This is a genomic window from Novosphingobium barchaimii LL02, from assembly GCF_001046635.1.
Classification (GTDB): domain Bacteria; phylum Pseudomonadota; class Alphaproteobacteria; order Sphingomonadales; family Sphingomonadaceae; genus Novosphingobium; species Novosphingobium barchaimii.
Genome location: NZ_KQ130453.1, coordinates 290,630 through 348,300, shown reverse-complemented (window position 1 = coordinate 348,300; position 57,671 = coordinate 290,630). Strand labels below are relative to the sequence as shown.

At 63.8% G+C, this 57,671-nt stretch carries 49 protein-coding genes (2 of these 49 running past the window's edge); 28 read left to right on the top strand and 21 right to left on the bottom strand.

The annotated features are described in order from the left end of the window. The 3 genes from V474_RS08415 to V474_RS08405 all read left to right on the top strand — a co-directional run. Nucleotides 1-861, top strand: the 3' portion of a protein-coding gene (locus V474_RS08415; protein ID WP_059151076.1) for a carbohydrate porin. The gene continues 474 nt to the left of window position 1, outside the view; the window shows 861 of its 1,335 coding nt (coding positions 475-1,335); its start codon lies beyond the left edge, outside the window; it ends in the stop codon at nucleotides 859-861. 51 nt (nucleotides 862-912) lie between these two features. Further along, nucleotides 913-1,974: an aldo/keto reductase gene (locus V474_RS08410; protein ID WP_059151075.1), complete on the top strand. Its 1,062-nt coding sequence runs from the start codon at nucleotides 913-915 to the stop codon at nucleotides 1,972-1,974. A gap of 196 nt (nucleotides 1,975-2,170) precedes the next feature. Then, entirely contained in the window at nucleotides 2,171-3,160 is a 990-nt protein-coding gene (locus V474_RS08405) for a LacI family DNA-binding transcriptional regulator (RefSeq protein WP_059151074.1), read from the top strand. 216 nt (nucleotides 3,161-3,376) lie between these two features. On the opposite strand, the gene V474_RS08400 is transcribed toward V474_RS08405, so the two are convergent. The 6 genes from V474_RS08400 to V474_RS26525 form a co-directional block, all read right to left on the bottom strand. Then, nucleotides 3,377-5,467 (bottom strand): phosphocholine-specific phospholipase C, encoded by a 2,091-nt coding sequence (locus tag V474_RS08400; RefSeq protein ID WP_059151073.1) that lies wholly within the window; start codon nucleotides 5,465-5,467, stop codon nucleotides 3,377-3,379. A gap of 7 nt (nucleotides 5,468-5,474) precedes the next feature. After that, nucleotides 5,475-7,688, bottom strand: a complete 2,214-nt coding sequence (locus tag V474_RS08395) for a TonB-dependent receptor (protein ID WP_169795040.1) — start codon at nucleotides 7,686-7,688, stop codon at nucleotides 5,475-5,477. 285 nt (nucleotides 7,689-7,973) lie between these two features. Continuing rightward, a complete protein-coding gene (locus V474_RS08390; protein ID WP_059151071.1) occupies nucleotides 7,974-9,230 on the bottom strand; it encodes a TetR/AcrR family transcriptional regulator in 1,257 nt (418 codons plus the stop codon). A 10-nt stretch (nucleotides 9,231-9,240) separates the two neighbouring features. Beyond that, a complete protein-coding gene (locus V474_RS08385; protein WP_059151070.1) occupies nucleotides 9,241-10,587 on the bottom strand; it encodes an MFS transporter in 1,347 nt (448 codons plus the stop codon). Between the two features lie 471 nt (nucleotides 10,588-11,058). Next, nucleotides 11,059-11,265: a helix-turn-helix domain-containing protein gene (locus tag V474_RS25535; protein WP_148649330.1), complete on the bottom strand. Its 207-nt coding sequence runs from the start codon at nucleotides 11,263-11,265 to the stop codon at nucleotides 11,059-11,061. 267 nt (nucleotides 11,266-11,532) lie between these two features. Continuing rightward, nucleotides 11,533-11,970, bottom strand: a complete 438-nt coding sequence (locus tag V474_RS26525) for a hypothetical protein (protein WP_236710946.1) — start codon at nucleotides 11,968-11,970, stop codon at nucleotides 11,533-11,535. Between the two features lie 599 nt (nucleotides 11,971-12,569). Between V474_RS26525 and V474_RS08365 the strand changes: the two genes are divergently transcribed. Then, nucleotides 12,570-13,711, top strand: a protein-coding gene (locus V474_RS08365) for an IS3 family transposase (protein ID WP_148649328.1) whose coding sequence is annotated in 2 segments (ribosomal slippage) — nucleotides 12,570-12,810 and nucleotides 12,810-13,711 — 1,143 coding nt in all. Because the reading frame shifts where the segments join, the coding sequence is not laid out codon by codon here. A 262-nt stretch (nucleotides 13,712-13,973) separates the two neighbouring features. Next, a complete protein-coding gene (locus V474_RS08360) occupies nucleotides 13,974-14,783 on the top strand; it encodes a S1/P1 nuclease (RefSeq protein ID WP_059151065.1) in 810 nt (269 codons plus the stop codon). Between the two features lie 100 nt (nucleotides 14,784-14,883). Here V474_RS08360 and V474_RS08355 read toward each other — a convergent pair whose 3' ends face one another. From V474_RS08355 to V474_RS08350, 3 genes are all read right to left on the bottom strand, one after another. Next, nucleotides 14,884-15,318: a Rossmann-fold NAD(P)-binding domain-containing protein gene (locus V474_RS08355; protein ID WP_059151064.1), complete on the bottom strand. Its 435-nt coding sequence runs from the start codon at nucleotides 15,316-15,318 to the stop codon at nucleotides 14,884-14,886. A gap of 156 nt (nucleotides 15,319-15,474) precedes the next feature. Beyond that, complete coding sequence (locus tag V474_RS25530; protein ID WP_148649327.1) at nucleotides 15,475-15,624, bottom strand: hypothetical protein; 150 nt, start codon at nucleotides 15,622-15,624, stop codon at nucleotides 15,475-15,477. A 6-nt stretch (nucleotides 15,625-15,630) separates the two neighbouring features. Beyond that, nucleotides 15,631-15,891: an NAD-dependent epimerase/dehydratase family protein gene (locus V474_RS08350; RefSeq protein WP_059151063.1), complete on the bottom strand. Its 261-nt coding sequence runs from the start codon at nucleotides 15,889-15,891 to the stop codon at nucleotides 15,631-15,633. A gap of 73 nt (nucleotides 15,892-15,964) precedes the next feature. Here V474_RS08350 and V474_RS08345 point away from each other — a divergent pair, with 73 nt between their 5' ends. Further along, nucleotides 15,965-16,330, top strand: a complete 366-nt coding sequence (locus tag V474_RS08345) for a winged helix-turn-helix transcriptional regulator (RefSeq protein WP_059151062.1) — start codon at nucleotides 15,965-15,967, stop codon at nucleotides 16,328-16,330. A gap of 45 nt (nucleotides 16,331-16,375) precedes the next feature. On the opposite strand, the gene V474_RS08340 is transcribed toward V474_RS08345, so the two are convergent. Continuing rightward, the gene (locus V474_RS08340; RefSeq protein ID WP_059151061.1) at nucleotides 16,376-16,573 is read right to left on the bottom strand and encodes a hypothetical protein; all 198 of its coding nucleotides are present in this window, start codon (nucleotides 16,571-16,573) and stop codon (nucleotides 16,376-16,378) included. 152 nt (nucleotides 16,574-16,725) lie between these two features. On the opposite strand from V474_RS08340, the gene dinB reads away from it, so the two are divergent. The 8 genes from dinB to V474_RS08300 all read left to right on the top strand — a co-directional run bounded on the left by dinB (nucleotide 16,726) and on the right by V474_RS08300 (nucleotide 24,934). Next, nucleotides 16,726-17,832 carry a DNA polymerase IV gene (dinB, locus tag V474_RS08335; protein WP_059151060.1) on the top strand — a complete coding sequence of 369 codons (1,107 nt, stop codon included), beginning with the start codon at nucleotides 16,726-16,728 and terminating at the stop codon, nucleotides 17,830-17,832. Further along, nucleotides 17,829-18,392, top strand: a complete 564-nt coding sequence (locus V474_RS08330; protein ID WP_059151059.1) for an alpha-ketoglutarate-dependent dioxygenase AlkB — start codon at nucleotides 17,829-17,831, stop codon at nucleotides 18,390-18,392. Before dinB ends, V474_RS08330 begins: the two co-directional genes overlap by 4 nt. A 45-nt stretch (nucleotides 18,393-18,437) precedes the next feature. Next, nucleotides 18,438-18,875 (top strand): hypothetical protein, encoded by a 438-nt coding sequence (locus tag V474_RS25525; RefSeq protein ID WP_148649326.1) that lies wholly within the window; start codon nucleotides 18,438-18,440, stop codon nucleotides 18,873-18,875. Between the two features lie 581 nt (nucleotides 18,876-19,456). Further along, nucleotides 19,457-20,071, top strand: a complete 615-nt coding sequence (locus V474_RS08320; protein WP_169795039.1) for a hypothetical protein — start codon at nucleotides 19,457-19,459, stop codon at nucleotides 20,069-20,071. Between the two features lie 370 nt (nucleotides 20,072-20,441). Beyond that, nucleotides 20,442-21,659, top strand: a complete 1,218-nt coding sequence (locus V474_RS08315) for a nucleotidyltransferase domain-containing protein (RefSeq protein ID WP_059151056.1) — start codon at nucleotides 20,442-20,444, stop codon at nucleotides 21,657-21,659. Continuing rightward, the gene (locus V474_RS08310; protein ID WP_059151055.1) at nucleotides 21,656-23,383 is read left to right on the top strand and encodes a ThiF family adenylyltransferase; all 1,728 of its coding nucleotides are present in this window, start codon (nucleotides 21,656-21,658) and stop codon (nucleotides 23,381-23,383) included. The genes V474_RS08315 and V474_RS08310 overlap by 4 nt, the downstream gene beginning before the upstream one ends. Next, on the top strand, nucleotides 23,373-23,849 hold the full coding sequence (locus V474_RS08305; protein WP_059151054.1) for a Mov34/MPN/PAD-1 family protein: 477 nt from the start codon (nucleotides 23,373-23,375) through the stop codon (nucleotides 23,847-23,849). Before V474_RS08310 ends, V474_RS08305 begins: the two co-directional genes overlap by 11 nt. After that, complete coding sequence (locus V474_RS08300) at nucleotides 23,846-24,934, top strand: SAVED domain-containing protein (protein ID WP_059151053.1); 1,089 nt, start codon at nucleotides 23,846-23,848, stop codon at nucleotides 24,932-24,934. The genes V474_RS08305 and V474_RS08300 overlap by 4 nt, the downstream gene beginning before the upstream one ends. On the opposite strand, the gene V474_RS24880 is transcribed toward V474_RS08300, so the two are convergent. Then, nucleotides 24,931-25,212, bottom strand: a complete 282-nt coding sequence (locus V474_RS24880) for an ArsR/SmtB family transcription factor (protein WP_082699667.1) — start codon at nucleotides 25,210-25,212, stop codon at nucleotides 24,931-24,933. The two genes, V474_RS08300 and V474_RS24880, sit on opposite strands and share 4 nt — an antisense overlap. A 227-nt stretch (nucleotides 25,213-25,439) precedes the next feature. Here V474_RS24880 and V474_RS08290 point away from each other — a divergent pair, with 227 nt between their 5' ends. The 5 genes from V474_RS08290 to V474_RS08270 all read left to right on the top strand — a co-directional run bounded on the left by V474_RS08290 (nucleotide 25,440) and on the right by V474_RS08270 (nucleotide 33,103). Next, nucleotides 25,440-26,063, top strand: coding sequence for a TetR/AcrR family transcriptional regulator (locus tag V474_RS08290; RefSeq protein ID WP_059151051.1), 624 nt, complete (start codon nucleotides 25,440-25,442; stop codon nucleotides 26,061-26,063). Between the two features lie 470 nt (nucleotides 26,064-26,533). Next, the gene (locus V474_RS08285; protein ID WP_059151050.1) at nucleotides 26,534-26,932 is read left to right on the top strand and encodes a hypothetical protein; all 399 of its coding nucleotides are present in this window, start codon (nucleotides 26,534-26,536) and stop codon (nucleotides 26,930-26,932) included. Beyond that, the gene (locus V474_RS08280) at nucleotides 26,929-28,206 is read left to right on the top strand and encodes an efflux RND transporter periplasmic adaptor subunit (RefSeq protein WP_059151049.1); all 1,278 of its coding nucleotides are present in this window, start codon (nucleotides 26,929-26,931) and stop codon (nucleotides 28,204-28,206) included. Before V474_RS08285 ends, V474_RS08280 begins: the two co-directional genes overlap by 4 nt. Nucleotides 28,207-28,401: 195 nt before the next feature. After that, nucleotides 28,402-31,587, top strand: coding sequence for an efflux RND transporter permease subunit (locus tag V474_RS08275; protein ID WP_059151048.1), 3,186 nt, complete (start codon nucleotides 28,402-28,404; stop codon nucleotides 31,585-31,587). Between the two features lie 100 nt (nucleotides 31,588-31,687). Further along, nucleotides 31,688-33,103: an efflux transporter outer membrane subunit gene (locus tag V474_RS08270; RefSeq protein WP_059151047.1), complete on the top strand. Its 1,416-nt coding sequence runs from the start codon at nucleotides 31,688-31,690 to the stop codon at nucleotides 33,101-33,103. Nucleotides 33,104-33,218: 115 nt separating this feature from the next. On the opposite strand, the gene V474_RS24875 is transcribed toward V474_RS08270, so the two are convergent. After that, entirely contained in the window at nucleotides 33,219-33,437 is a 219-nt protein-coding gene (locus V474_RS24875) for a DUF6434 domain-containing protein (protein WP_082699666.1), read from the bottom strand. 265 nt (nucleotides 33,438-33,702) lie between these two features. On the opposite strand from V474_RS24875, the gene V474_RS08265 reads away from it, so the two are divergent. Further along, on the top strand, nucleotides 33,703-34,347 hold the full coding sequence (locus V474_RS08265; RefSeq protein WP_059151462.1) for a GntR family transcriptional regulator: 645 nt from the start codon (nucleotides 33,703-33,705) through the stop codon (nucleotides 34,345-34,347). Between the two features lie 34 nt (nucleotides 34,348-34,381). Here V474_RS08265 and V474_RS08260 read toward each other — a convergent pair whose 3' ends face one another. From V474_RS08260 to V474_RS08250, 3 genes are all read right to left on the bottom strand, one after another. Then, the gene (locus tag V474_RS08260; protein WP_059151046.1) at nucleotides 34,382-35,605 is read right to left on the bottom strand and encodes a CaiB/BaiF CoA transferase family protein; all 1,224 of its coding nucleotides are present in this window, start codon (nucleotides 35,603-35,605) and stop codon (nucleotides 34,382-34,384) included. Nucleotides 35,606-35,674: 69 nt separating this feature from the next. Then, the gene (locus V474_RS08255) at nucleotides 35,675-36,583 is read right to left on the bottom strand and encodes a hydroxymethylglutaryl-CoA lyase (RefSeq protein WP_059151045.1); all 909 of its coding nucleotides are present in this window, start codon (nucleotides 36,581-36,583) and stop codon (nucleotides 35,675-35,677) included. Then, nucleotides 36,580-37,215: an isochorismatase family protein gene (locus V474_RS08250; protein WP_059151461.1), complete on the bottom strand. Its 636-nt coding sequence runs from the start codon at nucleotides 37,213-37,215 to the stop codon at nucleotides 36,580-36,582. Before V474_RS08250 ends, V474_RS08255 begins: the two co-directional genes overlap by 4 nt. 365 nt (nucleotides 37,216-37,580) lie before the next feature. Between V474_RS08250 and V474_RS08245 the strand changes: the two genes are divergently transcribed. After that, entirely contained in the window at nucleotides 37,581-39,059 is a 1,479-nt protein-coding gene (locus tag V474_RS08245) for an aldehyde dehydrogenase (protein WP_059151044.1), read from the top strand. Between the two features lie 75 nt (nucleotides 39,060-39,134). Here V474_RS08245 and V474_RS08240 read toward each other — a convergent pair whose 3' ends face one another. Genes V474_RS08240 through V474_RS08230 form a run of 3 tightly spaced genes read right to left on the bottom strand, consistent with a single transcriptional unit; the run spans nucleotide 39,135 to nucleotide 43,632 of the window. Next, the gene (locus tag V474_RS08240) at nucleotides 39,135-39,701 is read right to left on the bottom strand and encodes a cysteine hydrolase family protein (RefSeq protein WP_059151043.1); all 567 of its coding nucleotides are present in this window, start codon (nucleotides 39,699-39,701) and stop codon (nucleotides 39,135-39,137) included. An 8-nt stretch (nucleotides 39,702-39,709) separates the two neighbouring features. After that, complete coding sequence (locus V474_RS08235) at nucleotides 39,710-41,869, bottom strand: TonB-dependent receptor (protein WP_059151042.1); 2,160 nt, start codon at nucleotides 41,867-41,869, stop codon at nucleotides 39,710-39,712. 53 nt (nucleotides 41,870-41,922) lie between these two features. Beyond that, nucleotides 41,923-43,632 carry a thiamine pyrophosphate-binding protein gene (locus V474_RS08230; protein ID WP_059151041.1) on the bottom strand — a complete coding sequence of 570 codons (1,710 nt, stop codon included), beginning with the start codon at nucleotides 43,630-43,632 and terminating at the stop codon, nucleotides 41,923-41,925. A gap of 379 nt (nucleotides 43,633-44,011) precedes the next feature. Here V474_RS08230 and V474_RS08225 point away from each other — a divergent pair, with 379 nt between their 5' ends. Both V474_RS08225 and V474_RS08220 read left to right on the top strand, forming a co-directional pair. Beyond that, complete coding sequence (locus V474_RS08225) at nucleotides 44,012-45,280, top strand: MFS transporter (RefSeq protein ID WP_169795038.1); 1,269 nt, start codon at nucleotides 44,012-44,014, stop codon at nucleotides 45,278-45,280. A gap of 89 nt (nucleotides 45,281-45,369) precedes the next feature. Beyond that, nucleotides 45,370-46,446, top strand: coding sequence for a TauD/TfdA family dioxygenase (locus V474_RS08220; RefSeq protein WP_059151039.1), 1,077 nt, complete (start codon nucleotides 45,370-45,372; stop codon nucleotides 46,444-46,446). 119 nt (nucleotides 46,447-46,565) lie between these two features. Here the strand turns inward: V474_RS08220 and V474_RS08215 are convergent, their stop codons facing one another. Continuing rightward, a complete protein-coding gene (locus tag V474_RS08215; protein ID WP_059151038.1) occupies nucleotides 46,566-49,310 on the bottom strand; it encodes a TonB-dependent receptor in 2,745 nt (914 codons plus the stop codon). 277 nt (nucleotides 49,311-49,587) lie between these two features. On the opposite strand from V474_RS08215, the gene V474_RS08210 reads away from it, so the two are divergent. From V474_RS08210 to V474_RS08190, 5 genes are read left to right on the top strand one after another with little or no spacing between them, the layout of a single operon-like run. Next, entirely contained in the window at nucleotides 49,588-51,318 is a 1,731-nt protein-coding gene (locus tag V474_RS08210; protein ID WP_236711148.1) for an IlvD/Edd family dehydratase, read from the top strand. An 11-nt stretch (nucleotides 51,319-51,329) separates the two neighbouring features. After that, complete coding sequence (locus V474_RS08205) at nucleotides 51,330-52,181, top strand: SMP-30/gluconolactonase/LRE family protein (RefSeq protein ID WP_059151037.1); 852 nt, start codon at nucleotides 51,330-51,332, stop codon at nucleotides 52,179-52,181. 29 nt (nucleotides 52,182-52,210) lie between these two features. Beyond that, complete coding sequence (locus tag V474_RS08200) at nucleotides 52,211-53,332, top strand: aldose epimerase family protein (protein ID WP_059151036.1); 1,122 nt, start codon at nucleotides 52,211-52,213, stop codon at nucleotides 53,330-53,332. 13 nt (nucleotides 53,333-53,345) lie between these two features. Next, nucleotides 53,346-54,497: a glycoside hydrolase 5 family protein gene (locus V474_RS08195; protein ID WP_059151035.1), complete on the top strand. Its 1,152-nt coding sequence runs from the start codon at nucleotides 53,346-53,348 to the stop codon at nucleotides 54,495-54,497. A gap of 39 nt (nucleotides 54,498-54,536) precedes the next feature. Further along, nucleotides 54,537-55,718 carry an SGNH/GDSL hydrolase family protein gene (locus V474_RS08190; RefSeq protein ID WP_059151034.1) on the top strand — a complete coding sequence of 394 codons (1,182 nt, stop codon included), beginning with the start codon at nucleotides 54,537-54,539 and terminating at the stop codon, nucleotides 55,716-55,718. Nucleotides 55,719-56,203: 485 nt separating this feature from the next. Here the strand turns inward: V474_RS08190 and V474_RS08185 are convergent, their stop codons facing one another. After that, nucleotides 56,204-57,196 carry a glycoside hydrolase family 43 protein gene (locus tag V474_RS08185; protein ID WP_059151459.1) on the bottom strand — a complete coding sequence of 331 codons (993 nt, stop codon included), beginning with the start codon at nucleotides 57,194-57,196 and terminating at the stop codon, nucleotides 56,204-56,206. A gap of 29 nt (nucleotides 57,197-57,225) precedes the next feature. After that, a protein-coding gene (locus tag V474_RS08180; protein WP_059151033.1) for a 2-dehydro-3-deoxy-6-phosphogalactonate aldolase crosses the window boundary here: on the bottom strand, nucleotides 57,226-57,671 show its 3' portion. The gene runs 190 nt beyond the window's last position; 446 of the gene's 636 nt are visible here — the last part of the coding sequence; its start codon lies off the right edge, out of view; the stop codon is at nucleotides 57,226-57,228.

Genomic DNA, 57,671 nt, shown 5'->3' with positions numbered 1-57,671 from the left:
CGCTTCAACGAACTGAGCTGGGAACAGACCTTTGCCGACGATCGGCTGGCGGTGAAGGCCGGGTTCTATCCGATGGGCAATGATTTCGGCAAGCTGCCTTATACCTGCAACTTCACGAACAACGGCAACTGCGGCCACCCGCTCGGCCCGGTCTATTCCAGCGGCTGGCGCGACGACCCGACCGGACAATGGGGGGCACGGATCAAGTGGTCCGACCCTAGTGGCTGGTACGTCCAGGCCGCGGCCTTCGACGTCAACACTCTGAGGAACCAGGCCGGGCACGGCTTCGATTTCGATTTCGACGGCGAGCGCGGCATGTTCTTCCCGGTCGAGGTCGGCTACGTCCATGGCAAGACGCCGTCGGACTATGCCGGAACCTACAAGGTCACCGGCTATTACGAGACCTCGCGCGCGGCGCTGCAGGGCGCCCCCGACCAGACCAAAAAGGGACGCACCGGCGCGATCTTCCAGGCGGCGCAACAGATCTGGAAGCCTCAGGAAAGCACCGTGCGCGGCATCTCCCTATTCGGCGTCTACACGATCGCAGACAAAGATACCGGCCTGATCCCGGCCTATTACGAAGCGGGATCGAGCTGGCGCGGCATTCTGGCCAGCCGTCCCGACGACATCCTCAGCCTGAGCTGGACCAAGGCCCGCATCAACTCGCGCCTGGCCCGCTACCAGGCGGCGAACGGCGACGAGCCGCAGACCAGCGAGGAACTGTGGGAGCTGAACTACGGCGTGCAGGTGGCGCCGTGGCTGCTGGTGCGCCCGGCGGTGCAATATGTCATACGACCCGGCGGCTACGAAAGCCGGCCCGATGCCGTCGTCTTCGTCGGCCATCTCCAGGTGATCTTGTAAGCCACGGCGCGGCGCGCCCGACGATCTCTAGCAACGAAGGGACATTCTACCATGGAATATCGCCTGCTCGGCCGCTCCGGCCTGAAGATTTCGACCCTGACCCTGGGCACCATGACGTTCGGCGGCCAGGGCGCATTCGCCAAGACCGGCAATACCGATGTCGCCGGTGCCCGCCGCCAGATCGACATGTGCCTGGAGGCCGGCGTCAATTCCATCGACACGGCGGATATCTACTCCGCCGGCCTGTGCGAGGAGATCGTCGGTGAGGCGCTCGCCGGGGGCCGCCGCGAGAAGATGATCCTCGCCACCAAAGTCCGCTTTCCCACTGGCACCAAGGGCCCGAACGAACGCGGCCTGTCGCGCCACCACATCGTGCGCGCCTGCGAAGCCAGCCTCAAGCGTCTGCGCACCGATCATATCGACCTGTACTGGTGCCACGAATGGGACGGCCTCACCCCGGTCGAGGAAACCCTCGCCGCGTTCGACGACCTGACCCGCGCCGGCAAGATCGGCTATGTCGGCGTGTCGAACTTCTCAGGCTGGCACGTCATGAAGATGATCGCCGCTGCGGAGCGCGAAGGGCTGATCCGGCCCGTCGGCCAGCAAATCCACTACACCCTCCAGGCGCGCGAGGCGGAAAACGAACTACTGCCGATCGGCGTGGACCAAGGCGTCGGCACCGTCGTCTGGTCGCCGTTGGCGGGCGGATTGCTCTCGGGCAAGTATCGCCGCGGCAAGCCCGAACCGGAAGGAACGCGCAAGGCGGCGAACTGGGACGAGCCGCCGGTGCGTGACGTCGAGGCGCTCTACGACATCATCGAAACGCTGGTGCGGATCTCCGAGACGCGCGGCGATGCCACGCCCGCGCAGCTTGCCCTGGCATGGCTGCTGACCCGACCCTCGATTTCGAGCCTGGTAATCGGTGCCCGCACCGACGCCCAGCTTGAAGACAACCTGAAAGCGGCGGAGATCACGCTGACCGCCGACGACATCGCCCAGCTGGAGACGGTAAGCCGGCCCCCGCTGCTCTATCCCTATTGGCACCAGAAAAGTACCGCCTCCGACCGGCTCTCGCCCGCCGACCTCGCCCTGATAGCCCCGCATCTGGACTGACCGCAATGCGCTGCGTAGCCGGTCTTTCGGCCCACGATCGCGATCCCGGGGCCGGACCGCTTTACGTCACGCTGGGCCAGTAGGACGCGCCTTGCCCGCCTTGATGGGGAAAGGGACGTGCGCAAACCGCCTTTCCTAGTGGCACGGATGCCGATACGGCCACCGGCTTGAAGCCTAGCGGGAAATAAGGACGCGAATGCCTGACCGACCGATCACTTCGCATGACGTCGCCAGGCTCGCCGGTGTGTCGCAGTCCGCCGTGTCCCGGGCCTTCACCCCGGGCGCCAGCATTTCGGCCGCCTTGCACGCCAAGGTGAAGGAAGCCGCAGCGCGATTGGGTTACCAGCCCAATCTCCTGCCGCGCATGATGGTGCAAGGGCGTTCGGGCATCGTCGCGGTGGTCATCGGCGGCGCCTACAACCCCTTCCACGCCGCAACGCTGGAGGCATTTTCACGGGCTATCCAAACCGCCGGCAAACGCATCATGCTGGTCCAGGCCGAAAACGACCGCGCCCTGGATGAAATGGTCGGCGAACTCATCGGCTATCGGATCGATGGCGTCGTCAGCGCGCTGTCGATCCTCTCGCAGGAGGCCGCTGATGCGATCTCGGCGCACCGCATCCCGGTTGTGACGCTCAATTCCGGCATCATCACCGACTACATCCATGTCGTGGAAATCGACAACACCAGCGCTGGCCGGGCTGCGGCGGACCTCATGATATCGCGCGGAGCCACACGCCTCGCCTATATCGGCGCCGACAGCATAGCATCGCGGGCCCGCCAGGCAGGCTTCTGCGCGGCAGTCGAGGATGCCGGGCTGCCGGCTGCCCTGTGTCTGCCGGGAAGCCTCGATCATGACGGCGGCCTCGCAGCGGGGCGCGAGATGCTGGCGGCGGCGGTTCGTCCCGACGGTATCTTCTGCGTGAACGACCTTACCGCCATCGGAGTGATCGACGCGTTCCGTCTCGAAGGAGGGCTGACAATCCCAGGTGATGCTCAAATCGTCGGTTTCGACAACATCCCCGCCTCTCGATGGCCGGGATATAACCTCACGACCATTGACCAAAACGTGGGCCGGATGGCTGAATGCGCGGTGGAGCGGCTGGACGCCGCATCATCAGACGGTTCAGGTCAAGCCATCTGCGTCGACTTCACCCTTTTGGAACGAGGCACGACTTTTCCGTGAATTGGCTCGCGATTGCGCGAGGCAATTGCAGTAAAGGCGGGTCGCGTAACCCGGCTTTCGCCATTGGAATGCTCCGTGCGTGCAGTACAAGGTCACCCGCCTGGGAAAAACCTTGCCCCGACAAATGGACTCCGTCTCCATTCGGACGACGGCATATGGACCGGGCGGGGGCGATCTGCCTGAAATGGCCCTTGTGCCCCGCGCCTCGTCTTTTGATCAGACAACCCGTGGCCGGCTAATCGAGTCTCGGGCAGTTTCCATGCGCCCGCTCAGGCGGCGCAGGAACCGACCAGCTGGATCAACCACCTCAAGATCATACCAATAGCCTGAATCCTCTGCAAAGGAGGCGCGAACCACCTTGGCATCACGAGGGGCGACGACATGCCGGTCAGACTGCTTCGACAACAGGTCACGGCATTCGAGCGAAATCTGCTCAGCGCCCGCGTTCTCGATGTGTAGGATCATGATCTCGTCCTTTGGCACCTGGCGGAACGAGGTGACGAGACCGGATCGCGTGTCGCCGGCCAGTTCGCGAAACCAGCCGTTCGGCCCGCGGACCTGCATATGGTATTCGGCGCCGGGCCACACCCCGCGCAATTCCTTGCCCGGTTCCACGGTGTAGTGCCGAGGCGGCAGGTCCAGATCTTTGAGGTCGTGCACCTGGTAAACGATCGTCGCGGTACCTTCGTTGCGGAATCTGAGTTCCATCCCGGAAGTCGACGGCACTTCCTCGATGAAGGGGGCGTAAGGCAAGGCGCGCGAGCGTCTGGTGCCCCCCTCCTGATAGAGTGCCTGACCTAGAGCGGGAGGCATTGGCTGGGGCAGTCGCAGCGCCGCTTCCACCCGGACGATCGCATCGCTGGTGTCGGGCAGGACGGGCTTACCGGCAACCGGCTTGGAGAAGTCGAAGGCCGAAGTCAGGTCCCCGCATACTGCACGGCGCCAAGGAGTGATATTAGGCTCCATCACCCCGAACCGCTTTTCGAGAAAGCGGATAACCGAGGTATGGTCGAACACCTGCGAGTTGACCCAGCCGCCGGTGCTCCACGGCGATACAACCGTCATCGGCACGCGCACGCTCAGCCCGTAGGCCAGGCCGTCGCTGTGGATGTCGTCGGCGAAGTCCACCGTCGATGCACCCGAGCGGCTACCGTCGGGATTGAGCGCCGGGGGCGCCGGCGGGGTGACGTGGTCGAAGAAGCCGTCGTTCTCGTCGAAGTTGAGGAACAGCACGGTGCGCGCCCAGACCTTGGGATCGGCAGTCAGCGCATCGAGCACGCGAGCCGTGAAGTCCGCGCCTTCGACCGGGCTGGAGCCTCCGGGGTGCTCGCTGGCGCTTTGCGGCGAGGCGATCCAGATCACCTGCGGCAGGCGGCCTGCCAGCGCGTCGGCCTTGAGGTCCTCGATCGTTGCGCGGGCCATTGCCTTGTCGTGCAGCGGCTCGCCGGGCCTGGCATCATTGTAGGCCTTGAAAGCCACCGCCGGGTTGGTCAGGCCCCAGAAGTTGTCCTTCGGGTCCTGGTACACCTTCCAACTGATCCCGGCCTTCTCCAGCCTTTCGGGATACGTTGTGTAGGTGTAGCGCGGGCCTTTGCCATAATTGGTGAGGTCGATCTTGTAGCGTTCGGCCTGCATTTTCAACTCCGGGGTGACGACGGCCTTGTAGTCCATCGCCACGCCGGAGGTATTCTCCGTCACCGGGCCGCCGCCCTTGCCCTTCGGGTCGTTGCCGCCGGCCCACACGAACAGGCGATTGGGGTTGGTCTGGCCGTGGACCGAGCAGTGATATGCGTCGCAGATGGTGAACGCCTCTGCCAGCGCGTACTGGAACGGAATGTCACCGCGCCGATAGTGGCCCATCGTCAGCGGAGTCTTCCAGGCGATCCAGTCGTCCCAGCGCCCCCCGCGCGACGCGCCGGTGGCGTCCTTCCAGCTATGCGGAAGGTCCGGCACCTTGAGCGCGGCAGTAGTGCGCGAATCCAGGTGGAAGGGCGGGATCGACCGCTCCTCCTTGTCGCGCTGGTCCCATACCAGGCGCTTGCCCGGCTCGGCGCTGGCTTCCTTGGCAGGTAGCGGCACGGGGTGCGGATCGGCAAAGCCCTGGACCCCGCGCATCGACCCGTAATAGTGGTCGAACGAGCGGTTCTCCTGCATCAGGATGACAACGTGCTGGACATCCATGATCGTGCCGGTGCGGCGGTCGGCGGGGATCGACAGGGCGCGGGCGATGCTGGGGGGCAGCATCGATCCGGCCACGGCGATCCCGGCGCCCTGAAGGAAGCGGCGGCGGTTGGGGGTGTGGGTCATGACGGCCTCAGAAATCCTGCTGGAAGCGCACACCGGCGACGCGCGGCTCTCCCCGGATCGCGGTGGGTGTCCCGAAGGACTTTCCAGTATTGCCGAGGTCCAGCAGGAAGTTCTTGTCAAACAGGTTATTGACGTAGCCTTCCACGCTCCATCCCGCAGCCTCGTCGCCCAGCCCCACGCCTATGTTGGTCACGGCATAGCCCTTCTGCGTTTCGTAGGGCTTGTTGTCGGCGTTGAAGAAGGTCTTGGACTGGTAGAACTGCGTCACGCGGACATGGCCGACCATGCTGTCGCTAACCGAATGCTCGTAGTTGACCGCCAACGAAGCCTTGTGGTGCGGCGAGAGGCGGAACTGGTTGCCCGAATAGTCGGCACCCGCGGCTGTTACGTAGTAGGTATAGCCGCTGTCGTTGTAGGCATAGCTGGCGATCAGGTCGAGACCGGGCAGCACCGGTCCTCGCACTGACGCCTCCACGCCCTTGCCGCTGGCCTTGCCCGCGCTGTTGATGATGCCCTGTACGGTGGACGTGTCGCGTACCTGCAGGTTTGTATAATCGTACTTGTAGAGCGTGAGGTCGGCGTTGATGCGGCCGATCTTGGCCTTGATGCCGCCTTCGTAGTTCATCACCTTTTCCGGCTTCACGATGTTCCAGGTCGCCACCGGCTGGATCGCTTTGGTGCCGAACGAGGCATCGACCACGCCGGAACGAACGCCGCGCGCCACGCCAAAGTAGACGTTGAGATCGGGCGTGATCTTGAACGACAGCGCGCCGCGCGGGGTCCAGAAGCCGAAGGTCTGGTTGTAGGACGAGACGTTGCCGCCGCTGTTGCCGAAGATGCCCGCCGGGTGGACGATGCCGGCGACGCCGCCGACGGTCCTCTGTGCGGCCGAGGCGGACGTGCCGGCGTCGTCATGGGTGTAGCGCAGGCCCACATCCAGCGTCAGCCGGTCGAAGAAGGTCTTCGAGGCGTTGACGTAGCCTGACAGGCTGGTCCGGTCGTTGAGCCGGGTGATGCCGCTGTAGTTGAGCGAAGTGACCGGCAGGCCCATGTAGCTGGTCGCGGCGACGACCGGCTTGTCCGGCGCGGTGATCGAAGGGAAGCTGCCGAGCAGGTACTGCTCGTTGACGCCGAACGCGATAGTGTCGTCCACCTTCTCGTGCCACCATGATCCACCAGCGATCAAGGTGAAGCTGGGATCAGGCGTCCAGGTAAGGCGCGCTTCCTCGCTGTACTGCTTCTGCAAAGTGTTCTGGTCACCGATGACGAAAGCGTAACCGGTGCCGTCGCCGTCCCAGCGCTCGGCCGCCTTGACGCGGCGGAAGCCGGTGAAGGAGCGCAGGGCAAGGCTGTCGCTCAACTCGATCTGGTTGTCCCAGGTCACGCCGAATACAGTGCGGTCGATGCCCTGGTCCGGGCGGTCCTGCGCGGCGGCGGTGAAGGGGCTGGTGTCGCCTCCCTCGGGGACCAGTACGATCGACTTGAACTGTGTCGCGTCGGGGTGATCCTCCTGATAGGTGAAGATCAGATCCGAGGTGATCCGCTCGGTTGGCGTGAAGCGGATCGTGCCCCGGCCATAAAACGTATCGATGCTGTTGAGCCGGCCGCCGGGAATGGCGAGGTTGCGCACGGTGCCGTCGCGCTTCTTGACGCGCACCGCGGCGCGCACCGCCAGCTTGTCGTCGACGATCGGCGCGTTGACGACGCCGGTGAGGTTGAACAGGTCGTATGAGCCGACTTCGGCGCTGACCGAGGCGGAGAAATCATTGGTGGGGCGGCGACTTTCCACTGAAAGCACGCCGATCACCGATCCGCGTCCGAACAGCGTACCCTGCGGTCCGCGGATCACCTGGACGTTGGCGACGTCGAGCAGTTCGGAAATGGCGCCGCCCTGACGGCTGTTGTCGATGCCGTCGACGAAGACCGAGATGGTCGGTTCGGACACCGGGCTGGAATCGTCGGCAGTGATGCCGCGCAGGTTGAAGCCCGAACGCTGGACGCTCTGTTCCTGCACCAGCAGGCCTGGGGTGTAGAGCGAAAGCTCCCCCATGCCCTGTATCTTGAAGGTTTCGAGCAGTTTCCCCGACAGCGCGGTGACCGGCACCGGCACGTCGACAAGGCGCTGTTCGCGCTGCTGCGCGGTAACGACGATTTCGCCCTGCGCTTCGGCGGCGGAGACGGCGCCGTCACCTGCGGCCGTGGCGGCATCGGCGCCCGCCATCGGCATCGCCGACTGCGCATGGGCCGCTTGCGAAAACAAAAGTACAGCTGACGCAGCACCATACATGAGCGCCATTTTGACTGGTTTACTGTGCATCCGTGAAACTCCTCAGAACCTGATGAGCGGCACCTACGAGACGAATGTACAATTTTTGTGACAGATGCATACAAATGTGCAGGTTCTCAGCAACCTACTAAAATAGCAGAAATATTTCTGATTCCGCTATTTCACGGCACGGTCACTACCTCGCCACAGAGCCGGACGGGGCGTTACAAAAACAAATGTTCAGCTTTTTTCGAGCAGTTGGCGGCCTGCGATTCGTGCCATCGCCGTCAGGTCGTAGAGCCCGTCGATATCCTCAACCGCGACCGATACCATCAGGCCCATCGACGCCCATAGCGCGTGCGAGGCCGCCCGCATCCGGGTCACGTCCCGGCGCGTGGCCTGGTCGAGCCCGGCGTAGGTGATCGTCCCGCGCTGCTGCCGGATCGCAAGGCCCAGCGAGGGATCGGCAACTCCGCGCGCCGCCGCCATCGATATCTCGACCATGCCGCGGCTCGCCAGTTTCTCCACGCCGGTCGGCTGACGGATGCGAAACCTTTCCGCTGTGTCGATAACTCGCGGTGCCTCGGCGGGCGCGCTGGTGAACCCGGCGTTGACCTTTTCAAAAACCCGGAGGATGCCGCTGAACGAGAGGTCTGCGATCGACTTGAAATGGTAGGTGGTCAGGGCAAGCGACACGCCGGCACGGTCCGCCACGGCGCGGTTGGTGATCGCCGAAAGGCCGTCCGCCTCGATAATCGAAGCGGCGGCGTCGACGATGCGGGCACGGCTCTCCGCTCCCCGCCCTTTTGCCGCCGCGCCCTCGCTGGGCGGGTTGCTGCCGGGATCGGCGAAGAAGCGCCTCGCCAGCGCCGTGACCGACGACGGTTCCGGTGTCTTTTCCTGGCCGGTAAGCAGCAGTGCGGCTTCGAGGAAACCGGCCCGCGCGAGGTGGAGGTAGCTGGCGGACGCGGCGCAACTGATCGCGAAGCTGCTTTCCGACAAGAGGTGAAGGCCCAGCACGTCCATCGCCAGTGGATCGATGTCGGCGCTCGCGCCCGCCCGGCGCAGCGCATCGCGCCGGGCGACGAGCCATTCCCGGCACAGAGCCGCGAACTGCGGCGAGGCGGGGGCCGATAGCAGAAGTTCGAGCAGCACCAGCATCTGCGTGCGACGCGAACCTCCCGCTTCCTCGCAGGCCACCCATAGAAATGCGGGCAGGATGTCGCCCGTGACTTCCATTTGCGCGCATTCGTTGACGATGGTGTCGAGCCTGTCCAAGTCGCCGCGCACCACTTCGGCGAAGCACGCCGTGATCAGGGCGTCCTTGTTGCCGAACAGGCTCGAGATTGCCGCGAGGCCAACCCCGCAGCGCCCCGCGACGTCGCGCAGCGTCGCGCCGCGAATGCCGTTTGATGCCAGCAGTGCGATCGCCTCGGCCAATATCCGCTGGCGCAGATCGGCATCGGTGGGCGCGATGGGGGAGGAGGCAGAGGCCATGGGGAAACGCTTAAAGGATGGGCCGCGATACCGCCAGCGACGGATCGCGAACACGCGCCGGTCGCTCGGACGGGTATAGCAGGGTGATGGCAACACCGACCAGCCCGGCCAGGCACGATGGCAGCGCATAGACCAGCCGCACCGCTTCAAGCGCGGCCGTAGCATTTGGAGCGCTAGGGCTGAAACCCGCGTGCGCCAGCAGCCACAGCGCTGCACCGATGCCAAGCCCGGCCGCCAGCTTGAGCGTGACGTTGAACAACGCGTAGTAGCTGCCCGACCGGCTCGCACCTTCCGACTGCCCTCTGCGCCCGGCGATATCGGCCACCAGCGCGCGAAGCAGCATGTAGTCGGCGCCCCACGAAACGCTGCGCAGACACAGGAAACCGCCGAGTAACCAGGCGTTGCCGGCGGGTAGCAGCAGAGCCAGCGGCGCCAGCAGTGCGTTCCAAGCGAAGACCAGCACAAGTGTCCCGCGTTTGCCCAGCCGGCGGCTGACGCAGAACCACACGGGCAGCGCCACCAGCGCAACGAGCGACTGTATCAGCATCAGCATGCCGGCCATGCGGTCCAGCCCAATCGCCCGCTCCACGAAGAACACGAATGTTCCGGCATTGGACGCGTCGGCCAGCCCGACGAGAGCGTAGAGCACCAGCACCTTGACCAGTGCGGGGTCGGCGAGGATCGCGGCGAACTGGCGAGCGGGGCTGGCGGTCTGTCTAGCGGCGGTGTGATTGCCGCCGGGCTCAGGGATCGCGTAGAGTACAAGCAGCACCGACAGCGGGGCCAGCAGGATCAGGATCCATCCCATCGTCGCCACCTGTCCGGCGCGGTTCGCCAGGGACAGGCGCTCCAACACAGCGGGCAGCAGGATAATCAGGGGCATTCCCGCCGCCGCGAACCACACTTTGGCGCCCATGATCCGCGTGCGTTCGTGATAGTCGTCCGACAGTTCCAGGCCCCAGCCACCATGAGGCACCACCATCAGCGTATAGCCCAGGTGCATGGCCGCGCACCATACCGCGATCGTGGAGATGTCGGTGCCGGGGCTGGCGAAGAACACGTGCCACGTCCCCGCGACGATCAGCGGCAGGCTGGCCACCATCCACGGCCGGCGCAGCCCGAAGCGGGTGGGGAAGCGATCGCTGGCCCAGCCCACGAGCGGATCGGCGACCATGTCGAACAGACGTATCCACATCATCAGGGCGCCCGTGGCCACAAGGCTCAGCCCGATGGTTTCAGAGAAGAAAGGCGGCAGGAACATGCGCCAGGGCAGTTCGATCGCCTGGAACACCAGCACCGGCGAGGAGAAGATGCCGAGCTTTATCCAGCCTAGGCGACTGATCGGCTCGGTTGGCAACTGCGTCCCTCGTCATCGAACCGCATCATGCGATTCTGTTCGTTAGGCCTCTTGCCCACATTAGTGACAACGGCATGACCGAGTGGCGTAGTTTTGGCTTCGACCCAACCCGCTCGCGAGCGGCCATGGACCTTTCCTGAAAGGGGCGGGAGTGGGATTGGCCTCCTCCAACCTGCACCGTATGTCCGGTCATGTCATGACCCGGCGCAGTATGGCGGCGAAGCGCTCCGGGCGGAGACGGCTCGACGCAGGGTGACGGTCTTGATCAAAAGGTGATAGTGCGGAACAAGATTGAACCTGCAGAATCGCAGTTTCGCACCATCTATGGCGCCCGATGACCACCGGTTCATCTCGCGCAAGGTTGAACTTTATAGGCGGGATTCCGCATAAAACTGCTCTTACTTCACCGGGACGGTTGGCATTCGGTCACGCGAGGTCGTGACCCCGAGATCGGTTCTAGATCACGAGCAGTCAAATTTGCTGTTCCATACGGAACAGAACCGCCTCCAGTGGCGTCGGAGGGGCAATCGGATAGTTTTCGTCTTCATACCGATCAACGAGAGTAGAGAGAGTATCGCGTTCAACGGCTTCAGGCGTACCGCCTTCAGCGTGAAACAGCACTTCGGGGCGCTCGATAGCTACTTCATAGTCGGCTTCGTTGCGGATATGGACTATCATGCTATTGTTCATTTCTTAATTCGCCAAAAGTTACGGCATTCATTGAAGATCTGACCGATTGAACGGTGTTCTTTAAGACAAGCCGGGGTATGTGCCGGATCATCAAGATTTCATAACACCGATATTTTTCGGGGGAAATTTCCAGGTAATCCCATAGCCACAACCGCAGGTTCTTTAGCACGCCGATGTAAATCTGCGACGACGGATCGTCAGAGCGATTGTTACCCTTGAGGGCGGCATTACATGGCTGAGGAGTGCCTCTAACCATCATTCCGCGTCTGGCGGAAACCTACTTGCGAGCCAGTCTTCCAAATCGCCAATGTCCCAGAAGTACGTCGGATCGCCCATGGCACGAACATGCCGTTCGTAGGCTGGCAAGATCACGTTTATGTGATCGGCCCAAGCCCCTCTCATGACATGAGCCTCGAGCAATTCCGCCGGCTTCATGAAAAGGGTGCGCCGACCGTCGATGATCGTGTCGACGGGCACTTCACGCCGGACGATGGCGAAGAAGCACCATTCGCCGACGTCGCAGCGAAGGCGGTATATGACCGCATGCGTGGGATCATCATCCTCATTGGGAATGTGCTCGACACGCATTGTGCTGGCTGAGTAGCAATCGTGGAAGCGTTTCAGCCAGGTGCCAGCATTAGACAAATCATCGATGGAGAGCTTGGGGTCGCTACCCGGGTGCGCGTCGAGCATGGTCTGAAGCGTCCCAACCCATCGGCCCGCTTCAAGCCAGTCATCACTTCCGTCGTCCCGGGTAGGGAGAACAATAGGCCCTACCTCATGGCGCCCGCCGTCAACAACTACGGTGGCACGCACATCGCCGGGACCAGACCACCCGCCCAATCGAACCCGATCACGCAATTGCGCCACCGCCAGACGCTCCGTGGGATCCAGGAAAAGCGTCCCACGTAGGTCGCCATCTCGCCAGGTCAGGGTCAGGCACCCCATGTCAAGGCGCCACGCCTGCTGCCTCATTCCGAGTGCAAGGTAGCTGCTGGAATAAAACCTCCCTGCCAAGCTAACCTTTGAACCATCAAGCGGCCGCCGCAGGGTAACGAGACAGGTCTTGCCGCTTGGCGCGATGGCAACTTTCCATCCCTTTTCGTCGAAAATTGGAAGGGGAAGTTCGATTCCGAAGCGTTTACGCGATGCCTGAAGAGACGTGATCGGAGGATTTGAACGTAAGCCCAGCTCCCAGTCCACGATGTCTCTGGGTGAACCAGACAGCGTGACTGAGTAGCCCCTAGATTTCTGGACGCCTTCTATCCTAATTTTGAGGACAGGAGACGACGATGGGGAAGCCCAATTTCAGCGATGAGTTCAAGCGTGATGCGGTGGCCCAGATCACCGAGCGCGGGTATCCGGTAGCGGAGGTTTCTGAACGGCTCGGCGTCAGTCAGCATTCGCTGTACGCATGGAAGCGGCAATTGGCGAAGGTGGTGTCTGGCGATGCCAGCAAGGATGCCGAGATCCGCCAGTTGAAGCGCGAGCTGGCCCGGGTGACCGAGGAGCGCGATATACTAAAAAAAGCCACCGCGTATTTCGCCAGGGATGCAAAGTGAGATACGCATTTGTTGCCGAGCATCGTGACCAGTTCCGGGTTCGATCGATGTGTCGGTGCCTGCGCATCCAGCCCAGCGGCTTCTATGCCTGGCAGAAGAACCCGCTGAGCCAACGGGCCCGGGAAGATGTTCGGCAGACGAAGTTGATCCGGCAAGCCTGGAACGACAGCGGCAAAGTCTATGGCTACCGCAAGTTGCACGACGACCTGCTGGATCAGGGCGAGACCTGCTGCCCGAACCGTGTTGCCCGGTTGACCAGGCTGGCAGGTATCAAGGCGCAGATCGGCTACAAGCGTCGGCCGGGGAGCTATGGCGGCAAGCCATCCCTGGCGGTCGACAATACTCTGGACCGGCAGTTCGACGTCGCTGCCCCCGACAGGGCCTGGGTGACCGACATCACCTACATCCGCACCCTAGAGGGCTTTGCTTATCTGGCCGTTGTGATTGATCTCTATTCCCGCCGCGTGGTGGGGTGGTCGATGCAGAGCAGGCAGACCACCGATGCGGTGCTGCAAGCGCTGCACATGGCGGTATGGCGGCGCGAGCCGAAGCAGCGGGTGCTGATCCATTCGGATCAGGGCTCGCAGTTCACCAGCATGGACTGGGCTGCCTTCATCCGGGCTCACAATCTTGAGCATTCGATGAGCCGGCGCGGCAACTGCCATGACAACGCTGTCGCCGAGAGCTTCTTCTCCTCGCTCAAGCGAGAGCGCATCCGGCGCCGGACCTACAAAACACGCGAGGAAGCCCGGCAGGATGTGTTCGACTACATCGAGATGTTCTACAACCCGGTGCGCAAGCAGGTCAGAAACGGGATGCTGTCACCCGCCCAGTTCGAACGGCAGCAGATTTTGAAAGCAGAAGGCGTCTAGAAAACTAGGGGCTACTCAAAAACTAGGGGCTACTCACCCTAGGGCGACGTCCGCGTCATCCATAACGGTGAAAATTGCGCGTCCAGTCGCGATTTACTCGCGTCTGGGCAAATCACTGAGCCAGCTGAGGCGATCATTGGTCGATGGCAGGTGGATCAGATTCTGCGAGCGCTGTTTCTGCGGGAACGAAATAGGATCGCCATCGAACGTAGCCATGGATAGAGGCTGCTCGACATCCGATCAGGTCAAGGAAAGCCCCCCAATGCGTTACGCACTCGCCGCCGCACTGCTCGTATCAGCCGCCCATTCGACGCCAGCTATGGCTTGGGGCGCCATCGGCCATCGGATCACCGGCGCGATCGCCCAGGACAATCTCAGCGGCGTGGCCCGCGCCAACGTCGAGATCTTGCTGGGCAATGAGGATCTGGCCGAAGCTGCGACCTGGCCGGATGATATGCGCTCCGACCCGTCCGAATTCTGGCAGAAGACTGCATCGCCCTGGCACTACGTGACCGTCGCCGGCGATGACTATCAGGCGTCGGACGAGCCAAAGGAGGGCGACGCAGACGCCGCCCTCAAGCGCTTCACCGCGACCCTGCGCGATTCTAAAGCCTCGGCCGACGACAAGCGCCTGGCACTGCGCTTCATCGTCCACATCATCGGCGACCTGCATCAGCCGCTCCATGCTGGCGGGGGCACCGACAGAGGCGGCAACGACGTGAAGGTGACGTGGTTCGGGAAGCCGACCAACCTCCACACCGTCTGGGACTCCAGCATGATCGAGCAGCGCCAGCTGTCGTACTCCGAGTATGCTCACTGGCTTGAGCGCGCTACCACGCCGGAAGAGGTGGTGACATGGAGCGTGCGCGATCTCCAGGTCTGGATGCACGAGAGCATCGCGCTGCGAAAGACGATCTATCCGGCAAACCCAGCCCTGTCGTACGACTATGCGTACCAGCACCGCGGAGAGATCGACCAGCGGTTGAAGATGGCTGGCGTTCGCATCGCGGCTTACCTTAACTGGGTGTTCGAGACCCCGGATGACGGCGGTAAGACTGCGAAGCGACGGTAGCTGAACGAGCCGATTTGCTGGCTGGCGCTGCTGGACCCGTTTGGAGGTCCAGCAGCGGCATCAGCTGCCTACGATTCTGCGACGTGTGGGAGTAGGTATTTCAGGCAACGCCAAGCATGCTGGCGCCAGTCGCAAGCACAGCCTCGCTGGCGGAGCGTGGCTCCCAGTTCAGCAGCTGCTTTGCCTTCGCAGAGGAGAAGACGCTTTCTCGCCCCAGATCTGGGGTCAAAGCCTCCATCTCGGTATCCGCCACGGCCTCGCGGAAGACTTCATCCGGCAGCGTGTCGGTTGGGGCTTTGGCTGCAGCATCGCCGAACTCAGCGCGAAGCACCGCTGAGATGTCCGTGAGCCACAGGAAATCTGCGCTCGCGATCCAACGTTCGCCCATCGCAGCCTCATCATTCAGAGCACGAACGTGCAGCTTTGCCAGATCACGCACATCGACGATCGCAAAGCCCAGACGCGGCGCGGCAGGCATGTGCCCATCGAGCATCTGACGGATGAGCTCGAGGCTGGCGCTGGCGTTGGTCCCCAACGTCAGGCCTTGAATGAAACTCGGGAGAACCGTTGCTATACGCGGTCCATTGGCGTTGCTGCGTGCGAACTGCCACGCCGCACGCTCGGCCAGCGTCTTGGACTTCGTGTACGTGTTCGTGTCGGGCGCTTCGATGTCGGTCCAGTCGTTCTCGTCTTAGGCGCCGGTCGTCTTGTCGGACGGACGTGCCGCAACGACCGACGAAGTGATGACCACTCGCTCGACGCCAGCCTGCGTGGCAGCGGCGAGCACGCGCATGGTGCCTTCAACCGCCGTCGCGATAGTATCGACGCCGGGACGGTCCATCACAGGTTACGCCACATGCGCGACCTGGCGCACGCCTTCCATCGCAACTCCCCAGCCGGCGTTGCTCAGAAGGTCGGCGGCAACGAATTCCAGACGGGAAGTATCCGGGACAACGCTGGCGATGTCGGCTCGCACGGCATCTACGCGATCCAAATTGCGAAGAGTCACGCGCACGTGATGGCCCTCGCTCAAGAGCTGGGCAATGGCCCAGCCACCGAGGTAGCCGGAGCCGCCGGTGACGAGGGTTATGTCGTTGTTGTTTGCCATTGGATTTCCTAACCAGTACCTAATGGGTACTGGTCATGTCCGGCGTCATGCCGGGCGACAAGAAGGCACTTTGATGAAACTGGGTCATCGCGATATCCCATCGGAAGCTTGCCGTACGGTCGGCGACGTCCTCGGTCAGATCGGCAACAAGTGGTCGATCCTCGTGATGGTGCTGCTCTCGCAGCGGCCGTGGACATTCAATGCGCTGCGCCGTGAGATCGACGTTATAACCCAGAAGATGTTGACCTCGACGCTACGTGGGCTCGAGCGCGATGGCTACGTCGACCGGACTGTCCTGCCTGGTTCGGTTGTGCAGGTCGAATATCGCCTCACAGAACTCGGACACGATGTGCTGACGCCGATGAATGCATTGGCGGACTTCGCCGTCGATCGGCGAGATGACGTGATCGCCGCGCGGGCGGCTTACGACGCAGGCTGAACTAACAGGCTCACTGACCACTGGAGAGCGGCCAAGTGTAGATCCTCAGAAGCGCGCCTCGAGGGGTGGGACGCCGTTCTCACGCGCCCGGTCCTCGATGCGAGCAAGCATGGCGCGCTTGCGCTGGGTCCGCTGCGATCCTCTGTTTCGCATGGCATCTGTGCGTTCTGGGGTATCGATGATGCCCAACGCGGCTTTGCGCTCGCGTATGCCCTTGAGAAGATCGGAGAGGGTGATGATCATGTGCCCTTCCTCCGAGGTCTTGGGCTGGCGGTTATGCCAGCGATCATACGCCAAACCGAGCGATTGTACCAGAAAGCGCAGGCCAGCAATGATGGGTGACCGCCGTTCAGATTGATGTTCTCAATATGTTCTTTTGATGATAGTCTGCGCCTATGACCGACTCAGTCATCCGCAAGATCATTCACGTGGATATGGATGCCTTCTTCGCTTCCGTGGAGCAGCGCGATAATCCTTCCCTTCGCGGGAAGCCGGTGGCCGTCGGTCATGGTGCGGCCCGTGGCGTGGTCGCTGCCGCCAGCTACGAGGCGCGCAAGTTCGGCGTGAAGTCGGCGCTCCCCTCGGTGACGGCCCGCCGGCGCTGTCCCGAACTGATCTTCGTGCCGCCTCGATTCGAGGTCTACAAGGAAGTGTCGCGCCAGATTCATGAGGTCTTTGCGCGCTACACCGATCTGATCCAGCCGCTCTCGCTCGACGAGGCCTACCTCGACGTGACGGCGAACAAAGCTGGCATCGAGACCGCATGGAAGACGGCTAAGGCGATCCGCGCAGCGATCCTGGAAGAGACCGGGCTGACGGCTTCGGCGGGCATCTCGTACAACAAGTTCCTGGCCAAGCTGGCGTCGGATCATCGCAAGCCGAACGGGCAGTTCGCGGTCACCCCGGACATGGGGGCAGCATGGGTGGAGACCTTGCCTGTAAGCCGGTTCCACGGGGTGGGTCCGGTCACGGCCGACAAGATGAAGGGTTTGGGTATCGAGACCGGCGCGGATCTGAGGGCGAAGTCGCTGGAATTCCTCCAGCAGCATTTTCGCAGCTCCGCCGAGTGGTACTACGCCATTGCGCGCGGCATCGATCATCGCCCGGTCAATCCCAACAGGGTGCGCAAGTCATCGGGCTCGGAGACAACCTTCGACCGTGACCTGACGGACGCGACCGAGATCGAGGCGGGTATTCTCAAGATGGCGGACGACGTCTGGGCTTGGTGTGATTCCCGGCAGGCATTCGGTCGAACCGTCACGGTGAAGATCAAGTATGGCGACTTCCAGCAGATTACCCGCAGCCGCAGCCAGCCCAGCGTCATCGTGTCACAGGAGAACCTTCGGCGATCGGCTGTAGATCTCGTTCGCACTGTTCTCCCGCCGGCCAAGGGTATCCGGCTGGTCGGCGTCACGGTCTCGAACTTCGCGGAAGCAGCAGCGCCAGAGCATGAAGCGGTCGAGACGGAGCTACCGATCTTCGCAGAGTGCCAGGCGGCATGATGCTGGACTTGTTCGACACACCAGTGCTGCCGGGCCTGGCAGAGCGGCGAGATATCATCGACCGTGCGGAGGAGCAGATGTTGATCCGCCGGATCGACGAGAGCGACCTGACGCCGTTCCGCTTCCAGGGTTGGACGGGCAAGCGGCTGACGACGTCGTTCGGCTGGTGTTACGACTTCGAGGTCGGCCGGCCGATGGAGGCTCCGCCGATCCCCGACTGGCTGGCGCCGTTCCGCGATCGTGCGGCGCAGTTCGCCGGACTTGATCCGGATCTCCTGATCCAGGCGCTGCTGATCCGGTACGATCCCGGTGCTGGAAGCGGCTGGCACCGAGATCGCCCGGTGTACGAGCACATCGTCGGAATTTCGTTAGGTGCGCCAGCGACTATGCGATTTCGCAGTAAGCGTGCGGATGGCTTTGCGAGAACTACTATGCCGCTCGAGCCACGAGCGGGATACCACATTAGTGGCCCTGCCCGTTACGATTGGGAGCACAGCATTGCCGAGATGGATCGGCCGCGCTGGTCGATCACTTTCCGCAGCTTGTCACGAGTCCGCTGACATCGTGATCCCACTTACTGTCTCAGGGCGGCTCGGTAGCAAATCTTGAACGACGGTTTCGATCAAGCTGACAAAGCACAGCGTGAATGGGTCATTGGCCAACGTCCGCTGCCAGACGGCAGCCGATGTCGAACGATGGTGATGGTCAACCAGGAGCCCACCAACGACAGAACCAAATGCGATGGTATCTCAAGGACGGGATCCTCTTTGCACTTTTCTGACTTGGCGGCAAAAGTGCCAGATCGACGTTCCGACATTGACCCAGCGGTCCCGCGTGGCGAGCTGGGGATGTTGCCAGACAGCATGTATGTCATTCACGCTGGCATTGGCGATCTTGGCTTCATTAAAGCGAGCCAGGACGATTTCCGAGAAGCAATTGTTGTAAACGTCGACACGATTGACGCCGTTGCTAAGGGCTACGGGACAAGCCCGGAGACGGGCCGCCGTCAGGTTGAATGCAGACCCGCAACACAGTGCTGGTGATCACACCGCCACAATCGTTAGAAAGTTCGGCTATTCCGGTTAGCGTGTGGAGAGACCATAACAACCGAAAGGTCTTTACTTTCTGATTTATTCTAAAGTTTATCCCACATTTTCCCATTATTGAGAATTGTGGGATAAATCGTCTATTATCAATAACGTGTTCTAGTAGATCCGGGATAGGTTAAGATTCTGCATTGCAAAGTAGCAAGCACCAAGAGCTCTACACTGCAGGAGCGAAATGGGCGCTACGGTTCAAAACCATTCGAGCATGTGTTCTGCCACTGCACATCCGCGGAATAGGTTCCTGCATATCAAGGATCGATGAGACCATAAGAATGACTTGGCGTTAAACCACGGTCGAGAAAATTAATAGTTCTGGAATCATGGAACTATTGATATACGAGTCGCAGGAAGCCTCGCGTGCATTTCGAACTGATCGCAGCCCGCCCCAATTGTTGCATTGAGTCTTGGGCGCGTCCGCATGATTCTGGAGTATTGGAATGTTCTCATGCAGTAACGAACCTGTCCGACCTGATCCCTTTATGGCGATACCTTATCTTGACCCGCTAGGCATCGACCAGATGCAGGACCCTCCGGTCACGTTGAGTGCGCGCCAGTTGGCACGACTGATCTCGGTCGCCGCAGAAACTGGTCAACGCTTCAGCTACAGTAGGCGAATGGATCCGGTAGAATGGATGTATGCCCGCCAGCCTCTCTTCTCTGAGCGGTCGGCTATAGATGCTTGTCAGGATCGGCCTGATTATCAGCGCGCAATCATTGCTCACGGTCTCTGCCTGAGTGCGATGACCAAACCAGGGCAGATCGATGCCCTGCTCCTTGGATCGCCTGCCTCAGACCCGATCGGCACAATCGGACCTCGTAATCGGGAGGCACGACAGTCGTTGCGGCTTTTTACCGTGAGCATCACCGAAGCGACTGACTCCGGACGGTGCATGATCTTTCTCGCCATCCTTGCCCGTAACGAAGATGCAGTTGCGCTGGACGTGCGAGGTCGCTTTGGCGACATCACTGCTGGCAACGCTCTCGTCAGGGAAGGATTCGACCCGAGTGAGCCGGTAGCAGCCGCGCTAGTCTCCGAACCGATGGGAGCAACGTTGCTGCTGATCGCCGACGATCCTACGTCGGAGCTGGCAGAAGGGCTCGATGTTCAGATTGAAAGTCGGTTCTTGAACTGACAGGCAACTACACGAATGGGGTGCGCGCCGAGGCTTCCGACACCCTTTAAGGCCTCTTGGCCCGTAAAAAAGTGTGCATATAATCTGTCGCACATCATCTGAAAAAAGTTGTGATAACGATTATGCCTAAGCTTTACCGGCCATGGCGAGACCATATGACACTTTGAATTCGGCCCACGTATCCCCAATATTTTCTCCGCAGTCCCGAAACGGACCATTGTCCAGAAGCAGGGTCAATTTATTGAAAAAACTGTGCCTTTTTTGATTATTTATTGACCCCATGACCTTGTCGCTCGACGATCGAGGCTCAATCTTTGCCTCATCAAACGCGAGTGTGACCCCTTGTATTGGCGGTCGCCAAGGAGGTCCCATGGTTACGAAAGCAACTGCGACGGCTCAGGAGTATCTGGAAGCGCTTGCTGACGAATTGGCGGTCAGTGAAGCTCGTTACGAACAGGCGGAGCGCAGCTACCACTCACTTGGAGACTGGTTGAATCGCGACGCATCAACGATCGCGCAGTATTCGCCGGCCGTCTATGTTCAAGGCTCGTTCGGACTGGGTACGGTCATCAAGCCGATCAAGGCAGACGCCGAGTACGACATCGACGCGGTGTGCGAATTGAAGGACCTGACAAAGGCTCAACTTACCCAGCGCGAGTTGAAGATTCTCGTTGGACGAGAAATTGAAGCCTATCGGGTATCGAAGGGAATGCACCAGCCGCTCGAGGAGCGACGGCGCTGCTGGACGCTGCGGTACGCTGACGGTGCGCAGTTCCATATGGACGTTGTCCCAGCACTCCCTGATGGCGCAGCCATGCGTGCGGTCCTCGAAGCCCGCTTCCTTGATGCGCAATGGGCCGATCCAGCCATTGGCATCACCGACAACGAGCATCACCTCTATGATTTGGTGACCCAGGATTGGCCGCACTCCAATCCGAAGGGATACCTTCGTTGGTTCAAGTCCCGGATGGAGGTCATTCAGCGTAGGCGTAAGCAGATCCTGGCTGACTCAATCCGTGCAAGCGTGGAATCCATTCCCGACTACAAGGTCCGGACGCCACTTCAGTCTGCCATCATGATCCTGAAGCGGCACAGGGACATCATGTACGTCAATGACGAGATTAACTGCTGTCCGATCTCGATCATCATCACGACCTTGGCAGGCCACGCATATGATGGCGAAGAGCAGATAGCTGATGCGCTGTTGTCGATCTTGAGCCGCATGGACCAGTTCATCGAACGGGTTAACGGCCAAGCGTACATTCAGAATCCCAGCGATCCGTTGGAGAATTTCGCTGACAAGTGGGCGACCTTCCCTGAGAGGGAAAGAGCGTTCTATGAATGGTTGGCGCAGGCGAGGCATGACTTTGCCACTGCTGCGCAGCAGGTAACACGCACGCGGATCACGGATACCTTGAGCCCGCATCTCGGCGCTGAATTGGCAAAGCGCGCTGAAGAACGGACGACGACGACGTCTGGCCTTCTTCGCCCCGCTACGGCTGCCGTTGCTGCGGCTGCTGCAGCAAACGCGCCTCATTCATTCGGCAACACGGCAAGGAAGCCGACCAAGCCGGCGGGGTTTGCATGATTTGGTGGCTTGAGCGTCACGACCGGTATCGAAGCGAACGGTCGGACATTGATGCTTTGGAGCAAAGCAGCGAGTGGCTGCAGAATGTCTCCTGGCGAATGGAAAACGACGCTCATCTCATAGCGGATTTCGAGATCCTGCTTCATGGTGAACCTATTGCCTTGACGTTGGCCTACCCACATTACTTCCCGGACGCTTGCCCTCGAGTCCTGGCGCCCGATGCAAGTAGACTCTCAATTCACCAATATGCGAACGGGGAATTGTGCCTCGAGCTTCGGCCGGATAACTGGGAACCAGCGTTTACAGGCGCGATGATGCTCGAGAGCGCTCGCCGACTGTTGCTAGGTGAAAGTCCTGCTCCAGGTGTACATGCTCGTGTGGCAAGCGCTCATCAATCGACTGTCGGGCAGTCGGTTCGATTTGCCAAGATGCGCTTCACCGTACCAGCGGACCTGAAAGAAGCATTTGCCCAATTGGAGCCGAATGTAGCTGTCGAAGCAGCGGTCAGCGAACACAATCACAGTGAGTTCTGGCTAGCGCGTGTTCGCCGCCTCGGCGCAACTGAGTCACCAATCTGGCAGGTACAGGGCGCGCCGGTATCGAATGAACGCGCCCGGTGTGCTGTTGCGGTCCACCTGAGCGATGACTTCCCCCTAGCGACGTGCCCAAGCGTTGAAGAGCTGACCGCGATGCTAGAAACCATTGGGGCTACGGATGCGCTAACGGTTGTGCACACCGACAAGTCGGAATTGTTCATCATCATCATGCATCGGGGCATGATGCGGATGTCGACGATACTGCACTTGTCTGATGGTCCGACCTCCTTTGAGTATCGTGCGGTCGAAACAGGCGCAGACACACCCAGACTACCGGATAGCTATGCTTCGTTGGCTGGGAAATCTGTAGCGATTGTCGGATGCGGTTCAGTCGGCTCGAAAGTCGCCACATCATTGGCGCGCGTCGGGGTTGGGAAATTCGTCCTGGTCGATGGCGACATTCTTGCACCTGGCAACTTGGTCCGCAACGATCTGGATGCACGAGCTGTCGGTCTAAATAAGCCCGATGCGCTGAGAATCCGACTGCTTGACGTCAATGCCAACACGCAAGTTATTGAACGACGGCAAGCTCTCGGCGGACAAGAGAGCAGTTCGTTCACTGAGGTCACGCTCGATCATATCGCATCGTGTGACCTTATCATCGATGCGACCGCCGAGCCCGTAAGCTACAACCTTTGCGGCTCGGTCGCGAAGCGCCAAAAGATTCCGATGATCTGGGGTGAAATTTACGAAGGTGGGATCGGTGGAATGGTCGTACGACTACGGCCTGATCATGACCCGGTCCCTCATGCTGCTCGCCGCCAAGTTGTAGAATGGTGTGCATTGCAAGGCATCGAGTGGACCGGAAAGGGAGCTGGTAGCTATGAACATCAAGGTCATGATGGGCACGTGATGGTTGCCGACGATGGCGATGTCAGCGTGATCGCTGCACATCTGACCCGGATGGCAATCGATACGCTCGTGCGTGCGGACACCTTGTTCCCCAGCTCTGCCTACACAATTGGCTTGGCTCCCGAGTGGATATTCACGGCCCCGTTCGAGGTCTTTCCGATAGATTTGGCGCAAGAGGGCGTCTGGGGTCCAGATGAGGTGATCAAGTCGCCGGAAGAGATGATCGCCCTGATGGCGGAGTTTTTCCCTAACAAGGTTGAAGCGGGTGCGGATTGAATTTCCCGCCGAACAACGATCCCGCATGCGCAACGTTGTCCGACGAGCTGGACGCAGTGAAATCGGCGGGATCTTGATGGCCGAGCAACTCGACCCCGGCGCATTTCGCATTGTCGGGTTCTCGGTAGATCCTACCCAGGGCAGCGCCGCGCATTTCGTGCGCTCCGTTGAGCATCATAACGAGGAACTGACCGCGTTCTTTGATAAAACCGGTCATGACTACTCGCGTTTCAACTACCTTGGCGAGTGGCACTCCCATCCCAACCACCATCCGGTTCCCAGCGGCGAGGACATCAGATCCATGCAGACCTTGGTCAACGGTGAGCGGGACATTCCATTTGCGCTCCTGTTGGTGGTCCGTACGTCATGGTGGCGCTTGACAGGGACAGCGACAATTTTCGAGCGCCAAGGCTTTCCGAAGCCGATTGGCCCCATCGCCAATATCATCGAGACGAAATCCGAATGAAACACGTCAACCACTTCATCACGTCGCTGATCAACTACATGTTTCGCCTTCGATCTCCCGGTTTGGCGCTCATTCGCTGGGGTGTAGGTCTGCTGGTGGCTATCATGGGCGGAGCTGCGATTTCGGTCGGGTTCCCTACGCCAGATGGTCGCTTCTCCTTCTCCTATGACAGCAGTTCCGGGCTTCCAGGATTAGCATTCTGGGCGATGTTCAGCGTCTGCATAGTCCTGATGGTCGCCGGACTGATCCTGATTTATGTCGAGCATCACCGGGAAGGCCGTAAGAAAGTCCTGGCGATAGAACTTCGTGGTCTCCGTGATACGAGTGGAACTCCGCTGTCGAAGGCTGTTCCCAGCCGCCTGAAAGGTCGCCGTCAATCGGTGCTGGTGAACCTGCGACAAGGTGCCGATGGTTCGATTCTCCAACCTGGCATCGCGTTGGGTCACATAACCCAACTGCCGACATCGATACGGCATCAAGAGGAAGGGTTTGATCGGGCGGACATCTCGCTTGTAGCGGCTGGAATGGCACCGGTCCCATATACCTTCCTCGCCGGTGTGCTGATCGATGACGAGTCTGAAGTGCTGCTGATGGATTGGGATCGCGGCTCCGAAGCTTGGCGCGAGTTGAACGGCACAGATGATGGGGAGCGCTTCATTGTCTCCGGGCTGGATGCCCTTACCGATGAGATAGAAGCTGTTGTTGCCGTATCGATGTCGTATGACGTCGACGCTGGCGCCATCGCCAAGACGTTCCCTGACCTGCCCGTGATTCACTTGAAAATGCCCAAGCCAAATCCAGCATCGTTCTGGTCTTCCGAGAAGCAGGTAGCTTTGGCGCAGCAGTTTTTCGACACGGTGCGTGCGCTTTGCGGGACGAAGGTGAAACTGGTTCACCTTGTGTTTTCTGCCACGAACAGTTCAGTGCTTCGCTTTGGGCGCTCCTACGACAAGCGCAACCTGCCAGACCTCATCGTTTACCAATATGACCAGGCTGCCACACCGCCGTACCCATGGGGCGTGCGGATGCCCGTTGGAACCACCGGACAAGCGTCGATCGAGACGAGGACTCTTCGAGTTGTTTAAGCGGAGTGGAGCGCGATGAGATATTCCGATAGATCCCGCAAAGCGGCTTTGTTGATGCGATAGACAATATGTCGGCTCTGGCGTTCGGAGGTCACAATGCCTCCGACGGACAAAATGTTGAGGTGGCTCGACAATGTGTTTTTCGGGATACCGAGGGAACGGGCGATCTCGCCAGCAGGGAGCCCATCCGGTCCGGAATGGACGAGGAGATTGATCGTCGCCAGACGCGTATCTTGAGCAAGCGCTCCCAGTGCAGAGACGACTGATTCGGTTTCCATCGGCAAATACTATGGCATCCAGCGAGACCTGTGGAGATAGGACTTCGTCGGATTGATGTCCGTGAAAATCCGGCCATACTTCCTATGAAACAGGTCAGGTTCACCGTTGATCGACGGAAGTTCACCGTTAGCGCAACGAAGGTTCACGTTACCCGAGCGCGATCAAAAGGATAGGGAGGGATGCGCCACTGGACGCAGCCGCCCCTCCTACCTATATACCGCTCGGTATGAAATGTTCGGCCCCCATTACGGCCCCCACCGCGAGTCGGGGCCGACCGCGTGAATTCGATCCCGACAAGGCGCTCGCTTCGGCTCTGCGCGTATTCTGGACCCGGGGCTACGAAGGCGCCTCGATGGCGGAGCTCACCGAGGCCATGGGTATTACCAAGCCCAGCCTCTATGCGTGTTTCGGCAACAAGGAAGCGCTCTTCAAGAAGGCGCTGGAACTTTATGAGCGCGACAAGCTGGCCTATGTCGGCAAGGCGCTCGATGCGCCCACTGCCCGCGGCGTGGCCGAGCGTCTGCTCAACGGCGCCGTCGCCACTCACTGCGGCACCAGCGATCCGCATGGTTGCCTTGGCGTCATCAGCACGGTCGCCTGCGCGACGGAAGACGATTCGATCCGCGAGCATGTCATCGCCCGGCGCATCGCGACAGAGGCGGCTATTGCCGAACGCTTTCTGCGTGCGCAGGGCGAAGGCGACCTGCCCGGCAGCGTCGACGCAAAAGCGTTGGCCGGCTGCCTGACCACTGTCCTGCAAGGCATGTCGGTCAAGGCGCAGGGATGCCTTTGCCCCACCGAGCTGCAAGGTACGGTCGACTCGTTCCTGTCGATGTGGCCCAGCCGCTAAGGCTGGCTCTCGGGAAAGCTGGAACGTGCGAGATTGCTGCCCAGCGTAAAGCAGGGCTCGCCGCCGTCCACGGCTCCCACGAAAATTTCATTCAACTGCCGTTCACCTCTTGAAAAGCGCTGGCGCGACCTAATTTACCGGTCGGTACAGAAAGCCGCTTGACGCAACGCAGCATGGAATATATACCACTCGGTATAGAAACACAGTGCCCGACTCGCCGCCGACGCGGTATCGGGTAATCCCTCAGCAACCAGCTGGCCCTCGCGGGTCGGTCATGGCGCCCAAACCCACGCGGGTCGCGGGGCCACATTACGCAGAACTGGCAGTTGCCCGGTTGGACACCCGTGTCCGGCGCCGGTCGACTGCACCCGAAACCCTTCCGGCTGCCCCGAGCCGGAAGTAGCCCCGGTGTGCGCCCTTCCCCCGTCCCGGGGCGTGCGCCGGGGCACTCCAAGGAAGGAGCACGAGACATGGCCTTCGTCAATTTCGCCGATGCAGCACACCAGGCGCTGCCCATCGCAATTTCCGTCCCGGCGCTCCCGACCGCCGAGACACAGCCGCTCTCCGCGCTGGAACACCGCGTCGTCGCGCTCGCGCGGGAAGACGGCCTTGCGACCCTGCGCCCCCAGCGCAAGCGAGGCTGGCTTTCGCGGCTGATCCTCGGCCCGACGCCGCCTTCGGCCATGCTGGCCAACGAACAGCTCGAAGCCCTGCGGCGCCTGGCGGTTCACGCCTGGCACCAGGGCTATACCCTGCCGGTCTCGGCGCTGAAGGAGGCCCGCGCGGCCGGTCACAGCGATGCCAAGATCGGTGCCGTCATCGATATCATCGGGCGCTCGAAAGCGCCCTTCCGGAGGCTCGCCGCGTGAATCTCGCCACATCTCTTGAAATCCCCTCCGAATACGCACGGGACAGCGAAGCAAGGACCGAGCGCGGCTCGTCCTCGCGCCGGATGCCGGTCGTGATCGGCGCGCTGGCGCTGGTCGCGGTCGCAGGCTTGGGCTGGAAGTTCCTCCAGCCCGAGCCCGCCGCCGCGTTGCCGCCGCCCACCATCGTCCAGACCGCCCATCCGTTGGTGCGCGATGTGACGCAGTGGGACGATTACGTCGGCCGTTTTGCCCCCAGCAAGACGGTCGAGGTGCGCCCGCGTGTGTCGGGTGCGATTACCCAGATCCTGTTCAAGGACGGCGACTATGTTCAGGCCGGACAGGCGCTGTTCGTGGTCGACCAGCGTCCCTACCGCGCCGCCCTTGCCGAAGCGCAGGCGGATGCAGCCTCGGCCAGCGCCAATCTCGCCCTCGCCCGTTCCGACTATTCGCGCGTTGCCGGGCTGACCGGGGACGAGGCGATGGCCGCCAGCGAAGTGGATCAGCGCCGCGCCCGTGTGCGCGCCGCCGAGGCTGCACTGGCCGGCGCCCAGGCACGGGTACGCACCCGTAGCCTCGACGTGGAGTTCGCCACGGTGCGCGCGCCGATCTCGGGCCGTGTGTCCGACCGCCGGGTGGATTCAGGCAATCTCGTCTCCGGCGACAATGGCGCCGGGGCCACGCTGCTGACCACGATCAACGCCGTTTCACCGATCTACTTCACTTTCGACGCCTCTGAATCGCTGTTCCTCAAGACCCAGCGCGACAAGGCCGAAAAGCGGGATGCCGCCCCTGTCGAGGTTCGCTTGCAGGATGAGGCCGACTATCGCTGGAAGGGCAGGCTGGACTTCACCGACAACGGGCTGGACCCGCGTTCGGGCACGATCCGCGTGCGCGCCAGCCTCGACAACGCCGACGGATTCCTGACGCCGGGCATGTTCGGCAACATGCGCCTTGCCAGCGGCGGCACCGTCAAGGCCATGCTGGTGCCCGACGCCGCGATCCGTGCCGACCAGACCCGCAAGGTCGTGATGGTCGTGGGCAAGGACGGAACGGTGGCCAGCAGGCCGGTCGAAACCGGACCGCTGATCGGCGACCTTCGCGTCGTGCGCTCGGGTTTGAAGGCGGACGATACGGTGGTCATCTCCAACTATCAGGCCGTCATGCCGGGCGCCCATGTCCAGACCAAAGCGGGCAAGATCGTTTCGGGCACTCAGGTCCAGGCAGGGCCCGGCCCCGCCGAGCCGGCTGCCTCACAGGCGACGCTCGTGAACTGACGGCGCCGATACACAAGACCCCGTCATCCTGCGCAAAAGCGGGGTGACGGGGAAATAAACAGGCCGGCCGCGTTTCGCCGCGGAGGCCTCACGCCGCTCTCATCTTAACCTACCGCGCCACCGGCGCGCCGGAATGCCTCGCCTGCAGCCCCGCTGCATGCCCGCCCCGACGCGCGCCCAGAAGGGCCACCCAAAATGCGACTTTCCCGTTTCTTCATCGACCGCCCGATCTTCGCGGGCGTCATCGCGGTGATCATCACCGTGATCGGCGCGCTGGCGTTCGTCGGCCTGCCGGTCAGCCAGTATCCCGACATCGTCCCGCCCACCGTGACGGTGACCGCCCAATACCCCGGCGCCTCAGCCGAAACCGTTGCGGACACTGTCGCTGCTCCCATCGAGCAGGAGATCAACGGCGTCGACGACATGCTTTATGTCGACTCGCAGTCCACCGGCGACGGCAAGGTGACGATCACCGTCACCTTCAAGATCGGCACCGACCTCGACGCCGCGCAGGTGCTCGTGCAGAACCGCGTGGCCGTCGCCACGCCGCGCCTGCCCGAAGAAGTGCAGCGCCTGGGCGTGGTCACCCGCAAGTCCTCGCCCGACTTCCTGATGGTGGTCAACCTCCAGTCGCCCGACGGCACTTATGACCGCGACTACCTTTCGAACTACGCGCTCACCCAGGTCAAGGACCGGCTGGCGCGCGTGGAGGGCGTGGGCGACGTGCAGCTGTTCGGCGCGCGCGACTATGGAATGCGTATCTGGATCGACCCCGGCCGCGCCGCCGAAATGGACCTGACCGCCGGCGAGATCGTCGCCGCGCTCAAGGCCCAGAACGTGCAGGTTTCGGCAGGCTCCATCGGTGCCCCGCCGTTCGACAAGGGTAATGCCTACCAGGTCGGCGTTGAACTTCAGGGGCGCCTTGCCGACCCGAAACAGTTCGCCGACATCGTCATCCGCACCGATCCCGATGGCCATCAGGTGCGCGTGCGCGATGTCGCCCGCGTCGAGCTGGGCGCGCAGGACTACAACACCAACACCTATCTTTCGGGCAAGCCCACCATCGTCATGGCGGTGCTACAGCGCCCCGGCTCCAACGCGCTCGAATCCGCGCAGGCCGTGCGCGCCGAGATGGATACCCTTGCCGCAAAGTTCCCCAAGGGCCTTGAATATTCGGTGATCTACAACCCCACCGAATTCATCGGCCAGTCGATCGATGCGGTCTATCACACCCTGTTCGAGGCGGTGATCCTCGTCGTCCTCGTCATCCTGGTGTTCCTGCAGAACTGGCGCGCGGCGATCATCCCGATCATCGCCATTCCGGTCTCGCTGGTCGGCACGGCGGTGATGCTGGCAGCCGTGGGCTATTCGCTCAACAACCTCTCGCTGTTCGGGCTCGTGCTCGCCATCGGCATCGTCGTCGACGACGCGATCGTCGTGGTCGAGAACGTGGAACGCTACATCGAGGAAGGACTAACCCCGCTCGAAGCCTCGCGCCGTTCGATGGACGAGGTATCCGGCGCGCTTGTCGCCATCGTCCTGGTGCTCTGCGCGGTCTTCGTGCCGACGCTGTTCATCGACGGCATTTCCGGCCAATTCTACAAGCAGTTCGCCGTCACCATCTCGACCGCAACGGTGCTGTCGCTGATCATCTCGCTCACCCTTTCCCCGGCGCTGGCGGCGATCCTGCTGCGCCACAAGGAGCGGCTTGGCGAGGATGCGCCGCGCTGGCGCCGGGCCCTGCAATCGGCGGGCGACCGCTTCAACCACGGCTTCGAGCGGATGAGCGACAGCTATGCCCGCCTCACCGCCCGTCTCGTGGTTCTGCCCGCGCGCATGATGGCCGTCTACGGCGCCCTCATCGCCGCTACCGTGGGCCTGTTCTGGGCGACGCCGACCGGTTTCGTTCCGCAGCAGGACCAGGGCTACTTCCTCGCCGCCGCGTTCCTGCCCTCCGGTTCCTCGCTCGAGCGCACGGATCAGGTGACGCAGGACATCGCCAAGCGGCTGCTGCCGATCAAGGGCATTCGCGGCGCGGTGATGTTCGCCGGCTTCCACGGGCCTTCGCGCACCGCCGCCCCCGATGCCGCCGCGATCTACTTTCCGTTCAAGTCCTTCGAGGAGCGCAAGGAACTGGGCGTCACTTACGACCAGATCATGCAGCAGGCACAGGAAGCCATGAAGGGCTACGACAAGGCGCAGGTCCTGTTGATCCCGCCGCCCACCATCAACGGCATCGTCCCCGCCGGCGGTTACCGCATGATCGTCGAGGACAATGAAGGACGCGGTTACGGCGATCTTGCCAAGGCCACTGGCCCGCTGATCGCCAAGGCCAACCAGACCAAGGGCCTGCATCAGATCTACACCCTGTTCGACCAGAACACCCCGCGCGTCTTCGCCGACGTCGACCGCCGCAAGGCCGATCTTCTGGGCGTTCCTCCCGAGCGTGTATTCGAGGCGCTTCAGGTCTACCTCGGATCGGCTTTCGTGAACGACTTCAACCTGCTGGGCCGCACTTACCGCGTCACCGCGCAGGCCGACCAGGCCCATCGCGGCTCGGTCGCCGATATCGCCAACCTCAAGACCCGCTCGAATTCCGGCGCCATGGTTCCCATCGGTTCGGTCGCCAATTTCGAGGACAAGACCGGCCCATACCGCGTCGTGCGCTACAACCTGCACCCCGCCATCGAGGTCGACGGCAACGTCGCCCCCGGATACTCGACCGGACAGGCGCTATCGACGATGGAAAAGATCGCCGACGAGACCCTGCCCGCAGGCTACGGCCATGAATGGACAGGCATCGCCTACCAGCAGTCCACCGCCGGCAATACGGCAGGCGTCGTCTTCGGCATGGCGGTCCTGTTCGTGTTCCTGGTCCTTGCCGCGCAGTATGAAAGCCTGACCTTGCCGCTGGCGATCATCCTGATCGTGCCGATGTGCCTTCTCGCCGCGATGCTGGGGGTCAACTTCAGGGGCATGGACAACAATATCCTCACCCAGATCGGCCTCGTCGTGCTGATCGCGCTGTCGGCGAAGAACGCGATCCTCGTGGTCGAATTCGCCAAGCAGGCCGAGGACGAACGCGGCATGTCTCCGGTCGAGGCCGCCATATACGCCGCCCGGACCCGTCTGCGCCCGATCCTGATGACCAGCTTCGCGTTCATCCTGGGCGCCGTGCCGCTGGTCATCGCGCAGGGTGCCGGTTCCGAACTGCGCCAGGCGCTGGGCACCGCGGTGTTCTTCGGCATGGCCGGCGTCACCGGGTTCGGCCTTCTGTTCACGCCGACATTCTACGTCGTGTGCCGCAATCTTGCCGAAAGGCTCGGCGGCCGACGCGGCCCGAACCATCACGCCAGCCACGCACTGCAACCGGCGGAATGATCCTTGGCAGTCCAGGGTAGGCGCGCCGCCCGCCCTGGACTCGCCCAAGACCGCAGAATTCACACCGCCGCCAGTCGCGGCGAATGACAGGATATCTTCGATGATTACGAAGACCATAGCGGCCCTGCTGGCCGCCACCGCCCTCTCCGCCTGCGCGGTCGGCCCCGACCATGTCGCGCCCACGCCGCCGCCCTCGGCCGAGGCACCGTTCGTAGGTGTGCAGTCCGCCGAAGTGACCACCGGCGCGCCCGTGGGGCAGTGGTGGCACCTCTACAACGACACCGTGCTCGACGGCCTCGTCACCGATGCGCTACGCGCCAACACCGACCTGCGCATCGCGCTGGCCCGGATCGAGCGCGCCCGCGCTTCCTTGCGCGGGTCGCGATCGGACGCGCTGCCGCAGACCACCATCGACGCCACCGGCACCTATGGCCGCGCCTCGGAAAGCCAGGTCCTGCCCGGCTACGACCGCGAAGGTCGCCGCGTCGATGGCGGTCTATCGGTCGGCTACGAGCTGGACCTGTTCGGCCGGGTAAAGCGCGGCATCGAAGCCTCGCGCGCCGATCTCGGCGCTGCGCAGGAGGATGCCGACGCCGTGCGGGTAACCGTGGTGGCGGATACCGTGCGCGCTTATGTCGATGCCACCAGCGCGGGCGAACAGATCGACGTCGCCGAGCGCACGGTGGACCTGCTCGCCCGGTCGGAGCGCATCACCAACGCCCGCTTCGAGCGCGGCCTCAACCAGAAGCTCGACGTGATCCGCACCATCCAGCTGCGCGAGGCTCAGGCTGCCACGATCCCGGCGCTGGAGGCGCGGCGCGATGCGGCCCTGTTCCGCATCGCGGTCCTCACCGGCCGCACTCCGCAGGACCTGCCCGACGCAGTGCTTTCCCGCACCACCACGCCCGATGTCGGCCAGCCCATACCGGTCGGCGACGGCGCAACACTGCTGGCACGCCGCCCTGACGTAAAGGCCGCGGAGCGCCGCCTGGCCGCCGACACCGCACGCATCGGCGTAGCCACGGCAGACCTCTATCCGCGCATCACTTTGGGCGGCTCGGTGGGCACCACGGCTGTGGGCGCCACCGAAGTGTTCGGCGGCGGCCCTCTGCGCTGGCTGCTCGGCCCGATGATATCATGGGCCTTCCCCAATCAGGAAGTGATCCGCGCCCGTATCGGCGGCGCCAGGGCAGATGCCAAGGCGGACCTCGCCACGTTCGACGGCGCTGTCCTGCGCGCGCTGGGGGAAACGGAAACCGCGCTTTCTGCCTACCGCAACGCGCTGCTGCGCAAGGAGCGCCTCGCCGCCTCACGCGATGCGGCAAGCCGCGCCGCGAATGTCGGCCTGGCCCGTCAGAGCCGGGGCGAGATCGATTCCCTCGCCGTGCTGGACGCCCAGCGCACCCTGGCGCAGGCCGAAGCGGATTCCGCCGCCGCAACCCGCGACGTGGCCTTCGCCCAGGTCGACCTGTTCCGCGCTCTGGGCGGCACATGGCAGGACGCTCCGGCAACCTGATCGAGTGCCGTCGTGGGGACCAGATTCGTCCTGAATGTCTGGCCGCTTTCAGGACGCCCTGCTTGTCGCTGGAATGGCGGAACTTTGGTGGGAACGGACGCTTTTCCCTTTTAGCCTATCCCTGTGAAGATCGACGGCTGGTCCATTCCATCGCCGCATCCCCCATGGTCTTCGCCTTTCCATCTTTAAGAAATGCCATAAAGGCGCGGTCGAAGGTAAAGGAGGCCCCGCAGGCGCTAACGAAAAATCTTCGGACATTCTGCGTGTTACGGTAATTTCGATCCACCGGAGTAGTCGGTTCAATGACGCCGCCATGCCAGTCGAAATCCGCCATTGTCTGTGCCTGTTTGCTTGCTGAAACCGCTGAGTCCCGGCTTTGTATTCAACACGGTCCGACAAGGCAAAGTTCTTCAACGTCTGCACGGTGGCGCGACCGGAATGTCGCTGATTTGGCAGCTCATGGGTGAAAATCTTCAAAGCAGCCACGCTCGAATTTTCCCGCGTCGCGTAAAAAACTTTTTATCGACCACGCATAGCTCTCGCGAAGGCGCTTGATTTTGTATACTGCGCAGCTTCGTCACATCGCCGGGGAGGCATATTTGTCGAAAGCCAGCGATCAGGCCTATCTCGAACTGCGCGCGCGTATTCTTTCGGGTGAACTCGCGCCCGGTACGCAGCTCAAGGAAGAGGAACTTGCCGCCATCTGCGGCGTGTCGCGTACCCCGGTGCGCGATGCCATCCGCCGGTTGGAGACCGAACTGTTCGTGCGCCGCACCGACAGCCAGCGTTCCTTCGTCGCGGAATGGACGCTGGAGGACATCGAGGAAGTCTTCACGCTTCGCGGCATGCTGGAAGGCTACGCCGTGCGCCGCGCCGCCAGCCGTGCCGGCAAGGCGCAGATCGCGCGCCTGCGCACCATCAACGAGAACCTGCGCGACGTACTCGACGCGCCCACGCTCGACGTGCAGGCATACCTTGCCGCAAATGCCGAATTTCACTCGCTGATCCTGGAGATCGCCGCGTCGGACCGGCTGGCGGCGCTGCTCGGCCGCCTCGTGATGCAGCCGGTGGTCCAGCAGACGGCCATGGCCTACAGCCGCGAACAGCTGGGCCGCAGCTATAGCGAGCACACCGAGATCACGGCCGCGCTGGCGCAGGGCGACCCGGACTGGGCGGAAGCGCTGATGATCGCGCATATCCGCCGCGCCCTGCACGCGCGCCTCAAGCCTGAGCCGGCAGGCTGACGGGCCGCGCCCCGGCGGGGACGCGGCCTGTCGGTCAGATCGCCTGACGCGCCTGCAATCCTGCCATGTCTTCCGCGGAAAGACCAAGTAGTTCGCCGTAGACCTGGGCGTTATCCTGCCCGACCTCCAGCGGCGCGCGGCGGCGCACCGAACTGGGCGTGTCGGACAGCTTGGGGAAGGCATTCTGCATCTTGTAGGTGCCCCAGCGCGGATGCTCCATCTCGACCAGCGCATCGCGCGCCTCGAAGTGTGGGTCTTCCAGCATCTCTGCCGCGCGGTAGATCTTGCCGGCGGGAACCGAAAATTCGATCATCTTCGCTTCCAGTTCCTCGACCGTCAGCGTGCGGGTCCACTCCGCGATGATATCGTCGAGTTCGCGCAAGTTCTCGCCGCGTGCAACGTGGGTCGCATAGCGCGGGTCGGTGGCAAGGTCGGGGCGGCCCATCGCACCGCACAGGCGCTTGAACACCGCGTCCTGATTGGCGCCGATAAGGTATTCGCCATCGCTGGTGGGGTAGACGTTGGACGGTGAAATACCTTCGAGGATCGAGCCGGTGCGCTGGCGCACGTGGTTCGACACCATGTATTCGGGCACCAGGCTCTCCATCACCTGCAGTACCGCTTCATAAAGCGCACTGTCGACGACCTGGCCCTTGCCGGTACGCTCCCGCGCGTGGAGCGCGGCCAGCGCGCCCATGCAACCGTAAGTCGCGGCAAGGCTGTCCCCGATGGAAACGCCCATGCGCGAAGGCGCGCGGTCGGGATCGCCGACGATGTAGCGCCAGCCGCCCATGGCCTCGCCAATGCCGCCAAAGCCCGCGCGCGAGGAATAAGGCCCGGTCTGGCCATAGCCCGAGACACGCACGATGATGAGGCGCGGGTTGATCGCGTGAAGCGCATCGGGACCAAGGCCCCATTTCTCCATCGTACCGGGCTTGAAGTTCTCGATCAGGATGTCGGCATGGGCGACCAGCTTGCGCACGATTTCCTGCCCTTCGGCGATGCGCAGGTTGGCACTGACCGACTTCTTGTTGCGGGCGACGACTTCCCACCACAGCTTGGCCTCGCCGTGGCCCCAGTTGCGCATCGGATCGCCGCCACCTTTGCCGTCGACCTGCGGCGGCTCCACCTTGATGACTTCCGCGCCCATGTCGCCCAGCAACTGCCCGCAGAACGGCCCCGCGATAAGCTGGCCCAGTTCGATGACCCGGATTCCGGCCAAAGCCCCTTGGTTGGCGAGCACCCCTTCATTCGTCATTTGATGTCTTCCTGCAAAGTGGGAACAGGGGCCGGGGCTTTGCCCCTGACCCAGTCACGTCGGTGAAAATCAGATGTCCCTGCCCAGCGCTACCGCCGGGAAGTTGCCCGCGTTCGAAACCATGCCGCGAAGGGCGGTGCCCATGACGCCTTCCATCCAGTGCGACGCCTCGATCACGCGGTCGAGGTCCAGCCCGGTGGCCAGGCCTGAGCGTTCGAACATGTAGACCACATCCTCGGTCGGCACGTTGCCGGTCGCCTTGGGTGCGAAGGGGCAGCCGCCCAGCCCGCCGAGCGAGGCGTCGACCACGCGGGCGCCCGCCGCCACCGCGATCCACGCATTGGCGAGGCCGGTGTTGCGGGTGTTGTGGAAATGGACACGTACCGGGATCGGCCCGACCGCAGCGACCACCGCGCGCACCAGCGCATCGACTTCCCCCGGAGTGGCGACGCCGATGGTGTCGGCCAGCGCGATCTCGCGGGGGTTCGCCTCGGCCAGCTGGCGGGCCATGGCGACGACATGGGCCTGCGCGACTTCGCCCTCGAACGGGCACCCGAAGGCCGCGCCGATGGTCACCTGTCCGCCCCTGCCCGCCGCGATGGCATTGCGGACGATATCGGAGGCGACGATGACCGACTGGTTGCTGGTCTGGCCCTGGTTGCGCATGGCGAACGTATCGGTGGCCACGCAGACGGCGCCGGCCTCGTCGATCCCGGCTTCCAGCGCGCGGTCCAGCCCGCGCTGGTTCATGACGAGGCCGATGTAGGTCACGTCATCGCGGCGGGGCAGCATCGCAACCAATTCGTCGGTGCCCGCCATCTGCGGCACCTTCTTGGGGTTCACGAAGCTGCCGACCTCGATCCGGCGCGCGCCGTAGGCGATGGAGCGGGCGATCATCTCGGCCTTGTCTTCCAGCGAGACGAGGACTTTCTCGTTCTGCAGCCCGTCGCGCGGGCCGACTTCGACGATTTCGATCATGCGGGCAGCTCCAGAGCGGACAGATACGTGATGATCGCCTCTTCCGAGACGACGTCGGCATATTTGGCGTTCATGTCGAACAGGTTCGCCTCATGCGGTGCGGGGTGGCGATCGCCGCATCCCTCGGCGACGACGGCGGTGCGGAAACCGTGCGAGACGGCATCGACGCAGCTTGCGCGCACGCAGCCACTGGTCGACAGGCCGGTGAGGATTACCTGATCGATGCCGCGCGCGGTCAGCGTGGAAGCCAGCGAAGTGCCAAAGAAGGCGCTGGGGTACTGCTTGGTCAGCACCAGTTCGTCCGCGTGGGGGACAAGGCCGCGGGGCCACGCGCCCATGGCGCTGCCTGCCTCGAACGCGCGAAGGGCAGGCACCTTTTCGAAGAAGCGCCCGCCGTCGATGCCACCGGGGTGGTAAATGACGTTGGTCAGGATCACCGGCACGCCGGCGGCGCGCGCTGCGGCGCGCACGCGCAGGGCCGAGTCCAGCGCATCCTCGACGCCGGCATAGAGCGGGCTTTCGGGCGCGAAATAGGCTTCGACGAAATCGATGAGGATCAGCGCAGGCGATTTGCCAAATCCTGCCTTGCCGCCGAACGCGCCTGCGTAGTTCTGTGTCAGCGCATCACTCATCGCCCGTCCCGGCTCCCGTTTATGCTGCAGGCCTGTGGCAGCGATGCAGCCGAATCCCGGTTGCTTGATGCCCATTTCCATACCTCGCCTTTAGTATACAAATTTGAAGAAGGTCAACTGGCCGTGAAAATCGCCCCGTACAAATCTTCGTCGCGCGGTAGCATTGCTGCGGGATAGCGACCGAAATGGTGTCACCCGCTGAAATTGGTCCTTGTATGCAAATGCCCGCATGGCAATCATCTCGCCAGCTTGCGCCCGGCGACCTCCACGTCGCGGAAATCGCACCGTTGCATGGTTGCGCAAAAGATCGGCGCGTGGTGCTTGGTGTCCAGAGCAAATTCCCAGCATTTCCCCGAAAGGACCGCATGGACCTCCCCCTCGCCACCAGCCTGATCGACGGCGCTCCCGACCGCGCGCAGCACGGTCACCGGCTCGAAGTGATCGACCCCGCCACCGAATTGCCGCTGTGCGAGCTGGAGGAAGCCGATGCGCCCGCCGTCGACCGCGCGGTGCGTTCGGCCCGGCGCGCCTTTTCGGGCTGGTCGCGCATGGGCACCGACCAGCGTAATGACATCCTCTACGCCATCCACGACCGCCTCATCGCCGAGGCCGAACCGCTGGCCGAGCTTGAGGCCCGCACCACCGGCCTGCCGATCCGCACCCTTGCAGGACTGGTGCGCCGCGCCGCGATCAACTTCCGCAGCTTTGCCGAAGTGGCCAGCACGCTGTCGGGGGAAAGCTACAGCCAGAACCCGGACTACCTGACGTATGTGACGCGCGAGCCAAAGGGCGTGGCCGCGCTTATCTCGCCGTGGAATGCGCCGCTGGCGCTGTCATCCATGCGGATCGCGACGTGCATCGCCTTCGGCAATACCTGCGTGCTCAAACCCTCGGAATATACGCCGCAATCGGTGCTTCGCATGGTCGAACTGATGCACGAGGCGGGCCTGCCCGATGGCGTCGTCAACGTCGTCAACGGGCGCGGCGGTGTGACCGGCGCGGCATTGGTGGACCATGCGGAAATCGACATGGTCGGCTTCACCGGGGGCACCGCCACGGGGCGGCACATCATGGCGGCGGCAGGCCGGCGACTGAAGCCCTCGATCATGGAGCTGGGCGGAAAATCGGCCGCGATCGTCTGCGCCGACGCCGATTTCGAGCGTGCGCTCGACGGCACTCTGGCGGGCATCTATGCCAGCAACGGGCAGCAGTGCCTGGGCAGCTCGCGCATACTTGTCGACCGCCGCATCGCCGACCGCTTCATTGCCGAATTCGTGCGCCGCACCAAGGCCATGCGCATCGGCAGCCCGGTCGATCCCACCACCGAGATGGGGCCCCTGGCCTTCAAGGCGCACCATGACCGGGTGCTGTCCTACCTCGACGTAGCGGCGTCGGACGGCGCCGAAGTGTTGTGCGGCGGCGGTCGTCCCGAGGGGCTGGACAAGGGCTGGTACATGGAGCCGATCGCGGTGCTGGCGAAGGACAATGCCAGCCGGGTTTGCCAGGACGAGATCTTCGGGCCTTTCGCCAGCTTCCTGATCTTCGACACGCTGGATCAGGCCATCGAGATCGCCAATGCCTCCGACTTCGGGCTGGTAGCCTATGCCTGGACGTCCGATCTGGGCGCCGCGATGCGGTGCAGCCGCGAAATTCGCGCCGGGACGATCTGGATCAACACCCCCATGATGCGCGAACTGCGCGCGCCGTTCGGCGGTTTCAAGGACAGCGGCACCGGCCGCGACGGGGCGACCAGCAGCGCCGATTTCTTCACCGAGCTTAAGACCACCAGCATTGCGCTGCGCGACGTGGCGCTGCCGCAGTTCGGAGCGGCCGCGAAGGAGTGATACAAAGGACTGTCGCCGACACAGAAAAGGGCGCCGCATCGCTGCGGCGCCCTTTTCGTTTCAACCGCGCCGGGTTCAGGCGGTGAAGTCGATCTGTGCCGCGTTGCGGACGCCGCACAGCACGCCGAAAGCCTCCAGTTCCGCTTCGTGCGCAGCCAGCGAATGCGCGGCGCAGGCGTCCGCGATCACCGTCACCGCAAGGCCGCGGTCATGGCCTTCGCGCACCGCCGCGCTGATCGCCAGCGTAGTGGACACGCCTGCGAGATACAGTTCGGTAACGCCGTGCTTTTCCAGTTCCGCGTCTAGCATGGTCTTCCAGAACGGGCTGACCTGATGCTTGAGGATGATCGCCTCGCCCTCGGCCGGTGCGACTTCGGCCGCGAACTCCACGCCGGGCGAACCCAGCTGCAGCACGCCCAGCCCTTTGAACTGGGCGAACAGCGGCGAACGGGCCGGTGCCTCGGGCAGGTCGGGCGCGCTGAAGGCGACGCGGACGTGGCCCACCGGCACACCGGCGGCGCGCGCCTTTTCCAGTGCAGCGGCGGCGTTGGCCAGGACGCCGCGCCGGGCGATCTCGCCGGCCATGGGATCATGGCTGACGAGATCGGAGATGAAGTCGATAAGAAGCAGATACTTGCTCATGCGGATCCTCAGTAGGAATAGCTTAGCGAAATCTTCCAGGTACGCGGTTCGCCGGGGCTGCGCAGGCCGTAAGCGCCAAGGACGTTGCCGTAGACGTAATAGCGTTCCTTGAGCAAGTTCGACACCGAGAAGCGCGCTTCCAGGTTGTCGATGCCGGGAGGCGCCCAGCCCACATGCGCGTTCACCAGTTCGTATGAGGGCATGTACGTGATCGGCGCATTGTTGCCGCTCAGGTACTTGCCGCCCTGGTACGAATAGTCCGCACCCATCAGCAGGTCGCCGTGGCTGGAGGGGAAGCGGCCCGAGAAACCGGCAGCGCCCTGCCAATGCGGCACGTTGGGCAGATGTTGCGCGCCGGACGTGGCGGCAGAGCTGGCCGGGTCGATCTTGATGTACTTGTCGTCGCCGTAGGCGCCCGTTGCGAACAGGGTGAAGCCCTTGAGCGGGGTGTACGAGAATTCACCCTCGACGCCTTGCACGCGCGCGGTGCCCGCGTTCTGGGTCAGCGCCGAGCCGGCGATCACGACGTTGGTCTGGATGTCCGAGAAGTCGTTGCGGTAGAGGGCCAGGTTCAGGCGCGCCTTGCGGTTCAGGAACTGGGTCTTCACGCCCAGTTCGTATGCCCAGACGGTCTGCGGATCGAAGCCGTTCTCGTAATTGGTCGGGTTGGCCAGCGCGAGGTAGTTGAAGCCGCCCGCCTGGAACCCGCGTGAAACGCTGGCGTAGACGAGGACATCGTCGGTGGCCTGCCAGTTGATGCCGAACTTGGGCGTCCAGGCCTTGGCGGTACGGGTCGCGTCGATGGCGCCGTAGGTGCGGTTGGCCAGGACCGTGGTGAGGTTGTTCTGCTGACGGCCCAGCACCGACTTTTCCTCATGCGTGTAACGCAGGCCCGCCACGACCGAGAGGCTGGGCGTGAAGTCATAGGTCAGCTGGCCATAGGCGGCGTAGCTTTCCGTCTTCATGCTCACCATCTGCGGCAGCAGGTCATACAGGCCGAGCAGATAGTCGGTGCGGCCCTGATGGCCCTTTTCGCGGAAGTAATAGACGCCGCCGATGTAGTGCAGCTTGTCGTCCATGGTGTCGCCCAGGATCTGCAGTTCCTGCGTGATCTCGGTGCGGGCGGCCTCGGATTCAAGGCGGTCGAAACCGAGGGCATAGGGGCCGTCGACAGTGTTGGTCGGGCGGCCCGCGCTGGTGTCGGCCAGGAACGCCTCGGTGGTGTGGATCACGCCGGTGATCGACTTCAAGGTAGCGCCGCCGATGTCATAGCTTAGCGTCAGGTCGCCGCCGTAAGTCTCGGCATCGCCGTAACCGTCAACCGGGCTGAGATAGGTGTAGGGGTTCGATGCGGCGGGCGCGAGCGTGGTGGCATTGGTGGCCAGACCGATCGAGCCGTCGTTCTTCGCCCGCGAGTAGAATGCCGAGGCGGAGAGGCCGAATGGACCGGCGCCGATGTACTTCAGCGCTGCACGGGCGCCGTATTCCTTGGCGAAACCGTAGTCGTCCTTGCCCAGCGCCGGGGCGTTGAAGTAGCCGTCGCGCTCATAATAATTGCCGCTGACGAGGACTGACCAGTTGTCCGACAGCGGGGTCGACACGGTGCCCTTCAGGCGCTTCATGTCATAGCTGCCGTATTCAGCCTCGAAGTCGCCGAAGGGCTTGTCGCCGGGCTTCTTGGTCACGTACTTGATCGCGCCGGTCAGCGTGTTGCGGCCGTAGAGCGTGCCCTGCGGGCCGCGCAGCACTTCGATGCGCTCAAGGTCGGCAAGGTCGAGGTTGGCGCCGGTGAGGCTCGCGAAATAGAGGTCGTCGATGTAGAGGCCAACGGCGGATTCGTAGCCCACCCAGGTGCCCGCGTTCTGCCCCGCGCCGCGCATGAACACGGTCAGCGTGGTCGGATCGACCGTGCCCTGCGCCACGTTGAGGCTCGGGGTGAAGCGCTGCAGGTCGGCGGTGCGGTTGATCTGCAGGTCTTTCAGCGCGGTGGCGTCCATTGCCGTGACCGAGATCGGCGTCTTCTGCAGCGTGCCTTCGCGGCGCTCGGCGGTGACGACGATATCGCCGCCGTATCCGCTCTCAGGCGCGGGCGCGGCGTCCTGGGCAAAGGCAGGGGCAGCGCAGAGCAGTGCGGTAGTGGCAAGAAGCATTGCCGAAAACTTGGTCATGGTTCGCTTATCCCTTTGAAGATATTGTTCTTATGGTTGTGAAGGCAATCGGATCAGGAGTGCGGGATGTCCTCGAAGAGGATCATCGCCAGCAGCGGTTCGGCCTTGCGGATGCGGCCGCTATCGGGATCGACGCGTACGTCGATCAGCATCGGACCGGCAGAGGCATGGGCCTGTGCGATGGCGGCATCGAGCTCGCCACGCGTCGTCGCCACTTTTGCGGGGCAGCCGAAACCGCCGGCGATGGCGGCGTAATCCACACCGTTCAGATCGGTGTTGGAGGTGCGGCCGTAAACCAGTTGCTGGCCGTGATACTCGGTCCCCCACTTGCCGTCGTTCGCGACAAGCACGGTGAGCGGCAGGGCCGAACGGGCCAGCGTGTCGATCTCCGCCAGGAAAAAGCCCAGCGAACCGTCCCCGGTGACGAAGGCGACCGGCTTGGCGGCACGGCCTTCACGCAGGGCGGTTTCGGCTTCGGCAGCGGCCATGCCTACCGCGAGCGGGAAGCCCGCACCCATCGCGCCGAACGGCAGGAGGTTCGAGTATGAGCGCGGGCGGTGCACGCGCATCTTCGCATACGTGAAGTTCATCGAGTCCGCGCCGTCGCACACCAAAACGCGCTCTTCGGGCAGGATGGCGTCGAGCGCGGCACCGATGGAGGCGGAGTGCAGGCCCTCGCCGTAGCTTTCGAGCAACGCGTCGACGCACTGCGCGCGCGGGGCCAGCGCCTCGGCGATCCAGGCGGGATCGCGGCTGAACTGCGCGGCGTTCAGTCCCTCTACCAGCGCGGCCAGCGTGCGGCCCGGATCGGCGACCAGCGCCAGATCGACGGCGGTGTTGCGGCCGATGGCCTCGGCGCTGCTGTCGATATGGATGAAGCGGGCCTCGGCGCCGAAGCGCGGGGCAAGGCCGTAGCCGAACCACATGTTCATCCGCGCCCCGACCACGATCACGAGGTCCGCCTGGTTCACGGCGCGCTGCGCATACGGCCAGGGATAACCGGTGGGCGCCACTTCGGGGGCAAGGCCGCGGCCAAGGCCGTTGCCAAGAACGGGCACGCCCATCGCCGCCAGCGCGGTCAGCGGACCGGTAGTGTCGGACAGGGCGGCGCGGTTGTCGGTCACTACTATCGGGCGCTGCGCCGCGCCGATCAGAGCCATTGCGCTCTCGATGCCGGCTTGGTCCGCACAGGGCAGCGGGGCGGCGATAAACGCCGCGCGCGGACGGCTGGCGCATGGCTTGTTCAGGAAATCGAGCGGCAGGACCAACAGCGCCGGACCGGGAACGCCCTCATTCGCGGCCTTGATCGCGGCGTGCATGTAGTCGCCGAGCCGGTCGGGCGAGGAGACGGTGCGACTGTACTTGAGGAACGGCCCGGTCATCTCGTGCCGGTCGACGTCGTACTGGATCGCCGGTTCCACCCAGCTATCGGGGAAGCGCGTGGCGATGACCACCAGCGGCGTTTCGGCCTGTGCGGCTGTCATCAGCGCGGTCATGGCGTTGGCCAGGCCCTGCTCGGCCACGATCAACGCGAAGCCGGTGCGCCCCGTGCGGCGCGCATAGCCATCGGCCGCGCCAACTGTGCCGCTTTCATGGCGCCCGCCGACGATGGCGACGCCCCGGTCCTCGAGCGCGAACAGCAGCGGCGCATGGGTGGCCCCGGCCAGCGCGAAGACGGTGCCGCAGCCCGTACCGACGATGGCGTCCGCCAGATAGCTGGCGCAGGTCTGTTCCCCGGCCGGGGTCGCCGCCGCCTCAGTCATGGAAAGACTCGAGAACGGAGCGGAAGCTGGTGTCACAATTCGTCATGACCGGGAAGCTGACATACATCCCGCCCCGCAAGGAGAAGGGGCGCGGAAAGTTTTCACGGTGCGAATATGCATACAAAATAGGCATGGATTTCCCCTGCATGACTAATTTTTTGGCAGTGAATTTTCACGTTCTCAAGATTTAGCATACAAACTTGGGATAACGACCTCCGTCTGGTGGAAAGTTCGCGCGGCGCGTTCGCGCTGGCCGCGATAACCGTTAGGGTCACCGCCAAGCATGAGCCGGGGAGGGGACGCACCCGAGTGACTTATCCGCCATCCGGGCCGTCCAGGAACGCCCCGGACGGCCCACATTGACATGGAATTGCTTGGCATGACCGAACCTGCGCCGCCCCCCGTTTCAGCCCCCAGCCGCGCCGCCATCGGCAGCGCCGGGGAATTTCGCCGGGGCTGGCGGGCGCTGGTCGCCTGCGGAGCGGGGCTGGCCTTCGGGCTTTCTCCGATCGCGCCTTATGCATCGGGCATCCTTGCCGGCGCCATGCAGAAGGAACTCGGCTGGGCGCGGGCCGATATCCTTGCCGTGCTGATGCTGGCGCCCATCGTGCTGGTGCTGCTGGGACGGCACGTTGGCCGCCTGATCGACAAGGTGGGGCCGCGCAAGGTGGCGATCGCCTCAACCATCGGCCTGGGCTTTTCGGAACTGCTGGTCGCCGCGATCGGCTCCACTCTGCCCGGCTATTACCTGGCCTGGGGCGTGCTGGCGCTGCTGTCCATTGGCACTTTGCCGATGACGTATGCCAAGTTGCTGAACGGGTGGTTCGACCATGCGCGCGGCCTTGCGCTGGGCCTTGCGCTTGCGGCAACCGGGCTGGCGGGCGTCATCATGCCGTTCATGATGACTGCCGCGATCCACGCCATGGGCTGGCGCGGCGGCTATCTTGCCCTCGCCTTCCTGCCGCTGGTGATCGCGGTGCCGGTGCTGCTGGCATGGCTGCGCGAGGCGCCGCAGATCGCGCCCGGCGCCGAGGGCCACGCATCGATCAGCGGCGTCACCGTGCGCGAGGCGCTGCGGGGATACCGCTTCTGGGCACTTGCCTTTGCGGCGCTGGTGCTGGCCTTCGGGGTCAGCGGTCTGGTGCCCAACCTGTTCTCGCTGCTGCTGGAACGCGGCATTCCCGAAGCCAGCGCCGCCAGCGCACTGGCCGCACTGGCGATCAGCGTCACGGCGGGCCGCGTGCTGTCCGGCTTTCTGCTTGACCGGCTCTGGGCGCCCATCGTCTGCGCCGTGCTGGTTTTGCCGGCGGTGGCGGCGCTGGTCCTGCTGGTGACGCCCGGCCTTGGCGGCGGTGTGGTGATCGGCGCGGTGGTGATGCTGGGCCTTGTCGCCGGCGCGGAGTTCGACCTTGTCGCCTTCATGACCGCGCGCTATTTCGGGCAACGGCATTTCAGCGAGCTTTACGGCATCCAGTACGCCGCCTTCGGCATCGGCGCGGGTTCGGCGCCTGCCGCCTACGGCGCGCTTCATGATCGACTGGGCAGCTATGACCCCACCGTGCAGCTTTCCATCGTATTGATGCTGGTAGCGGTGGCGATCATCTTCACTCTGGGCCGCTACCCGCGTGAATTCGCAGCCGCGCATTGAGCGCATACGCATAACGATGTGCGTCCAGCATCAAGACGCAGGCGGTCGACGCGGCTAGGGTACCGCCCAAGTGCCCAAGGAGATCCAGCATGAGCGTCGCCGAAATCCCGTCCCCCGTCCTGACCGACGCCGCCTGGCGCGGGGACCGGCTGATGGAAGGCCAGGACTGGGTCTATGAACTGAGCGAGGCGCAGGTTGCCGAGCTGGAAGAACTGGGCAAACGCTTCCTCGACGCCGATCCTGACCTTCGCTTCGTCCAGGCCGAGGAATACCCACTGGTGGCCTGCGCCGAAGGCCTGCTGTCGTGGCGCCGCGACGTGGACTTCGGGCGCGGCTTCGTGCTGGTGCGGGGGCTTCGTTCTGATCTTTATTCCGACGCGCTCTCCAGCGCGATCTACTACGTGCTGGGCCTGCACATGGGCGATCCCATCCGCCAGAACGAGATGGGCGACCTGCTCGACCATGTTTACGCCACATCCGACAAGACGATGGACGATCCCACCGCCAAGTCCTCGAAGGTGCGCGACAAGCTGGTATATCATTCGGACAGCTCGGACATCGTCGCGCTGATGTGTCTGCGCGGCGCGAGGGAGGGCGGGCTTTCATGCCTCGTATCGGGGGCGGAGATCTATAACGAGATCCTGCGCCGCCGCCCGGATCTGGCGCACCTCCTGCTCGAACCGTTCCACTGGGACTGGCGCCGGCAGGACCAGGAGGCGCCTGCCGATACCTACACCTCGCCGGTGGTGAGTGTGGAGGACGGCGTGTTCTCGATGTACGCGGGCTCGCTCTACATCCTCACCGCGCAGGAATATCCCGGCGTGCCCCAGCTGACCGAGGACCAGATCGAGGTCCTGCGCCTGTTTGACGAGATCACGTACGAGCCGGGCATGGCCATCGCCATGGATTTCCGCCCCGGCGACATCCAGTGGCTGTCGAACTATGCCGCGCTGCATTCGCGCACGGAATTCTTCGATCACCCCGAACCTCAGCGCAAGCGCCACCTCCTTCGCCTGTGGCTGTCGAGCAGGACGAACCGCCCGGTGGTGGAAGGCTTCGGCAAGAACGGCGTCGTCCAGCACCGCGCCGCTCACCGCGGCGGGGTGGAGCATAAGGACGCCCGCTTCTCGATCCGCGCCATGTCAGTGCCGCGCCTGATTTCCTGAGGGTCGCGGCGGGACGCAAAAAAAGGCGGGACAGCGGCAAAGCCGTCCCGCCCGATATACCCGGGAGCATTGGAGGAGGGAGGGCCGCTTGCGCTCGGCCCTGCCCCCGGGGAAACGATTTAGTACTTCACGCGAACGCTCATGCCGTAGAACTTGTCGTCCAGGCGGATATCGTGCGGGAAGGAGGGGTTGTCGAAGTAGCTGTAGTACTTGCCGCCGTTGACGTTCACGCCGTCGACGGTGACCGTGATGTTCGGCGTCACGTCATAGCCGACCGAGAAGTCGAGGCGGCCGTTGGACTTGACCTTGTTGAACTGTACGTCATCCTGCGAACCGGTCAGCGTGCCGATACCGAAGGTCGAATCGTTGAACCCCGAGCGCCAGGTGTAAACCACGCGGGCGGTGATCCCGTACTTCTCGTAAAGCGCGCCGGCGGTATAGCTGTACTTCGAGACGCCCAGCAATTGCTGGCCTTCCAGCTCGTCGCCCTTGGTGGTCACCTTGCTGTCCGCATAAGTGAACGTGCCCATGACGCCGAAGCCGTCGAAGCCTTCGGGCAGGAAGTCGAAGAAGACCTGACCGGCAGCCTCGATGCCCTTCAGTTCCGACGAACCCAGGTTGCGCGGCTGCGTGATGCGGTAGGTCTGACCGTCGATCACCTGGACCGTGTTGTCACCCGCAACGCGGTCCTTCAGCTTGCGCATGTAACCGGCCAGCGAGAGGTAGCTGGAACGACCGAAGTAGTATTCGGCGGTCACATCGAAGTTGTTGGACTGCTGGGCCTTGAGGTCCGGGTTGCCGCCCGTGCCCGTCAGAATGACGTTGGGGTTCCCGCCCGGCGCCGCCAGCGACAGGCCGGGGTTGAGATCGCCGAAGGTCGGGCGGGACACCGTCTTGGCGTAAGTCGCACGGAACTGCAGCTGGTCGGTCGCCTTGAAGCGGATGCTGGCGTTGGGCAGGATGTAGACGTCGCTGGTGTCGCGGTTCACGGGCACGAACAGGTCGCTGCCGCCAGCCCCGCCGCCGATCACGCGCGAAGTGCCGTCGATGGTGCGGCTGGTGCTGACCACGCGCACGCCGAACAGACCGTCAATCGCTGAAACGTCGCCGATGTCGAGCTGGTACTTACCTTGAACGTAAGCCGCGAAAGTCTTTTCCGCCGCATCGTAGTTACGGGTGGGATCCCAGTCGGGGTCACCGGCCGGGGCGCCGTAGAGCGCGCGCAGGTCATCGGTATTGTTGAGCAGGTAGCCCGCGTTTGGCGTGTACCAGTGCTCCCCGCCGTTGAGCGAGGGGATCGAATCCGGCGAACGGACCATGAAGTCGGACGGCAGTCCGACAGAGGACACCAGCGTGCCGCGGTTCGGCCCGGGGAAGCCCGGACCGCCGGCAACCGCGCGGAACGAACCCTGACGGTCGCTGTAGCGCGCACCGAACTGCATCTGGCGCAGGAAGCTGCTGTCGATATCGAACGCGGTGTCCAGCTTGAAGGCGTACTGGCGGCTGTTGGACTTGTTGAGGTCCTGGAACAACGTGTTGGCGAACACGAAGCCGTCCGGCGTGCCCAACGGATTACCCTGCATCACCGAGGTGCCGTGGCCGTTGTCGTCCACCACCACGTCGACCGCCGTGTTGTGCTTGGCAACGTCGACGATGATCGCGCGGTTGGAATTCTTCGACTGGATGTAGCTGGCATCGAACACGACATGGATGGTGTCGGTGTTCCACTTCGCGCCGCCGCCCAGCACGTACTGGTCGGTGCGCTGCTTCTTGGCCTGCGTGCTGGTGAGCGCGTCGACGCCGTTGAAGGTGGCAGACTTGGCGATGCAGAGGTTCTGCGGCAGGTGAGCGGGGTTGTCGGCGTCTCCCAGAAAACCGTCAGCAGGGTTGACCGGCGCAGTGAAGCAATCGTCACTGGCGACACCGTTGCTGATGCTGCTGCCCGCGAACAGGTCTGCGAAGATGAAGTTGGTTGCGAATTCCGAACGGTAGCCGGTGTAGACACCGTCGAGGTAAAGTTCGAGTTCCGGGGTCACTTCCCATTGGAGCGCGGCGTTAACCTGCGGACGGGTGTTGTGGCCGGTGTCGGTGGTGCCGCCCACGCAGGTCGGCAGGACCAGACCCGGCGCGCCTGCGGGGCCGTTGTTGGATGAGCGCGGGTCGCAGTTGAACGAGACAGGGCGGCTGAAGTTGTTGCGCGCATAGGACACGTCGATCAGCGCGCCCAGACGGCCATCGCCCACGTCCCAGGTGTTGGCGACGAGCAGGCCTGCGGTGTAGCTGGTCTTGTCCGAAACGCGGCCGTTGTAGACACGCCCGTTCGCGGCGATGGTCAGGCCCTTGTCGAAGTTGAAGGGCTTTTGCAGCTTCATGTCGATGACGCCGGCAACGCCGCCTTCGACGAGGTTGGCCGAGTTCGACTTGTAGACGTCGATCCCGCCGATCGCCTCCGCCGGAAGATCCTGGAACGAGAAGCCGCGGCCCACACCGGTGAAGATCTCGCGTCCGTCCAGCGTCGTCAGAATGTCACCCAGGCCGCGCACGATCGGGCTCTGGATTTCGTTGTTGAAGCCGTTCGTGACCTGGACACCGGCAACGCGCTGCAGCGCGGAGGCGACCGAGGTATCGGGCAGCTTGCCGATGTCTTCGGCGACGATCGAATCGACGACAAGGTCGGAGTTCTTCTTGACGTTGCGCGCTGCCTCTAGGCTGGCGCGCTGGCCGGTGACGACGATCTCGTTGCCCTCGGCAACGGACGGAGCGGCTGCATCCTGCGGAACATCCTGCGCAAAAGCGGCAGGCGCACAGGCCACCATGGCCAGCACGGAAGATGTCAGTACGAACGAATGGGTGATGCTTTTCATGTGCCTCCCTCCAGAAACCAAATCGGCCCCCTGTCGGGGCCTTGTCCCGGCTCATAGCTATCCCATTCTAGTCCGACAAGACATATTTGTCTGATAAATGAGTTGCCATGATAAAATGACGATGGTAGCCGCTTTTCCAACGCTCTCGCGGCAACGCACCCATGACGAACGAGCGGGTTTAAGGGAGGCCGACATTTCTTCCGCTGACGACAGCATCACCGCCGCAGGGTCCAGCCTGAGGTCACGCTCGTGGTTCAACAACCCGGCGAACCCCGACATGACCGCGCTCTATCTTGAGCGCTACCTGAACTACGGTCTTTCCATCGAGGAAATGCAGTCGGATCGCCCGATCATCGGCATCGCCCAGTCCGGCAGCGACCTTGTGCCCTGCAACCGTCACCACCTGGTGCTGGCGGAACGGGTCAAGGAAGGCATCCGCGACGCGGGCGGCATCCCGATCGAATTTCCCACCCACCCGCTGCAGGAAACCGGCAAGCGCCCCACCGCCGGGCTGGACCGCAACCTTGCCTATATCAGCCTTGTCGAAGTGCTGTATGGCTACCCGCTGGACGGCGTGGTCCTGACGATCGGGTGTGACAAGACCACCCCGTCCGCGCTGATGGCGGCGGCCACCGTCAACATCCCCGCCATCGCGCTGTCGGTCGGCCCGATGCTGAACGGCTGGCATGAGGGCGAGCGCACCGGCGCGGGCACCATCGTGTGGAAAGCCCGCCAGATGCTGGCCAAGGGCGAACTGGACTATGCCGGCTTCCTCAAGCTGGTCGCCTCAGGCTCTCCCTCCACCGGCTACTGCAACACCATGGGCACGGCGACGACGATGAATTCGCTGGCCGAAGCGCTGGGCATGTCGCTGCCCGGTTCCGCCGCGATCCCCGCGCCTTACCGGGACCGGCAGGAATGCGCCTGGGAAACCGGGCGCGCCATCGTCGAGATGGTCAAGGCCGACCGCAAGCCTTCCGACATCCTGACGCGCGAGGCCTTTCTTAACGCGATCCGGGTGAACTCGGCGATCGGCGGCTCCACCAACGCGCCAATCCACCTCAACGCCATCGCCCGCCACATCGGCGTTGAGCTGACGCTGGAAGACTGGGAGACGACCGGCGCAGACGTGCCGCTGCTGGTCAACCTTCAGCCCGCAGGCGAATATCTGGGCGAGGACTACTACCGCGCCGGCGGCGTTCCCGCCGTGATGGGCGAACTGTCCAAGGCGGGCCTGATCGACGGCGCCGTGCTGACCGCCAACGGGCGCACCGTGGCCGAGAACCTCGTCGGCGTGCGGATCCATGACGACAAGGTGATCCGTCCGATCGACCGCCCGCTCAAGGAAGCGGCAGGCCTCACCGTGCTGAGCGGCAACCTGTTCGAAGGCGCGGTGATGAAGCTCTCGGTCATCTCGGACGAATTCCGGGGCCGTTACCTTTCCGATCCCGCCAACCCCGACGCCTTCGAGGGCAACGTGGTGGTGTTCGACGGGCCGGAGGACTACCACCACCGCATCGACGAGCCGGACCTGGGCATCGACGAGAACTCCATCCTGGTGATCCGGGGCGCGGGGCCGGTCGGCTATCCCGGCGGCGCCGAAGTGGTGAACATGCGCCCGCCCGCCGCGCTGATCCGCGCCGGCGTACACGCCCTGCCCTGCATCGGCGACGGGCGCCAGTCGGGTACTTCGGGCAGCCCCTCGATCCTCAACGCCTCGCCCGAGGCGGCGGTCGGCGGGGGCCTTGCCCTGCTGCGCACCGGCGACCGCGTGCGCATCGACCTCAAGGCCCGCAGCGCGAACATGCTGGTGGACGAGGCCGAGCTTGATCGCCGCCGCGCCGATCTCGCCGCTGTGGAAGACACCATCACGCCTGAATCGCAAACGCCGTGGCAGGAAATCCAGCGTGATCTCGTGGGCCAGTTCGCGACCGGCGCGGTGATCGAATCCGCCGTGAAGTACCAGCGCATCGCCCAGATCAAGGGCCTGCCGCGGGACAGTCACTAAGGAGAGCAGCGGTGACGACAGTGCGCATCATCGAACGCGGCCGCGTCGACTTGCTCGGCGAGGGCCTGTTCTGGTCGGCGGCGGACGACGCGCTGCTGTGGACGGACATCATCGGCCAGCGCGTCAACCGCCTCTTTCCCGCGACCGGGCGGGTCGAAAGCTGGGAAACAGACGGCGCCGCCGGCTGGATCATCGGACGGGAAAGCGGGGGTTTCATGGCCGGCATCGGCCGTTCGATAACCCGGGTGACGCTCGATCCCCCCACATTCGAGACCCTGGCTGACATTCCCGGCGAGCCGGAAAGCAACCGCGTCAACGATGCGGTCGCCGATGCGCGAGGGCGCCTGTGGCTGGGCACCATGCCGTTCTCCTGCGACGAGCCGGTCGGCACGTTCTACCGCTTCGAGAAGGGCGCCCTCACCCGCGCCGCGCCGGATGCTTATACCATCCCCAACGGCCCGGCGATCGACCCTGAGGGCCGCTTCGTCCTGCACACCGACAGCGCCCTGGGCGTGATCTTCCGTTATCCGCTGGAAGACGGCGTCCTGGGCACGCGCGAACCGTTCATCACGTTCGAAGACGGATGGGGTTCGCCTGACGGTATGACCTTCGATGCCGAGGGCTATCTGTGGGTGGCCTGCTGGGGCGCTTCGTGCGTGACGCGCTTCGCCCCCGATGGCACGGTGGATCGGCGCATCGCCTTGCCCGCCAGCCAGATCACCAATTGCACCTTCGGCGGCGACGGGCTGGACCGGCTCTACGTCACCAGCGCCGCCAACGGCGTCGACGAGGAACTGGGCGGCGCCCTGTTCGAACTAGATCCGGGATGCAAGGGCCTGCCGCCCTGCCTCTACCGCGACTAAACAAGACTACGGGACCAGGAGGAGAGACGATGCTTCGGATTATGGCGACCGCCGCGCTGCTATGCGCGGTTTCGACCCCCGCGCTCAGTGCCGAGGCCAGGCGCGAAACCTTCGGCCGGATGCCGGACGGCACCAGCGTGGAAGCGGTGACGCTCACCAATGCCAAGGGCATGTCGGTGCGGGTGATGACGCTGGGCGCCTCGATCCAGTCGGTCATGCTACCCGGCAAGGACGGCAAGGCGGTGGACGTCGCCGTAGGGTATGACAGCCTCGATGGGTATGCGAAGGACGGCCAGTTCTTCGGCGCCACCGTGGGCCGCGTCGCCAACCGCATCGCCAAGGGCAAGTTCACTTTCGACGGCAAGGATTACACCACGCCCGTCAACAACGGCGCCAACTCGCTCCATGGCGGCACCAAGGGGTTCGACAAGGTCGTCTGGACGGTCCGCGAGGTGAAGAACGGCGCGAAGGCCAGCGTCACCATGCGCTATGTCAGCCCGGATGGCGACATGGGCTATCCCGGCACGCTGACCACCGACGCGACCTATGCCCTCGATGAGCAGAACCAGCTCACCATCACCTACACCGCCACTACTGACCGTCCGACGGTGGTGAACATCTCCAACCACACATACTGGAACCTCGCCGGGCCGGGCGCCACGGCGATGGACCACGTCCTGACGATCCCGGCAGAGCGCTACACCCCCACCGACTCCGGCTCGATCCCGCTGGGCGAGCACAAGAGCGTGGCGGGCACCGTGTTCGATTTCCGCCAGCCCACCCCGGTCGGCGCCCGCGTGCGCGACGGCAGCGACGAACAGGTCCGCTATGCGCGCGGCTACGACCACAACTGGGTGGTGGCCGAAGGTGTGACCAGGGACGAGCACCTGATGGCCCGCCTCGTCGAACCCACCTCCGGGCGCGGTTTCGAACTGTGGTCGAACCAGCCGGGGCTGCAGTTCTATTCGGGCAACTTCATGGACGGCACGATCACCGGCAAGTCCGGCCAGATCTACCGCGAAGGCGACAGCCTCGTCTTCGAGCCGCAACTGTTCCCGGATACGCCCAACCAGCCGCAGTTTCCGTCGGTCCGCCTCGATCCGGGCAAGACCTACCGGAACGTCATGACCTACAAGTTCTTTACGCGATAAGAGGGGATTACCTGTGAAAACACTCGCAACCTGCCTGCTGGCGACCGTGGCGGCCCTTGTCGCCCTGCCCGCCGAGGCCCGCCCGCAGTGGACGCCTGCTCAGGCCAAGACCTGGTACGCCAAGCAGCCCTGGCTGGTCGGCTCCAACTTCGCGCCGGCCAATGCCATCAACCAGCTGGAGATGTGGCAGGCCGCCACCTGGGACCCCAAGCGGATCGACTACGAACTGGGCCTGGCGCAAGGGATCGGCATGAACACCATGCGCGTGTTCCTGCACGACCAGCTGTGGCAGCAGGACCCGGAAGGCTTCAAGAAGCGCATCGACGAATTCCTGACCATCGCCGCGAAGCACAAGATCAAGCCGCTGTTCGTGCTGTTCGACAGCTGCTGGGACCCGGTCCCCGTCCTGGGTCCGCAGCACCCGCCGATCCCCGGCGTCCACAACTCCGGCTGGGTGCAGGGCCCCGGCCTGCCCGCGATGCGCGATCCTTCGCAGGAGGGGCGCTTCAAGGCCTATGTCCAGGGCGTGATCGGCGCGTTCGGCAAGGACGACCGGGTGCTGGGCTGGGACCTGTGGAACGAGCCGGACAATGGCGCCGACCAGTACAAGGGCCAGGAAGGCAAGCAGGAACTTGTCCTCGCCCTGCTTACCAAAGTCTACGGCTGGGCGCGCGAGGCGGAGCCTTCGCAGCCGCTGACCTCGGGCGTGTGGCAGCATGACGACTGGAAGACGCCGGGCGCGCTCACCCCTATGGAGCAGCTGCAGCTGACCCAGTCGGACGTGATCTCGTTCCACGACTACAACTGGCCCGAGAAGTTCCAGGACCGGGTGAACCAGCTCAAGGGCTATGGCCGCCCGATCCTCTGCACCGAATACATGGCGCGCGGCAACGGATCGACCTTCGACGGCTCGCTGCCGATCGGCAAGCGCGAGAACGTGGCGATGATGAACTGGGGCTTCGTGGACGGCAAGACGCAGACCCGCCTGCCCTGGGATTCGTGGAAGAAGCCCTACACGATGGAAGAACCCACGATCTGGTTCCACGAAGTGTTCCACACCGACGGCACCCCCTACCGCCAGGCCGAGGTGGATCTGATCCGCAGCCTGTCGGCCGCGCCCAAGGGCGTGGTTCCGGTGGCTAAGAAGCTGACCAGCGCCAAGTAGGGCTGGACATTTGACGGAGCGGCCGGGATGGGAAACACCATGCGTATTCCGATCATCCTGGCCGCCTGCGGTCTCGCCTTTTCCGCTGTTCCTGCCAATGCACAAACCGCGCCCGTCTGGGCCGGTGCATGGGGCTATGCGCCTGCGGACAGCGGCGCCGGGGAACCCGTGCAGCCGGCCGGCACCTACCGCTACCGCGTGCGGCTGAGCCAGGCGGGCAATGCGATGCAGCTTACCTTCAGCAATGCCGAAGGCGATGCGCCGCTGGCGATTTCGCAAGTGACCGTGGCCAGCCCGATCGGCGCGGCAGGCACGGAACCGCGCGGCAATACCGTCCATCCCATCGTGTTCGGCGGCAAGCCCGGCATCGCCCTGCCAAGGGGCCGCACCGCCATCAGCGATCCGCTGGTCCTGCCGCTGACCAACGCGCAGGACGTGATCGTCAGCGTCACGTTCTCCACCCCCACCCGGCCCGGACGCACCAATCTGGGCATGGAAATGGCCTTTGCGCCCAGCGCGCCGCAAGCCGCTTTCACGCCGATCAAGGCGCGGCCCTATCTCTCGCTGGTTTCGGTGCGGGCGCCGGCCGCGCCCTGCACCGTCGTCGCCTTCGGGGATTCGATCACCGACGGCTACCTGGGCCTTTCCGCCCAGACGCGCGGCTGGCCGGGACGCCTTGCCGAACGCATGGCGCAGCTTCCCGCCGCGCGCCGCTGCGGTGTGGTCAACATGGGCATCAGCGGCAACCGCGTCCTGCGTGCGGGCCGCGCCGTGTCCGCGCTGGAACGCTTCTGGCGCGACGTTGCCAGCGTGCCCAACGTGACCCACGTAGTATTCCTTGAAGGCATCAACGACATCGGCGGCAGCGGTTCCGGCGCCGATGCGGTCACCCCGGAAGACCTGCTGAACGGCTACCGTCAATTCGTTGCCCGCGCCCATGCACTGGGGATCAAGGTGATCGGCGGCACCATCACACCCGCATTCAGGGCCGGGTACATGTCTCCCGCCAAGGAGCAGGTGCGCCAGGCGGTGAACGCCGCCATCCGCACCGGCAAGGTGTTCGACGGCGTCGTCGATTTCGAGGCCGCCGTGCGCAATCCCGCCGCGCCCGCGGACCTGCGCCCCGAATTCGATCCGGGCGATCACCTGCACCCCAACGACGCTGGGCTGCGGGCGATGGGCGATGCGGTGAATCTGGCGCTGCTCACGCCGAGGGGCTGACGGCTGGTTACACTTGACATATATAACCATATAGGTTATATGCTCCAACATCCGCTGCTGCCGTGCGCACGTTGGCATCGGTGTTTCGGGCCGGTGTTGGGGCCAGGGGCGCGGCGTATCAGCCGTGGACCACGCCACCAGCGCCTGACCCGGACCGGTTCATCTACCAAGGGCTCCCCATAAGGCCCGTCTCCTGCGGGAACGGGTTACCGGGATCACCCGGGTCGGCGCTCGTTTGCGAGCCCGCGCCGCCGACCTCGAACCGCGTCCGCCAGGGCCGAGCCGCATCGACGCTGCCTTTCGATCCGGCCGTTCGCAATATCAGGCAGCCAGTCCCGCGTCCCAAGTGCTATGGGCGCCCCGATACCGGCCCGATGTTTCGCGCTGCGTTCTTCCCCTGGCGTTATCCCGCGTTCGCCGGCGGGCGACAAGCCGTGCCCGGCGAAAATACTCCCCTTCGCACCGCGACGGGGAGCATCTGCGGTTCAGGGCATCGGCGCCGGAACAGGGTCGCCTGCCCGCGAGGGCACCGGGAAAACCGGCATGCCGTCCTTGCTCCATTCCATGCGCTGCACGCGCGGCGAGCGGGTTTCGCTGCACTTCATCCCGGCGCCGTCATTGCCGTGGTAAACGATCCAGGTCTGCTTGCCGCCATCGGTGGTGAAGAAGCCGTTGTGCCCCGTGCCGTAGACGTTGTTCTGCGGCGCCTTGGCCAGCACGGGCTTGGGCGATTTGGTCCAGCTTGCCGCGCTCAGCGGATCGCTGCCCGGCCTGGCATGCAGCAGGCCCAGCGCATAATCGTCCGACCAGCAGGCGCTGGCCGAATAGGTCAGGAACAGGTCGCCCTTCGGCCCGGCAAGGAATTCCGGCCCTTCCAGGATCTGGCGCCCGCCCTGCCGCTCGAAAGGAAGGTCCGGCCGCGCGATCACCGTTTCGCCGGGGCCAAGCGTCCATGGGTTGGTCATCGGCGCGATGGCCAGCACGCTGTCCGGGCCGTCATAAGCGGAATAGACGAAGTAGCGCTTGCCGCCATGCTCGAACACGGTGCCGTCAAGTCCGGTCATGCCGGTGACGATGCGGCCACGGTCGATCCATTCGCCGGCCAGCGGATCGGCGCTGGCGTTCTCCAGCACGAAGACGCCGCGATGTGCATCATCGTCGTGCCCGGCCTCGGCGGCGGTGTAGTAGACGTACCACTTGCCGTCGATCCGGTGCAGTTCGGGCGCCCAGATCGAGATGGCGTTCAGGCCCGTGGCGGGCGGCGTCCAGATGACATGCTCGGGCGCATCGGCCAGTTTCGAAAGATCGTCGGTCTGGCGGATCGCCAGCCGGTCGCCCTTGGTGCCCATGAAGTAGAAGGTCGATCCGTGGTGGACGATCCACGGATCGGGACCGCTGGCCAGCAGCGGGTTGGTCAGCGTGGCGGCCACCGGCGAACCTGCGGTGGTTGCCGCGCAGCCGCCCAGCGCCAGCGCCATTCCCAGTGCGATGGGGGCGATGCGGCGGATCACGCCCGGCCCTCCAGTTCGGCCCAGGCCTTGGCGAAGGCGCGCGCATTGGCGGCGATCTCCTGCGTGGTCAGCCCCGCCTTGTAAAGCGCCGAGCCGAGGCCGAAGCCGTTCGCTCCGGCGGCAAGCCACGGCGCCATGGTGTCGGGGCCGATGCCGCCCACGGCGAACAGCGGAGTCTCCTTGGGCAGCACCGCGCGCTGCGCCTTGATGACGGCCGGGCTTGCCGCCTCCGCCGGGAACAGCTTGAGGCCGCTGGCCCCCGCCGCCAGTGCCGCGAAGGCCTCGCTCGGCGTGAAGTAGCCGGGCAGCGAAACCATGCCGCGCTTCGCGCTCTCGGCGATCACCGCGATGTCGGTGTTGGGCGAGACGATCATCGCGCCGCCCGCGTCCTGCACCTGCGCGACTTGCGCCGAGGTCAGCACGGTGCCGGCGCCGACGATGG

Bases quoted from the DNA above. Each gene is read 5' to 3' on its own strand.
- V474_RS08235 (WP_059151042.1), bottom strand. From the start codon at position 41,869: ATGACCAAGTTTTCGGCAATGCTTCTTGCCACTACCGCACTGCTCTGC.
- V474_RS26525 (WP_236710946.1), bottom strand. From the start codon at position 11,970: ATGCTCGACGCGCACCCGGGTAGCGACCCCAAGCTCTCCATCGATGAT.
- V474_RS25530 (WP_148649327.1), bottom strand. From the start codon at position 15,624: ATGGACCGTCCCGGCGTCGATACTATCGCGACGGCGGTTGAAGGCACC.
- V474_RS08225 (WP_169795038.1), top strand. From the start codon at position 44,012: ATGACCGAACCTGCGCCGCCCCCCGTTTCAGCCCCCAGCCGCGCCGCC.
- V474_RS08210 (WP_236711148.1), top strand. From the start codon at position 49,588: ATGACCGCGCTCTATCTTGAGCGCTACCTGAACTACGGTCTTTCCATC.
- V474_RS08245 (WP_059151044.1), top strand. From the start codon at position 37,581: ATGGACCTCCCCCTCGCCACCAGCCTGATCGACGGCGCTCCCGACCGC.
- V474_RS08275 (WP_059151048.1), top strand. From the start codon at position 28,402: ATGCGACTTTCCCGTTTCTTCATCGACCGCCCGATCTTCGCGGGCGTC.
- V474_RS08360 (WP_059151065.1), top strand. From the start codon at position 13,974: ATGCGTTACGCACTCGCCGCCGCACTGCTCGTATCAGCCGCCCATTCG.
- V474_RS08250 (WP_059151461.1), bottom strand. From the start codon at position 37,215: ATGAGTGATGCGCTGACACAGAACTACGCAGGCGCGTTCGGCGGCAAG.
- V474_RS08185 (WP_059151459.1), bottom strand. From the start codon at position 57,196: ATGGCGCTGGCGCTGGGCGGCTGCGCGGCAACCACCGCAGGTTCGCCG.
- V474_RS08230 (WP_059151041.1), bottom strand. From the start codon at position 43,632: ATGACTGAGGCGGCGGCGACCCCGGCCGGGGAACAGACCTGCGCCAGC.
- V474_RS24880 (WP_082699667.1), bottom strand. From the start codon at position 25,212: ATGGAAACCGAATCAGTCGTCTCTGCACTGGGAGCGCTTGCTCAAGAT.
- V474_RS08410 (WP_059151075.1), top strand. From the start codon at position 913: ATGGAATATCGCCTGCTCGGCCGCTCCGGCCTGAAGATTTCGACCCTG.
- V474_RS08405 (WP_059151074.1), top strand. From the start codon at position 2,171: ATGCCTGACCGACCGATCACTTCGCATGACGTCGCCAGGCTCGCCGGT.
- V474_RS08400 (WP_059151073.1), bottom strand. From the start codon at position 5,467: ATGACCCACACCCCCAACCGCCGCCGCTTCCTTCAGGGCGCCGGGATC.
- V474_RS08315 (WP_059151056.1), top strand. From the start codon at position 20,442: ATGGTTACGAAAGCAACTGCGACGGCTCAGGAGTATCTGGAAGCGCTT.
- V474_RS08345 (WP_059151062.1), top strand. From the start codon at position 15,965: ATGAAACTGGGTCATCGCGATATCCCATCGGAAGCTTGCCGTACGGTC.
- V474_RS08390 (WP_059151071.1), bottom strand. From the start codon at position 9,230: ATGGCCTCTGCCTCCTCCCCCATCGCGCCCACCGATGCCGATCTGCGC.
- V474_RS08290 (WP_059151051.1), top strand. From the start codon at position 25,440: ATGAAATGTTCGGCCCCCATTACGGCCCCCACCGCGAGTCGGGGCCGA.
- dinB (WP_059151060.1), top strand. From the start codon at position 16,726: ATGACCGACTCAGTCATCCGCAAGATCATTCACGTGGATATGGATGCC.
- V474_RS24875 (WP_082699666.1), bottom strand. From the start codon at position 33,437: ATGGCGGATTTCGACTGGCATGGCGGCGTCATTGAACCGACTACTCCG.
- V474_RS08340 (WP_059151061.1), bottom strand. From the start codon at position 16,573: ATGATCATCACCCTCTCCGATCTTCTCAAGGGCATACGCGAGCGCAAA.
- V474_RS08330 (WP_059151059.1), top strand. From the start codon at position 17,829: ATGATGCTGGACTTGTTCGACACACCAGTGCTGCCGGGCCTGGCAGAG.
- V474_RS08320 (WP_169795039.1), top strand. From the start codon at position 19,457: ATGCAGGACCCTCCGGTCACGTTGAGTGCGCGCCAGTTGGCACGACTG.
- V474_RS08395 (WP_169795040.1), bottom strand. From the start codon at position 7,688: ATGGCGGGCGCCGATGCCGCCACGGCCGCAGGTGACGGCGCCGTCTCC.
- V474_RS08300 (WP_059151053.1), top strand. From the start codon at position 23,846: ATGAAACACGTCAACCACTTCATCACGTCGCTGATCAACTACATGTTT.
- V474_RS08310 (WP_059151055.1), top strand. From the start codon at position 21,656: ATGATTTGGTGGCTTGAGCGTCACGACCGGTATCGAAGCGAACGGTCG.
- V474_RS08285 (WP_059151050.1), top strand. From the start codon at position 26,534: ATGGCCTTCGTCAATTTCGCCGATGCAGCACACCAGGCGCTGCCCATC.
- V474_RS08200 (WP_059151036.1), top strand. From the start codon at position 52,211: ATGCTTCGGATTATGGCGACCGCCGCGCTGCTATGCGCGGTTTCGACC.
- V474_RS08255 (WP_059151045.1), bottom strand. From the start codon at position 36,583: ATGATCGAAATCGTCGAAGTCGGCCCGCGCGACGGGCTGCAGAACGAG.
- V474_RS08220 (WP_059151039.1), top strand. From the start codon at position 45,370: ATGAGCGTCGCCGAAATCCCGTCCCCCGTCCTGACCGACGCCGCCTGG.
- V474_RS08350 (WP_059151063.1), bottom strand. From the start codon at position 15,891: ATGGCAAACAACAACGACATAACCCTCGTCACCGGCGGCTCCGGCTAC.
- V474_RS08215 (WP_059151038.1), bottom strand. From the start codon at position 49,310: ATGAAAAGCATCACCCATTCGTTCGTACTGACATCTTCCGTGCTGGCC.
- V474_RS08260 (WP_059151046.1), bottom strand. From the start codon at position 35,605: ATGACGAATGAAGGGGTGCTCGCCAACCAAGGGGCTTTGGCCGGAATC.
- V474_RS08270 (WP_059151047.1), top strand. From the start codon at position 31,688: ATGATTACGAAGACCATAGCGGCCCTGCTGGCCGCCACCGCCCTCTCC.
- V474_RS08190 (WP_059151034.1), top strand. From the start codon at position 54,537: ATGCGTATTCCGATCATCCTGGCCGCCTGCGGTCTCGCCTTTTCCGCT.
- V474_RS08240 (WP_059151043.1), bottom strand. From the start codon at position 39,701: ATGAGCAAGTATCTGCTTCTTATCGACTTCATCTCCGATCTCGTCAGC.
- V474_RS25535 (WP_148649330.1), bottom strand. From the start codon at position 11,265: ATGATAGTCCATATCCGCAACGAAGCCGACTATGAAGTAGCTATCGAG.